Here is a 56,482-nt window from a genome sequence, read left to right as displayed (position 1 = left end):
CCCGAACAAGAGGCAAGGCGGTATCTCGAGACGGGTGCTTGGATGGACTCGACGGTAGGAGACATGCTGAGGCAAACGGCTCGGCGTGTGCCGAACAAGGCCGCCTTGATTACTGATGCAGGCTCTATCAGTTTTCAGCAGCTCAATGATCAGTCTGATTGTCTGGCAGCTGCGTTGCTGGATCTGGGCCTGCGTCCTGCCGACCGTGCCATCTTCCAAGTGGGAAACAACATCGAAACCGCTTTGACGGTCATTGCATGCTTCAAGGCGGGTATCGTGCCTGTATGCGCTATCCCGCAGTATCGAGAAGTTGAAATCGGACAATTGGCTCGCCTAAGCCAGGCTCGCGGCTACTTCGTGCAGTCTGACTCCCCGGGCAGTTTCGATATGGTGCCGTTCGCGCAGCAGATACTCGCAGATCATCCGCACATCGAGCACCTTGTTTTTTCCGGCTCTCGGGCACCCGAACACAGTAATACGATTGCCGCGTTGATTCAGATGCATAACGTAGCGTCAGCCCGCCAGCGCCTCGCGGATATCAAGTTAAGCCCGGCTGATGTGCTCAGTTTTCAGTTGTCAGGCGGGACGACTGGCGTTCCCAAGATCATTCCTCGTTTTCATGGTGAGTATCTCGCACACGCTACGTTCTGCGCGCGCCACTATGAAATGGACGAAAACAGTGTGTTTCTGTGGGCGCTGCCGCTCATGCACAATGCGGGCCAGCTATATGCATTGATGCCCACATTGACGCTGGGTCGCAGCACCGTGTTGATGCCTAACGTAGACATCGCTCGCATGTTGACGCTGGTTGAGACTTATCGGGTTACCCATACTGCGTCTATTGGCCCTATCGCTCCCCAGATCATGGCCTACTCCGATCTGCATAAGCACGACTTGTCCAGCCTGAAGCTTTTCTACACCATGACCCGGGCGGACATGCTGGAGAAGAAGATCAATGTTCCTTGCAGCAATCTGTTCGGAATTACCGAAGGATTGTTGTTAGGTTCGCCGCCGTCTGCTTCGACAGCCATCCGTCACGGCACTAACGGAAGTTCTGGTTGCCCGTTTGACGAGATCAAGGTGCTGGTGCCCGAGAGCGAAACACAGGTTTCCGACGGAGAGATGGGCGAGCTGTGCTTTCGTGGCCCTTCCTCGGTGCGTGCCTATTACATGGCACCAGAGGCTAACGCGACTGCGTACACATCAGATGGCTACTGCCGAACCGGAGATATCGTCACGGCGCATGTCATTGACGGCAGAACCTATTACCGCTTTGAGGGTCGTTTTCGTGACAACGTGAACAGGGGCGGCGAGAAGATTGGCTGTGAAGAAGTTGAGGCCTATGTCAGTAAACATTCTTCCGTGCTGGATGCCAAGTTAATTGCCATGCCTGATCCTGTGTATGGAGAGAAGGGCTGCGTATTTGTCATATTGCAGCCGGGCGCTACGGCACCCACGGTTACAGAACTTTCATGCTTTCTGGTGGAGCAGGGGCTGGCCAAATTCAAGTGCCCAGAAAGGATAGAGGTTGTCGATGCGTTTCCCATAACGCGCGTTGGCAAAGTAGATAAGCCGGCCATGAAAAAACACATTTCAGCGCTGCTTGAAAACGAAACCGTAGAAGGTTCTTAGCAGGCTTCTTTTTACCCCGTTGTTGCTGCTCGATGTACATCAAAAAAACTCAGGAGACAAACATGAAGCTACCCAAGAAAATAGGACTGAGCCTTGCTCTGCTGAGCATGGCGATAGCTGCGTCCACAACTGTTCATGCACAAATTAAGGTCGGTCATATTGGTTCGATGTCTGGCACATTAGGTGCATTGGGCGTAGACCAATACGACGGATTCATGCTGCGCGTTGCGCAAGGCGATGGCAAGTTGGGCGGTCAGGCTGTCGAAGTTCTGCGCCATGATGATCAAAGCAAACCCGAGGTGGGTTTGCTGATCGCTCGCGAGCTTGTCGAGAAGGATAAGGTTGACGTCGTTGTCGGTATTACTGCTTCCAATGTTATAAACGCCGTTTTTCCGTATGTGGTTGAAAAAGAGGTGCCGCTTATTGGCACTAATGGTGGGCCTTCGCCATTCGCCGGCGAAAGATGTTCGCCATGGTTTGTATCGACTGCCTTCCAGAATGACGGTCCGCACGAAGGAGCAGGTCAGGAAGCGCACAATCGCAATTACAAGAAGGTTGCTGTCATCGCACCCAATTACCAGGCGGGTAAAGATGCCGTGTCGGGTTTCAAGCGTTTCTACAAGGGCGAATTGGCCGAAGAGCTCTATCCCGGCCTAGGCCAAAATGACTTTTCGGCGGAAATCACCCAACTGGCCGCAACAGCGCCTGATGCCATTTATGCATTTCTTCCCGGCGCCATGGGAATCAACTTCATCAAGCAGTATTCGCAGGCTGGTTTGATGGACAAGTTCCCACTATTGTCGTCCTTCACCGTTGATGATATCACTATTCCCGCTCTGCGAGATGCTGCAGTGGGGTCATTGGTAAGCACCCATTGGGTTTCTGGTGCAAGCAACAAGGAATCGCTAGCTTTCATCGAGGCGTTTAAAAACAAATACGGGCGCACGCCGTCCAGTTATGCCATGCAAGGCTACGATGCCGCCACGCTGATACATCAAGCGCTCGAAAGCGAGCCTGAAGCGGCCAAAGACAAGCAAGCGCTGATGAAGCTGATGCGCAATATGAAACTTGCTTCGCCTCGCGGCGAGCTTACCTTTGAGCGCAATGGCTTCCCTATCCAGGATTACAGCATCTGGAAAGTGGTAAGCCAGGGCAATGGCAAGGTCGCGTTCGAGCAGCAGGGGGTAGCGTTGAAGGCCCATCACGATGCATATGTGAGCCAGTGCCCCTTGAAGCCTTGATCATCACCACAGCATAGAACCGGGGAGCGCTTGTCGGCTCCCGCCAGAAACAGCCGCAGCTCGGCGTTGATGAGCTAACTATTCACCTTGGCCGCTCTAAGATTTGGAGATAACAGATGAGCTTGAAAATCAAAGTTGTAGGCGGCGGCCCTGCTGGGCTGTACTTTTCCTACTTGATGAAGAAGACTTTTCCCGATTACGTCATACAAGTCATTGAACAAAACCCGCCCGGTGCCACCTATGGGTTTGGTGTGGTGTTTTCAGGTCGTGCGCTAAGCTTCCTAGAGCAAGGGGATGCTGGTGTCATACAGCGTCTTAAGGGCAATATGCAGTCCTGGAGCGACCAGCACATTACTCATAAAGGTCAGCGGGTAGTGATAGATGGCAATTCCTTTTCGGCCATTGCCCGCATAACCTTGCTCACAGAGCTGCAAACCCTGTGCCGGGATATTGGCGTTGAGCTTGTCTTTAATCAGCGCCTCGACACAGAGCACCCAGAATCAGATTGCGACATTCTTGTAGCGGCAGATGGTGCTAATTCGGTTACGCGTGGTCGTTATGCAAGCGAGTTCAAAACCGAAATAAGTGAATTAGAAAATTATTTTTGCTGGTACGGCGTTGAAACCGCCTACGACGCACATACGCTCACATTCATCAGTGAGGGTGACGGCGTGTATTGCGGGCACCATTATCGCTATAAGTCCAACATGAGCACCATGGTGGCCGAAGTGGATCAGGACACCTGGGTGTCATCCGGTATGCGAGAAATGACCGATGAGCAGCGCCAGGCCCATTTTCAAGGTGTCTTCCAAGACACCTTGCATGGCAAGCCCCTGATCAGCAATCGTTCTATCTGGCAGCGTTGGCGCTTGGTCAAGAACGGCAAGTGGCATCATAAGAATATTGTTCTGATCGGCGACGCGCTTCGCAGTGCCCATCCGTCAATTGGCTCCGGAACCCGATTGGCTATGGAAGACGCCATTGAGCTATGGCGTGCCTTTCAAAGTGCAGGCTCGGATATGCAGACTGCATTTCAGCAATACGAAACCCAGCGTCGCCCGATCCGTGAAAAGCTGGACTCTGCTGCCGAGAAAAGTATTGCTTGGTACGAAGATATTGCTCATAAGATGTCTATGTCGCCCGAGGAACTGGCGCTGGATTACATGTTACGAACCGGCTTGATGACCCCTGAACGACTTGCACACGACTCTCCTAAATTTGTCGCGACATTGTCTGAAGCGGGAGTGCTATCCACGGATTAGGTCCTAATTTTTATCTCAAGCCTGTGCCGCCCCCGCTTGCCCATTCAAGAGCACCTGATCGGGCAATTGCTCTAGCGCGCGGTAGGTGGTTTGAATATGCAGCGCCAGCGCCTCACAGGCGCGTTGGGTATCGCGGGCCAGGGCGGCATCGAATATGGCTTGGTGCTCGGCGTGCAAGTCGCGCGGAATCGGCTGGTGCGTTACGGTCAGGCGTCGATAGCGCTCGGCCTGTTGGTACAGAATCCCCAGAAAATGCCCCACCCAATTTGATTGGCTACCGCTGATCAAGGCTTGATGGAATTCCTTGTTGCGGGCTTCCCATTCGTCGAAAGAAAAAGCGCGGTTCTCGGCCATCTTGGCTTCGGCGCGATCCAATAAATGAAAAGCGGCCACCACGCGGCTTTCCCAGAGCTCGTCGCCATATTCTATGGATTGGCGCAGCGCTTCGCATTCGAGCAGCACCCGGGTTTGGGTGATGTCGCGAAAGTCGGCCATGGAAATCGGTTTAACGTGAAAGCCCCGTTGGTCTTGGGCGACGACCAAGGCATCTGAAACCAGCAAAGCCAGGGCTTCGCGTAGCGTACCTGCCCCCACCCCGTAGCTGTCTTTGAGGTGTTCGACCCGTAATTTGCTACCTGGCGCCAGGCGGCCTTCGATGATGTCTCGGCGCAGATGGTGATAGGCTGAAGCAACCAGGGTTTTGCTTGAGGCGGGTAGGGTGGCATTGGAAACGGAGGAGTCGGGCATGATGAGTCCAATGAAAGATGCACCCTAGCTAGCTGAAACTTTCTTCAGAGTGTGCGGGTGCGCTAAAGCCATAAGGGGCCGCAGCAAAAACCATAGCGGGCGCGAATCTGGCTATTCTATAGGAATCTTCCATTTTTCCGAAATTGGTATAAAATCTCGATAAAAATAATATGAAGCGATATTTTTGCCATGGCAGCAGGGCGCCGCGTTAGCGCGAATATGCCCGGTTGACACCCTCAGGCCACGGTTCATCCAAGGAGACAAGATGATCCATCTGCACGATATACGTTACGTACGATTGGGTACGGCGAACCTGGAGTCGGCCATTGAATACGCCACGCAGATTCTGGGTTTGGAGGTTGCACGGCGAGAAGGCAAGGCGGTGTATTTCAAGTCTGACAGCCGGGATCACACCCTGTGCTACTTTGAAGGCGACCCCTCTGACCACACCTCAGCCTTCGAGGTAGACACCAGCGACGAACTCGATAGCGCCGCCGCGCTGTTGGAAGCCAAGGGTTATCAGGTGCGGCGTGGTACTGCCCAGCAGGCCGAACAGCGCTATGTGCGCGAATTCATCAACTTTCAAGACCCTTCGGGCAATAGCATAGACCTGGTCTACGAGCCCTTGCACAGTGGGCGTCGCTACTTTCCCACGCGAGATGCGGGCATTACCGGCTTTAGCCACATTGGCTTGCGTACCCAAGATGCCCGTCGCGACGAGCTCTTCTGGACATCCTTGCTGGGCGCCAAAGTCAGTGACCGCATTGGTGAAGCACCCTTGCTGCGCATCGACGACGTGCATCACAAGATCGCGCTGTTTCCTTCCAACCGCCCCGGGGTACAGCACATCAATCATCAGGTTCAAAGCATAGATGACATCATGCGCGCCTATTACATCCTTACGGAAAAAGGCATACCTATACGTTTCGGGCCGGGGCGGCATCCCACATCCGGGGCCATGTTCCTGTATTTTGCCGGGCCCGACGACATGATCTACGAGTACTCCTGCGGCGTGCGTTTGATTACCGAAGAAGACGAGAAAACCTATCGTCCACGCACGTTTCCCGCTATTCCCTCTTCATTTTGCATGTGGGGCTCCAAGCCGGATATCCCCGAGTTCAAAGAAAAACGCGACACGAATTAAGCGGCGGCGCTTGTGCGACCAAACCGCATCGACATCTTTATTTTGATAGGAACGTTGACATGACTGACTTCAGGAATTTCATCAATGGCCGTTGGGAAACCTCGGGCAAGACTTTCGAGAAGCGCAACCCGGTAGACAACAGCCTGGTGGGCATGGTGCATGAGGCCGATGCGGCTCAGGTGGATGCTGCTGTGCGTGCAGCCAAAGAAGCTTTGCAAGGCCCTTGGGCGCGCTTAAAAGTGCAAGAGCGCGTCGATATGCTGCACGCCATTGTCGATGGCATTCAGCGTCGCTTCGATGACTTCCTGCAAGCGGAAATCAACGATACCGGCAAGCCCTATTCTTTGGCCAGTCATGTTGATATTCCGCGCGGGGCCGCCAACTTCAAGGTCTTTGCCGACCTGATCCGCAACGTACCTACCGAATCTTTCGAAATGGACACGCCAGATGGCGGGCGCGCCATCAACTACGGTGTGCGTGTGCCGCGTGGCGTGATCGGCGTGGTGTGCCCCTGGAACCTGCCTCTGCTGCTGATGACCTGGAAGGTGGGCCCAGCGCTGGCCTGCGGGAATACGGTGGTGGTCAAACCTTCTGAAGAAACGCCCGCCACGGCCACGTTGCTGGGTGAAGTCATGAACGAGGTCGGCGTGCCCCATGGCGTGTATAACCTGGTGCATGGTTTCGGGCCCGATTCAGCAGGTCAGTTCCTGACCGAGCATCCTTTGGTAGATGGCATTACCTTTACCGGCGAGACCGGCACGGGCGAAGTCATCATGCGTGCAGCCGCTAAAGGCGTGCGCCCCGTTTCTTTCGAGTTGGGCGGCAAGAACCCCGGCATCGTTTTCGCCGATGCGGATTTCGACAAGGCCGTGGCCGGTATTGCGCGTTCGGCTTTCGAAAACTCCGGCCAGGTTTGCCTGGGCACCGAGCGCGTGTATGTGCAGCGCCCCATTTTCGACAAGTTTGTGGTTGCACTGAAAGCCAAGGCTGAATCTTTCAAGATGGGCCGTCCTTTCGACGAGGGCATGAACTTCGGGCCGTTGGTATCGCACGTACACCGCAAAAAAGTATTGAGCTACTATGAAAAAGCCCACGCCGAAGGCGCCACTGTTGTAACCGGCGGCGGTGTGCCAGATTTGCCCGCACCTTTGAACGAAGGCGCCTGGGTGCAGCCCACCATCTGGACAGGCTTGCCCGAAACCGCCTCCGTCGTGCGTGAAGAAATTTTCGGGCCATGCTGCCACATCACGCCCTTCGACACCGAAGAAGAGGTCATTCAACTGGGCAATGCCACCAAGTACGGCTTGGCCGCTACGGTCTGGACGCAAGACCTGGGTGTGGCTCATCGGGTCAGCTCGGCGTTGAACGTGGGTATTTGCTGGGTCAACTCATGGTTCTTGCGTGATCTGCGCACGTCTTTCGGCGGTGCTCAGCAATCTGGCATAGGCCGTGAAGGCGGGGTGCATTCGCTGGAGTTCTACACAGAATTGCGCAACGTCTGCATCAAACTCTAAAACCAGGATTTTCTAAAGCTATGGATGCCAACAAAATTCAACAGTACGGCGATGCGCTGTACGAGGCCTTGGTTCAACGACAGACCATCGCTCCCCTGACTGAAACCGCGCCCGATATTACGCTGGAAGACGCCTACCAGATTCAGTTGCGTATGATTGCGCGCCGCCTAGAGGCCGGCAACGAGCGCGTGGTTGGCAAGAAAATCGGGGTCACCAGCCAAGTCGTCATGGACATGCTCAAGGTGGATCAGCCCGACTTCGGCCATCTGACTTCCTCCATGGTGTATGGCGATGGCGCAGCCATCGAAACCAATACCTTGATTGCACCGCGTGCCGAAGGCGAGATCGCTTTTGTGCTCAAGCACGACTTGTGCGGGCCGGGCGTGACCAATGCCGACGTGCTGCGCGCCACAGAGTGCGTGCTGCCGTGCTTCGAGATCGTCGATTCGCGCATACGTGATTGGAAGATCAAGATTCAAGATACCGTTGCCGACAATGCTTCTTCAGGCGTGTTCGTGTTGGGCGACGCGGCGGCTGATCCGCGCAAGATAGATCTGTCGGTTGTGGGCCTGACGCTAGAGAAAAACGGCGAAGTCGTCTCTACCGGCGCGGGCGCTGCGGCCTTGGGTCATCCTCTGAATGCCGTGACTTGGCTGGCCAATACCTTGGGTCGTCTGGGCATGTCGCTTAAGGCGGGTGAAGTCATTCTTTCGGGTTCGCTGGCCGCCATGGTGCCGGTCGAGGCCAACGACAACCTGCGTGTCAGCCTGGGCGGTATCGGCTCGGTTGGCGTGCGTTTTATTTAATCGGAGCACACCATGACGCTAGAAGCCAATGTGATTCAGGCGCTCGCGCAGCGTTTGGACGATGCCGAAATGCAATGCCAAGACGTTCTGAAGATCACGGACGAACATCCAGACATGGGCTGGGATGATGCCTATGCCATTCAAGATGCGCTGCGCGCTATCAAACTGGGGCGTGGCACGCGTATTGCAGGGCTGAAGATGGGGCTGACGTCTCATGCCAAGATGAAGCAGATGGGCGTGGTAGAGCCGGTGCGCGGCTTTCTGACTGATTACGGCCAGGTGCCTGATGGCGGCGAATGTGACACTTCCACGCTTATCCATCCCAAGGTCGAAGCCGAGATTGCCTTTGTCACCAAAGCGCCTTTGAAAGGCCCGGGTTGCCATATCGGCGACGTGTTGGCGGCCACCGATTTCGTGCTGCCCGCCCTGGAAGTCATCGACTCTCGCTATCGTGATTTCAAGTTCGACCTGAAAAGCGTGGTCGCTGACAACACCTCGGCGGCTCGCTACGTGGTTGGCGGGCGCTCGCGCGATACCCAAGGCCTGGATTTGAAGAACCTGGGCGTGGTGATGGAGAAAAACGGCAAGGTTGTCGCTACTGCATCGGGGGCCGCTGTGTTGGGGCACCCCGCCCAAAGCGTGGCCATGTTGGCCAATATGTTGGGCGCTCGCGGCGAGGAAATCCCCGCCGGCACCTTGATTCTGACGGGTGGGGTTACCGAAGCGGTTGCCGTCGAGGCAGGCGACAACATCACCGTGCGCTACCAAGATCTGGGCGCCATTTCTGTGCGTTTCGTCTAAGAGGCTGACTGCTTAGGCGCTACCAGACATTTGAAGAGACACTAATCATGACTACGACAAACAAAGTAAAGGTCGGCATCATCGGCTCCGGCAATATCGGTACCGATCTGATGATCAAGGTCTTGCGTAACGCCAAGCACCTGGAAATGGGTGCCATGGTGGGGATAGATCCGGCTTCCGACGGCTTGGCGCGTGCAACACGCATGGGGGTGCCCACGACAGCCGAGGGCATAGACGGCTTGGTCGCCATGCCTGGCTTCAAAGATATCCGCATTGTGTTCGATGCCACCTCGGCCGGAGCGCATGCTAAACACAATGCCGTATTGCAAGAGCACGGCGTGCAGGTCATAGATTTAACACCTGCAGCTATCGGGCCGTATGTGATCCCGTCCATCAACCTGGACGAAAAGCTCGACGCCACCAATATCAATATGGTGACTTGCGGCGGCCAAGCCACGATACCCATGGTGGCAGCGGTGTCGCAGGTGGCCAAGGTCCATTACGCCGAAATCATCGCGTCGATTTCCAGTAAAAGCGCGGGTCCAGGCACGCGCGCCAATATCGACGAATTCACGGAAACCACCTCCAAGGCCATACAAGTATTGGGCGGCGCCACACGCGGCAAGGCCATTATCATCTTGAACCCGGCTGAACCCCCCCTCATCATGCGCGACACGGTCTTTACGCTCTCCGAGCCCGGTGACCAAGACGCTATTCGTACCAGCATCGAGAAAATGGCCGCCAAGGTGCAATCCTACGTACCAGGCTACCGCCTCAAGCAAGAGGTGCAATTCGAACTGTTCGACGAGTCGCGTCCCTTGAATGTGCCCGGTTTGGGCAAACTGACAGGGCTCAAAACCTCGGTCTTCCTGGAAGTGGAGGGCGCTGCGCATTACCTGCCCGCTTACGCCGGCAATCTGGACATCATGACCTCGGCGGCACTGGCATGCGCAGAGCGTCTGGCGGAAACCCGCATGGCCGGCCAAGCGGTTTGACGGCGCAAGCAAGACGGAGCACATCATGACGCAAAAGAAACTCTATATATCCGACGTAACCCTGCGCGACGGCAGCCACGCTATCCGCCATCAATACTCCATCCAGAACGTCAAAGACATCGCGCGTGCCTTGGACAAAGCCAAGGTGGATTCCATCGAAGTCGCACATGGCGACGGTTTGCAAGGCTCTAGCTTCAACTATGGCTTTGGCGCGCACACCGATCTTGAATGGATAGAAGCCGTGGCCGAAGAAGTCAGCCATGCCAAGATCGCCACTTTGCTTTTACCCGGCATAGGCACGATTCATGACCTTGAAAATGCCTATAAGGCGGGCGCGAGCATTGTTCGGGTGGCCACTCACTGCACCGAGGCCGACGTTTCTCGTCAGCACATCGAACGTGCGCGTGAGTTGGGCATGGACACCGTTGGCTTTCTGATGATGAGCCACATGACCACGCCGCAGAACCTGGCTGCCGAAGCCAAGAAAATGGAAAGCTACGGCGCTACGACCATTTATGTGGTGGATTCGGGTGGCGCACTCAATATGAACGACGTGCGTGATCGTTTCCGGGCTCTGAAAGAAGTGCTGAAGCCTGAGACCACCACGGGTATGCATGCTCACCACAACCTCAGCTTGGGCGTGGCCAACTCCATCGTTGCCGTCGAAGAAGGCTGCGATCGCATCGATGCCAGCTTGGCGGGCATGGGGGCGGGGGCGGGCAATGCGCCGCTGGAAGTCTTCATCGCTGCGGCGGAACGCATGGGATGGAACCACGGTTGCGACTTGTACACCCTGATGGATGCAGCCGATGACATTGTGCGGCCTTTGCAAGACCGTCCGGTGCGGGTCGACCGCGAAACCTTGGCCTTGGGCTATGCGGGCGTGTATTCCAGCTTCTTGCGTCATGCCGAGACCGCTGCTAATCGTTACGGTCTGAAGACAGTGGATATTCTTGTCGAGTTGGGTCGCCGCCGTATGGTAGGGGGGCAAGAAGATATGATCGTTGACGTCGCGCTCGATTTACTGCGCAAGGGCGAAGCCCAGGCGTCCTGATCAGAAAAGCGGTAACCAGACGGCGCCCACGTGGCGCCGTTTTTGCGTCAGAGCGGAATGTAGCGAAATGTTGCAATCTTGATCTAGGGAAGATGTTTGGGATGGAGTGGCTGGGTGGGCTTGTAGTTAATGGGAAATAAGGTGTTATTAGGCGAAGATGATGGGTTTCATGCCTGTTTTTAAAAGAAGATAGCGTGGGCTTGCGCACTTTTTTCATTTAAGATGGCCCGCTTGCCATCCAGTCCTCAAGAGCCCTCATATGTCTGCGTCCGAATCCTCCTCCGTTAGCGCTGCGCGATCCGCACTGGTTTCAGAAGCCGGCCAAGACTGGGTGCAGCGCAGTCTCCGTAGCGTGTGGCACCCGTGCACGCAGATGCGGCATCACGAGTCCTTGCCCATGCTACCGATAGCGCGGGGCCAGGGGGCGTGGCTGTTTGACCCTGAAGGGCACCGCTATCTGGATGGCATCAGTTCGTGGTGGGTCAATTTATTCGGCCATGCCAATCCACGCATCAACGCCGCGCTGAAAGACCAGCTGGACACGCTGGAACATGCCATGTTGTCGGGCTTCACTCACGCGCCGGTGGTCGAGCTTTCCGAGCGTTTGTCAGCCAGCACCGATCATGTGTTAGGGCATTGTTTCTATGCTTCCGATGGGGCGTCTTCCATAGAAATCGCCCTGAAGATGAGCTTTCATTATTGGCGCAACAAGGGGCTGCCGGCCAAGCAGGGTTTTCTGTGCCTGCAAGGCAGCTATCACGGCGAAACCTTGGGGGCCTTGGGCGTGACTGATGTCGCCTTGTTCCGGGATGCTTACGGCCCTTTGTTAAGAGCCGCGCAGGTAATGCCTTCACCTGATGCCAGGCAGGTGCAGCCGGGTGAAACCGCCGAGCAGATTGCGCAACGCGCTTTACAGGCGGTGCATGATGTTTTTCGCCAGCAGGCAGACAGCTTGGCCGCCATTATTGTCGAGCCGCTGGTGCAATGCGCAACCGGCATGGCCATGTATGACCCAGCCTATCTGAAAGGTTTACGCAGTCTTTGCGATCAGTACCAGGTACATTTAATCGCGGATGAGGTCGCGGTGGGCTGTGGGCGCACCGGTACTTTCTACGCTTGTGAACAAGCCGCTATGTGGCCTGATTTTTTGTGTCTTTCCAAGGGCATAAGTGGCGGCTATCTGCCGCTGTCGCTGGTGATGACGCGCGACGAAATCTACCAAGCGTTTTATAGCGACGACGTGACACGCGGTTTTTTGCATTCGCATTCATACACCGGCAATCCGCTTGCCTGCCGTGCCGCATTGGCTACGCTGGATATTTTTGAACAAGACGATGTGCTCGTCAGCAACCGTCTGCTGGCGCAGCGTATCGACGCGGCTTTGGCGCCCTTGGCCCAGCACGACAGAGTCAAGCACTATCGCCGCTGCGGCATGATCTGGGCCATGGATGTGAGTTTGTCAGAAGGGGATAAAGGCTTTGCACGCAGGTTCTTCGAGCAAGCCCTGCGGCGTGGGCTGCTGCTGCGCCCGATAGGCAACACCATTTATGTCATGCCGCCTTATGTGCTGGACGATGAAGGCATAGATTTGTTGGCTAGGCAGTTGCCTGTGGTGTTACACGAAAGCCTGGAAGCTTAAGCATCATGTTGCTGAATCGCGTGCAAACTCAATTGCTGGCTTTAAAAGAACAGCGCCTGCAACGTTTTCGTCGTACCGTGGATCAGGCCGATGGCGTGCAGATGGTGGTCGATGGACATCCCATGCTGGCGTTCTGCAGCAATGATTATCTTGGCCTGGCTAACGATGCCGGCTTGGCACAGGCGCTATGCGAAGGTGTGCAACGTTATGGGGTAGGGGCTGGGGCTTCTCATCTGATCAGTGGTCATTCGCGTGCCCATGCCTTGCTGGAAGCGCAACTGGCCACACTGCTCAGCGCCAACATACCCTCGGCGCAAGCGCTGTTTTTCAGCACGGGGTATATGGCCAACCTAGGGCTGCTGGGCGGCTTGGCGATTTTGGCCCCAGACACCGAAATTTTTTCCGAAGCGCTGAACCATGCCTCGCTGATAGATGGCATGCGTATGGCGCGCACACGAGTGCGGGTTTTTCCTCATCGCGATATGGCATCACTAGAGCAGCTGCTTGCCGCCAGTACGTCTTCGAACAAGGTGGTGGTAACGGACAGCGTATTCAGCATGGATGGCAGCGTGGCGGATGTGCCGGCATTGCTGGATTTGTGCCGGCGTTACGAAGCCTGGCTGGTGGTGGATGATGCTCACGGTTTTGGTGTGTTGGGCGCAAGCGGATTAGGGGTGCTGGAACACTTTGGGCTGCATGACGAACGTCTTTTATACATGGGGACGCTAGGCAAGGCAGCGGGTGTGTCGGGGGCTTTTGTTTGTGCCCATGAAGATGTGGTGTCTTGGTTGGTGCAGCGCTCCCGCCCTTATATTTACACGACGGCCGCCGCGCCCGCGCTGGCTCATGCGCTGTTACGCAGTCTGGCGCTGATCGTGGAGCAAGAGGGGCAGCAGCGCCGTGCGCAACTAAAGCAAAACATAAGCCATTTGCAGCAGTCTTTGCTGCAGCGCCATTGGCGTTTGATGCCTTCGGAAACGGCCATACAGCCTTTGCTGGTGGGGGATAACGGGCAGGCGCTGGCGCTTTCGGCGCGCTTGTTCGAGCAAGGTTTGTGGGTGCCAGCCATACGTCCGCCCACCGTACCGGACGGTACCGCACGTTTACGCATTGCTTTGTCAGCGGCTCATACCCCAGCCCAAATCAGCCGCTTGGCTGAGGCCATTAATTTTCTTGAAGCGCAAATGCCTCGGAGCTAAGCATGCAATCGAAACCTTTTGGTGAGCACTACCCATTCTCTTGCTTTGTGACGGGTACCGATACCGAGATAGGCAAGACGCTGACTTCGGCGGCGATACTGAATGCCTGGGCGGCTCAAGGGTACCGTGTGGTCGGTATGAAGCCCGTAGCCGCCGGCGCACACTGGCGCGATGAAGCCTGGCGCAACGAAGACACAGATAGCTTGGTCCAAGCCGGCAATGTCGAGGTTCCTTACGAGTGGCAGACGCCTTATCTTTGGCGTGAGCCTATGGCACCCCATCTTGCCGCTAGGCAAGCAGGTGGCGAGATGCGTTTGGAGGTCATCCTTGATGCCTATGAGCGATTGTCCGAGCAGGCGCAAGCCGTAGTGGTCGAGGGCGTAGGGGGCTTTCGCGTGCCTTTAACAGAGCAACTGGATACCGCCGATTTAGCGGTGGCCTTGGGTTTGCCAGTGATACTGGTGGTGGGAATCAAGCTGGGGTGTATCAGCCATGCCTTGCTGACAGTAGAAGCCATACGCAGCCGGGGCTTGTTTCTGGCCGGTTGGGTGGCCAACCAAGTCGAGATAGACATGTTGGCCCCGCAAGCGAATGTGCAGTCTTTGTGTGAACGTATTCCCGCGCCTTTTCTGGGGCACGTGCCGCGCCTGGAACAGCCTAGGGCTGAACAGGCGGCGACATTTTTGAGTTGGCCACAAACCCCGGATCGATAAAGAGCAGCGCTTTAAAGATAAGGGGTTGCCAGCCAGATCACCCGGTTGCGCAGCCGCTTCCAGAAGGGCTGCGCAGCTAAGGTTTGCTCGGTAATCTGGCTGGCGTTTGTGCGGTTGCCGTCTATCAACGCTGCGATGTGCTGGGCCAAAGCGGCGTCGTGCACTTCTACATCCATTTCAAAATTCAGCCTGTGGCTGCGGGGGTCCATATTGGACGAGCCCACATATGACCAAGCATGATCCACGGTCAAAAGCTTGGAATGGTCGAAGCTTCCCGCAGAGCACCAGACGCGGCAACCGCTGCGAAGAATCAGGTCTAACTGGCCCAGCATGGCGTATTGCACGAGCTTAAGGTTATTGTTGCCCGGTATGACGATGTCGACTTGAACGCCTCGCTTGGCGGCTGTGCAAAGCGCACCTATCAATACTTGGTCGGGCAGAAAATACGGGGATTGAATCCGTATATGCTTTTGTGCCAAAGCGAAGGCGCCTTGCAGCATCTGATGTGTGCTGAATATAGACCTATCGGGCCCCGACCGTATACCCCGCGCCAGTACCCGTGGCAGGGGGACGGCTAGAGCGGGTTTGCTGCACCAGGCCTGCAGGTCCAGTGCCTCGCGTGTGGTGAACTCCCAGTCGTGCATGAACACGGTAAGCAGCTGAAGCACCAGCGGGCCTTCAAACTTGAAGTGCGTGTCCATAGTCACGCTGTCACCCGCTACGTCCCGAGTGAAGCCCGCGCGTATGTTCATACCGCCGGTAAAGCCAACTTGCCCGTCTATCACCAGAATCTTGCGGTGGCTACGCAGGTTGGCGTAGGCTGAGCGCAAGCCTAGCGGGTTGGTCATGAACAGCGCGGTGGTTAAGCCTGCTTGACGCAAGCTACCCGTGATTCTCGGTCGCGAGTAGCGTACGCCTACGGCATCCAGCAGAATGCGCACCGTGACCCCACGTGCTTTGGCTTTGGCCAAGGCCTGGACAAAGCGCTGCCCCACCACATCGTTATCAAAGATATAGCTTTGCAAAGCGATGGTGCACTGAGCCTGGTCTATCGCTTCAAGCATGGCGGCATATGTTTCGTCGCCCCCTTGTAGCAAGCGAATGTGGTTGCCCGCGCTAAGCGGAAAATCACTGACGTTATCGCCCAGGGTGAGCATGGCTAATTGTGCCGGGCTCAGCTCAGACAAGGGAATCTCTGGGGGGTCAGGCAGCTGCCGATAGATGCGCTGCAAACGATCACGCTCTTGCGAGATGTAATCCTTCCGAACGCGGTTAATGCCGGCGATCAGGTACAGCATGGCACCCAATAACGGTGACAACAGGATGACGCCGACCCAAGCTATGGCCGCTCGAACGTCGGTCTTGTTCATGGCCGCATGGGTAGCGGCAATGGTAGCGCTGACGGTAGAGAGTAGAAACAGGAAATGAGGCCAGTACTCTTGGAACAGGGCCTCTAGGGTGTCTATCATGGTGGACCAGAAAGCATGAGGGTTTGCCGAGTATAACTACCCACTTAAAGACTCGCAGCCGCTGCTATACCGGCGGTGCCGAAGACAAGTAGGTAATATGCTTCGCACAGGAGGTGCGCACAGTGTAGCCCGCGCGGCTTGCACAACGCATAAGATCTGTGTTTATTGACCCTATAAAAAGGAGGGGGAGATGTCTGAAAACAATGCTCCAATCATGCCGGCGTACGTTATAGAGCGTGTCATGCAAAAGCGTGGGCGGTTAAGAATATTCGATCACTTCGAACCTCATCGCACCGCGCTTGTCATTATCGACATGCAGTGTTTTTATGTGCAAGATTTACAGCCGGCGCTGCGTATTATTCCCACCATCAACGACCTGGCCAAAGGCGTGCGCGAACGCGGCGGTGTAGTAGCCTGGGTCAGCATGACAGCCGGGCAAGACGGCACCAGTCTTTGGCCGCTGTACCATGATTATTTTTTCAAAGCCGAAAACGGGGCTCGCCATCGAGATCAGCTCAGCCCGGGCTCTCCCGGCCACGCCTTGCACCCCGAACTAGACGTACAGCCCGAAGATATTCAAGCTACCAAAACGCGCTTCAGCGCCTTTATGCCTGGAGTTTGTGATTTGCACGAGCAGCTGCAAGCGCGAGGGATTAGCAACGTTGCCATCGGGGGTGTCGTGACCAATTTCTGCTGCGAAACTTCCGCCCGGGACGCCATGATGCTGGATTATCGAGTGGCTATGGTGGAAGACATCAACGCGGCGCGCTATCCCGAAGACCACCAGAACGGCCTTACCACGGTGTTTCAAAGCTTTGGTGATGTAGTCTCGGCGAGTGAGCTGCTGGATGACTTGATGCGGCCTGAGACAAAGTCTTAAAAGGCCGGCTGTGGGCTGCCTTAGGCTGCGGCGCAAGCTTACAAAACCAGGTCGCGTCTATTTCCACAATGTGTTGGGGGGCGCTACAGCATACGGATACGTAAATCTTGAACTTCACCAACTTTGAACATGTCTTTTATGCACTCGCCATGCTGGCCATCATTGGCCTGCTTACCAAAAACTGGTGGGCGGGTGCAGCCTTTGGCGCTGCTTTCTTCATAGGAAGAGAGCATGCCCAACGCGAATACAAGATAGGCCAACCCGGTAAGCTCAACCCCTGGGAAGGCTTCGATATCTGGCGCTGGAGCCTAGATGCACAGCTTGACCTGATATTGCCCATTGTGGCGGTGTTAATAGCGGCCTATCTGATTTCCAGGCGCTAAGTATTTGCGCGTTGGAAAATTAGTACTTTTCCATCAGATGGGCCAGCAGCATACTGTTTTCGAACTTGCTGCTTGGCATGAAGTAGTCTGTTACTAAAACATCTCATGTATGTGTGTCTAATAACCCCAAAAGCTCATCGAAATCACGTGCCATGCCGACTATTTGTAAATCCGGATGGGCACTTAATTCATGATGAACTCCCGCCACGATGGATGGGTGGTCATCGGCTATGACGACGCGGATCTTCATGCAGTCTCCTATCTGGGCTGACTCATCAGAGCCTTGGTAAAGCTATTTGGGTCGACCGTTGCCACGGTGAATAGATTTTTCCTCAACTCGTGTAGAAATACCAGACTAAAGGGTTAAGACTAGAACGATAGTTTTGTGTTCTAGATGAACCCCATATACGGATATGACTTGCCACTAGCCGAGGTCATACCGTGTTTGAGTAAAAAAACAGCCGCACCCAAGAAGTTGGGTGCGGCTGTTTTAAGCTAGCTTAAAGGCTGAGCAGAGTTCAGAGAACTTTGATCTGAGTCGCGCAAGGGCCTTTTTGGCCGTTACCAGCAACGAAAGAAACCCGTTGGTTTTCTTCCAGTGTCTTGTGGCCGGAGCCTTGAATTTCGCTGTAGTGCGCGAAGAGGTCCTTACCACCGGACTCGGGCATGATGAAACCAAAGCCCTTTTCGTTGTTAAACCACTTCACGATGCCATTTTCTGTTTTCAAAGTAAATCCTAAATGTACTAGGGAAGAATATCCCCACAGCCACTATGCGCGAAATACCGAAAATTAGCTAGCAGTGTTACCAAATAACATAAGACGGCTTCACAAGGTCTTAGGCGGGGCTGATGTCTGTCTTGTGGCCATTTGCTTCGGGCTAAAGGCTCGCTACAGAAGAGGCTGCGCGCGGGGCTCTCCAAGGGGCGGGTTTTTGCTGGCACCGCGGCTTGGGTGCGCCCAGAAGTTACTCAATCATCTAGTTTATTTATATTTTTTATAAATCTCGATAAAAAATGTTGACGCCGATATTTCGCGGAATTATCATAAGGATCAAATATCGAGAAAACCTCCCGCGCTTAGCAAGGAGACAAGCCGTGACGCAAGCGTTTGTTGTGCCCACCGCCACTGTTCAGCAGCAGCAATGCGTACGCCTTGCTGCGCGAGCATTGGCACGTGCCAATCTTGTCCATGCTTATGGGCATTGCAGTTTGCGGCTCGATGAAAAGTATTTCCTTGTGTGCGCAGCTAGGCCTATGGGTCTTATCGAGCCCGAAGATGAAGGGACAGTGGTCTGCATCGACGGCGAGCTGCCTCCAGGCGTTTTGGGCGAAGTTCGTATTCATCAGCAGATCTACAGACGCCGCCCGCAGGTGTGCGGTGTCGTGCGCAGCATGCCGCGCGATGTCATGACTCTCTCGGCGGCTGGCATTACACCCGAGGCGCGTCATGGAATGGGTTCCTACTTTTCTCCTTCCGTTCCGTTTTGGGACGACGTACAACTTGTTCGCACCGAGGAGCAGGCGCTGGGCGTGGCAGAGCGTCTTGGCGACGCTGCGGCAGTGGTCATGCGTGGCAACGGCGCGGTAGTTGTCGCGGAATCGCTGGAAAAAGCCGTCGCCTTGACTTGGTACCTTGAAGACATGGCTCGTATTGAATTGCAGTTGCGGTGCGCTGGGCTTGCCTCGAACGATGGCATTTTGTCGCATCAGCAAGCGCAGCAGCGTGCCACCAGCGCCGGGCTTATTTTTGAACGTATGTGGGAATACCTGATTGCCGGCGATGCTGAAACAAGCAAGGCTTCCGTATAGACACCAAGGCAAGATTAACGACTTCAAAACCTCAGTTTTCGTCAGTGAGCCAAGCAATGACATGAGCGTTGAACTCACTTTTCATACGCTGTAAATAGAAACAGCCCAAAAAGTAGGTGGCATCCCGCCGCAATAAGGGTTGACAGAGACCCAGAGAGACTAAGGAGACAAAGAATGAGGAAAACTACGATTTCCGCCGTGCTGGCCGGGTTGTTCATGGTTGCTCCGGTAGCCCAGGCCGACATCACCGTCGGATTTTCCGGTGTGTTGTCTGGGCCTCAGGGGGTACTGGGCCAAGATCAGCGCGACGGTTTCCTGTTGGCCCTGGAAGAGCTCGGCAACAAGTTTGGTGATCAGAACGTCAAGGTGGTGATTGAGGATGATCAGCTAAAGCCGGATGTGGGTGCCCAGGCAATTCAGAAATTCCTGGAGCGCGATAAGGTTGATGCGATTGTGGGGCTGGGGTTCTCGAACGTACTCATGGCTGAATTGCGGCGCATCAAAGATTCCGGTGTCGTGGCCATCGCCACCAACGCTGGGCCCGGGCCTGTCGCCGGCAAGTTGTGCGCCCCTAACCTTTTTGGCCTTGCTTGGCAGAATGACACCATGTCAGAGGCAATGGGCCAGTATGTGCAAGACCTCGGCCATAAAAACGCCTACCTCATGACTTCCAGCTATCAGGCTGGAAAAGACAAGCTCAATGGTTTCAAGCGTTACTTTAAAGGTGACGTGGCTAAAGAAGTCTACACGCCGCTAGGGCAGCTCGACTTCTCGGCAGAAATCTCTGCACTCCAGGCGGCCAATCCCGAAGCATTGTTCGTTTTTTACACAGGCGGAACCGGCGTCAACTTTGCGCGTCAGCTCCGTCAGGCCGGCATCATGGGTAAGACACCCGTGTATTCTGAAGGCATGATCGACTCCAACACCCTGGTGTCGCTCAAGTCGCAGGCCGACGGCAATATTTACGGTGCCACTTGGGCGCCGGTGCTCAATAACCCTCAGAGCAAAAAATTCGTTAAAGCGTTTGAGGACAAATACGGCCATACGCCGTCTGAGTACGCTGCCAATGGTTACGACGCGGCCTATCTGTTGAACACTGCCGTGCTCAAGCTGAATGGCGATGTTTCCAATCGCGAGGCATTCGTGAAGGCCGTCAAGCAAGCGGGCTCTGAGTTCCCGACGGTACGGGGCAAGTTTGCCTTTAATACCAACAACATGCCCATTCAGAATCTCTACGCTTTCAAGGCCGTTGGGCAGGGTGACGACGTTGTGGTCAAGCAGCTTGCTACTGTGTTTACCGATCACCAAGACGCCTACGTCTCCGAGTGTGACATGAAGTAAAGCACAGGCGCTGGCCTGTAGCGCTCGACCACAAGGGGCTGCCTACTGGTGTAGCCCCTGTGGCAGCTACTGATTCCTCAACGGAAAATCCGTCATGAATAGTTCGTTGTTCCTGTCGCAGCTTCTTAATGGGCTGCAGCTGGGTGTATTGCTGTTCCTGCTGTCATCGGGGCTGACCCTGATTTTCGGCATCATGAACTTCATCAATCTAGCGCATGGCTCACTGTATATGGTGGGTGCCTTTGTGGGTGCCGCAAGCTACAACGCTAGCGGTTCCTTTTTGTTTTCCCTCTTTGCTGCCGTGGCGGCTGCGGCCATCGTGGGTCTTGTGATCGAGCATCTGGTTGCGCGGCCTCTGTATCGTCATGATCACCTGTATCAAGTGCTGGCCACCTTCGGGCTCATGATGTTCTTTAATGAGTTGGCCATTTTCATCTGGGGGAATCGCCCCTATTTTGTGACGATCCCAGAGGTTATCAGCGGGTCGGTAGAAATTCTCGGGGCGCCGTATCCGGTTTATCGCTTGCTGATCATCGTCGTGGGTGTTCTGGTGGCATTCGGTGCCTGGTATCTCATCCAGAAAACTCGCTTCGGCATGCTGGTGCGCGCGGGTACGACGCATGCTTCCATGGTCAGTGTGCTGGGCGCCAACGTTGATTTACTGAAGAAATCCCTGTTTATGTTGGGCGCAGGCCTTGCGGGTTTGGCAGGGACTTTGGCCGGCCCCATCCTGTCAGTGCAGTCGGGTATGGGCGACCCTGTGCTAATTCTTGCTTTAGTGGTGATTGTGGTGGGCGGCATCGGATCGATTCGAGGGGCGCTGTTGGCCGCCATTCTCATCGCCGTCATCGACACATTGGGGCGCGCCTATTTGCCTGGCATCTTGGCCCTGGTGATGGCGCCCGCTGCCGCCAATACGGTCGGGTCGGCTTTAGCCTCTATGTTGATTTATCTGCTGATGGCTTTTGTGCTTGCATTCAAGCCGCAGGGCCTGATGGTTTCGGCCAAGCGCTAAGGGGGCACAGCCATGAATTCTCGTAGTTGGATGCGTTTGGTTCTACCAGTCTTGTTCATTGTGCTTGCCGCCATACCGTTCGTGGCGCAGGTGGTGGATGAGCCGTTTTATGTCACTTTCTTTGCTCGCGTGTTGATCTACGCGTTGGCAGCTTGCGCCTTGAATATCGTTCTGGGCTTCGCGGGCTTGGTCAGCTTTGGGCATGCCATGTTTATCGGCCTGGGTTGTTACGCAGTCGGTATCCTTAGCCACTATGGCATTAGCAATGGCTGGATCCAGCTGTTTGTGTGCATCGCCGTGTGCATAGTTGTGGCTGTGCTGGTTGGCTCGGTGTGTCTGCGCACCTCAGGTATCGGTTTCATCATGATTACGCTGGCGTTTTCGCAGATGTTCTATTTCTTGATGGTCAGTCTTACGCCCTTTGGCGGTGATGACGGTCTTAACATCTATGAATCCAGCAATTTCGGATGGTTTGAACTGAGCGGCAGTTCCGAGGTGTATTGGGCTACATGGGCGCTGCTCCTGATGCTCGCCTTGTTCCTGAACCGCTTGCGTACCTCGCCTTTTGGCATGGTGCTGCGAGCAACCCACATCAACCCTCGTCGGGTCGACGCCTTTGGTTATTCAGTATTCAGAATCCAGCTGTCCGCCTATGTATTGTCGGGCGTCATCACCGGGATCGCGGGCTTTCTGCTGGCTAACCTGACCGCATTCGCGGTGCCCAGCTATATTGCCTGGCATCTCTCCGGTGAGCTGATCGTCATGATTGTCATCGGCGGTATCGGGCTGGTGACCGGGCCCATTTTTGGGGCGATTGTATTCCTGGTGCTTGAAGAAGTGCTGAAAGGCTGGACCACACACTGGATGTTGGTGATGGGGCCGATCATCACTATCATTGCCTTGGCAGGTCGCAATCAGTTCGCATGGCTGAAAGCCATTTTCAACCGGCCTTCAGCGGCAGGGCCTGCAATCAAAACTCGCCCTAACGGAGAACTACCATGAGCGCACCGTCACTCACTGTAGAAGGTCTGGTACGTTATTTTGGCGGTCTCAAGGCCACCGACGAAGTTTCGCTTCAAGTTCGTCCTGGTGAGCTGCACGCTATCATCGGCCCTAACGGCGCAGGTAAAACCACACTCATCAATCTACTGACCGGTGAGCTTGCTTCAGACGCTGGCCGCATTCTGATTGGAGACGTGGATGTTTCCGGTCAGCCAGTGCAACAAAGAGTCGAGTTAGGGCTATTGCGCTCGTACCAAATTACCTCGGTATTCGATTCGTTCACGGTACGTGAAAACATTTGTTTGGCGGCCCGGCGTCGGCGGGGTGTTCGTCTAGCGGTTTGGAAGCCCCTGATCCGAGACCTAGAGTCTATGCAGGTAGCCGAGCGCATCATGCAGCAATGCCAATTGGTGCATGTGGCTGACGAAGTAGCCGCCAATCTAGCCTATGGACAGCGTCGACAGCTAGAGATCGCCATGGCGCTGGCTGCTGAGCCCAGACTGCTCTTGCTTGACGAGCCTATGGCGGGCATGAGCGCCGCCGAAGGCGTGGCCGCGATTGAGCTGCTGCGTTCCCTTAAGGGCCAATACACGATTGTTCTGGTAGAGCACGACATGAACGCGGTCTTCTCATTGGCCGACCGCATCAGCGTTCTGGTGTACGGCAAGATTATCGCAACAGGTACCGTTGACGAGATACGCGCTCATCCCGAAGTGCAGAAAGCCTATTTGGGCGACGATGAAGACGCGTAATTGACTACAGGAGCCCTAATGCTCAGCATTCAGAATCTGGCCGCCAAGTACGGCCCATCGCAAGCGCTATTCGATGTCGATCTTGACTTGAATCAGGGGGAGGTCATAGGCCTTATTGGTCGCAACGGCATGGGCCGAACCACGGCTATCAAATGCTTGTTTGGTTTATTGAACCCCTGCGGCGGCAGCATCCGTTTCGAGGGAACCGAACTTGCCGGCCTGCAGCCCTATCGCATAGGGCGTATGGGAATCTCGCTGGTGCCTGAAGGGCGTCAGATATTTCCGATGCTAAGTGTCGAAGAGAACCTGATTGCTACCGCCTCGAGTTCGGGCGGTAAGCCGCAATGGACGCTAGAAAAAATTTACGACGTTTTTCCACGCTTGAAAGAGCGGCGAACCAATATGGGCAATCAGCTGTCCGGAGGCGAGCAGCAGATGCTTGCTATTGGGAGAGCGCTGATGACTAACCCTCGTCTGCTGGTGCTGGATGAGGCTACCGAAGGCTTGGCCCCTGTGGTGCGGGCCGAAATCTGGAAAGTGCTGCAGCGCTTGAAGGAGCAAGGGCTTTCTATGATTGTTGTAGATAAGAACACGAAGGCTCTGTTGCGCTTGTCCGACCGAAACGTCATTTTGGATAAGGGCGTAACGGTATGGCGGGGCAGTTCGCCCGAGCTGGCTGCCCAGCCCGAGCTGATTGCCCGGTACGTGGGCGTTTAGTCCTCTTCGCGTATCTTCTGTTCCAGCTTGCGGCGGGCGCGAACAGCGCCCGCGTCAGTGGGCAACAGTACTGGGCTCAGACTGAACAGATCATCGGTGTTCATGGCTTTTTGCTGTGCGCTTAGCATGGGTTTGTCTTGGTTGTTAAACGCGTTGTACATGATGGCTTGCCGACGAGTGTTTATTTCCTCATCGTTGGTGCGAAAGCGTCTGGTCAACCAATAAAAGTAATGAGTGGTGGTTTCACTCTCGGGCGTGACGATGTGGGCGTTATCGGTACGCAAGCCTTCGCTGTCGGGGGCGTCTTGCGGCGTGATGGCAATGTCCAAGTGCATGGAGCCCGGTGCACGCCATCGTACCTGCGTACGAAAGCACACCGGCTGCCCAGGCTGTGGCATAAGGCGGTCGTAAGCGGGTGGTGCACTGTCGTGCAGGCACTCCCAGGTGATATGCACATCATCCCCGTGTTCTTCGACCTTCGGTTTGGCGCGAGTGAAGGCGCCACCGCCCACAGAGTCGGCGTGTACAAAGTCGGCATGGCTCAGATCCATCACGTTGTCGGCAATCAGCTTGTAGTTGCAGTCGGTCCATAGATAGCCACGCGACTTGGCGCTAGGCGCTGCGGCATGCAGACGCGAGAAGTCAGGTAGCAGTTCGACTTTTGCAGAATCGGCTTCCCCCATCCATATCCACGCGATGCCGTCTTTTTCGATTGCGGCGTATGACCGCACCCGTGCAGCTATCGGAATGTTGTTGCCGTGCGGATTGCGCACACAGCGGCCGCTACAGTCAAACTGCAAGCCATGGTAGCCGCACTCGATGGCGTCACCTTTAAGGGTACCTAGGTGCAAGGGGACAAAACGATGCGGACAGCGGTCGTGCAGGGCGGCCAGACTTCCGTCGCTACGGCGAAAAAGCACTATCGGTTGATCGAGTAGCGTGCGATGAAACATCTCGCCCGGTTTGATTTCGTCGGCCCAAGTGGCCATGTACCAAGCGTTCTTAAGATAAGGCATGTCTCTTCCTGTGTTTTGAAGTAACCCTGCCTTTACTTTAGCGTCGAGTATGGAATATATATAGTGGATGTAATTTATTTGCTGTATTTGTTTTGTTTATTCTATGAAGACTGATCTCAACTTGCTGCGAGTGCTGCTTGCCGTCCACGAAACCGGAAGCGTCACTACGGCTGCCAGCCGTTTGGGTATCAGTCAGCCGGCTACCAGCGCGGCGCTAGGGCGCTTGCGCCGTGCTCTGCAAGACCCGTTGTTTGTTCGACGTGGCCTGCGCATGCATGCGACGCCCTTGGCGCAGGGGATAATAGGCAAGACACGCGAAGTCATTGATGTCATAGATCGCGATATTCTGACTCCCCCCACTTTCAACCCTAGCACCGTCAAGGGGACACTAACACTTTGTCTTAGCGAGATCGGTGAAGCAGTATTTTTGCCGGATTTATATCGCCTATTCAAAGTGCAAGCCCCCGGTCTTGTATTAAAGACACAAAGCTTGGCGCCGGAGGAGCTGGATCAAGCGATGTACGAGGGGCGGGTTGATCTGTCCATAGGTTACTTTCCAGACCTGCGGGGCGCCGATATCTACCAGCAGCGTCTGTTTTCCCATGTGCTGGTTTGCTTGGTGCGAGAAGGGCATCCCCTGCGCGGCTCACGCATTACACTCAGTCAGTTTCGGCAGGCCGAGCATCTACTGGTGCGCGATGGCAGTCGCACCATGGAAATGTATGAACAGTATGTTTTTTCACAGGGTATAGAGCGTCATGTTGGGTTGCAGATGTCCCACTACATGAGTGTCCCTGGATTGGTCGAAGAGTCAGACCTGATGGTGGTGCTGCCTAAAACGATAGCAGAGCGCTTCGCGCAAAACGGACGATTTCGGGTAATGGCGCCGCCCCCAGGCTTTCCACGCTACGACTTGAAACAATATTGGCACCGCCGCTTTCATAACGAACCGCGCTCTCGCTGGCTGCGTGCGCAGGTGTCAGAGCTTTTTGACGGATACCTGGGAGCCGCTGAGCCCGTTCACGGTGCCACAGTCGAGTTCTAATTCTTCCAGATGAGGCCAAGCTCTTTCGCAATGGTCAAGGCGTTCTGGTTACCTGTTTTGATCGGCAGAGTTATTTATAAATCGAATGCATGGCATGTTTATATTTAACTTGTAGATACGTCATCGGTTCGCTATCGTAGAACCATCGTTTACGGCAGGCAATGCGCCTGACTCGTTTTGTTGGTTCATACCGAGGAGTAACTCATGGTCGAACGTCTGTTTATCAATGGCGTTGCCGCCGATGGCAGCAAGCTGGACATCGCCGTGGCAGAGGGCCGTATCGTCGCAATGGGGTCGGATTTGCACGCAGAGCCCGGTACGGACGTCGTTGATCTCCACGGCTGGGTCGTCGTGCCGGGTTTTGTCGATGGGCATATCCATCTGGACAAGAGCTTTGTGGGTGATCGTTGGCATCCGCACGTGACGGCCAACAGTTTGCGCGAGCGCTTAGCGATCGAGAAAGAGGCGCTGGCACAAGCGAAACCGATGTCCGAGCGCGCCGAGGCGTTGCTGGAGCAAGCGGCGGCATTTGGCACGGTTGCCATGCGCAGCCATGTCGACGTCGATGCGACGACGGGCTTGACGAATTTGCACACCATCATGCAAGTGCGTGAGCAATGGCGCGATCGTATGCATATTGAATTGGTGGCATTCCCGCAGGCTGGCGTGATGTCCTGTCCCGGAACGGTGCAGGTACTGGAAAATGCCGCCCGTGAGGGGGTGGATGTTATCGGCGGGATTGACCCCACCACGTTAGACGGCGACGCCGACGGGCAGCTGGATGCTGTGTTCGGCATTGCCGATCGCTATGGGGCGAAAATCGATATCCATTTGCACGAGCCCGGAATGCAAGGGGTAGAGCAACTGCATCGTATTGCCGCCCGTACGCGGGCCGGCGGATTGAATGGCCGGGTCGCGGTCAGTCATGCCTATAGCTTGGGCGACGTGACGGCGGATGTGCTGGACGGTATTGCGACAGCGTTGGCCGATGCGGACATTGCCATCATGACGAATGCGCCGGGCGACCGGGCATTTCCGCCGATTCTGCGCTTGCGCGAGGCAGGAGTGCGGGTGTTTTCCGGCAACGACAACATTCAGGATGCATGGTGGCCGTATGGCACAGGCGATATGTTGCAGCGTGCCATGTTGTTGGGATATCGCTCGGGGTTCTACACCGATGAGGCGCTGCAGACTGCGCTGCACTTGGTCTGTGCTGCGGGCGCGCAGGTGCTGGGTTTGAGTGGCTATGGGTTGGCGGTAGGCAGCGAGGCGACGTTTGTGGCGATCAATGCGCCTAACGCGGCGGCGGCCGTTGCGGGTGCGCCGGCCGACCGACGGGTGATACGCCGAGGGCGTGGTTAGGACCGGGCTCGCGCGTGGTCGATCAATCGGACCAGCACGTTGGCCAAGTCGCGGATCGGCGCACTGGCAGAAGGGCGAAAGAAGATACCGATTTCGTAGGCATCGATGTCGGGCAGGCCACTGCGCCGGGTCAGTATCCGGTGCTCCTTGGCGACCGCGCGACGGGGGAGCAAACTGATGCCCATGCCACTGACCACTGCCTCCTGGATGCCCGTCAGGCTGGAGCTCGTATAGCTGATGCGCCATGGCCTTCCGATGGTTTCCAAGGCCTGGATCATATCGTCACGATACAGCCCGCGTTGGGGAAACGTGACCAACGGCACGGGATCTTGGTCGAGGCAGGGCTGTCGCGCGCTATCGATCCAGGCCAGTTTTTCGGGGCGGCAGATGACCGCAGCGCGGCTATGGCGGCGTTGCTTGATCAGGACCAGGTCCTGTTCGCCTTGCTCGTAGCTGTGATAGAGGTCGCGGCTCAAGCCGCTGGTGACTTCCAATTTGACATGCGGATAGGCCCGACTGAATGTGGAGAGCAGCTTGGTAATCGCGCCGGTGGCGAAGTCTTCCGGTAGTCCCAATCGGACCGTGATGGCGACCATCGTGCCCGACAGCGATTGGGCCAGGTTGTCGTTGGCGGTCAGCATCTGGCGGGCATATCGCAACGCAATATGGCCGGCTTCGGTGGGACTGACCGTGCGGTTGCTGCGATCGAGTAGCGTGTGGCCCGCGAGGTCTTCCAGACGACGTATTTTCTGGCTGACCGTTGATTGGGTGGAATGCAGTCGCGTTGCGGCGACGGTAAAGCTGCCGCTTTCTGCCACGGCGACGAGGGCTTTCAGCAGGTCCAGTTCAAACAGGACGCGATTCGGTTTTAAGCTGGACACCATGCAAGTATTCATTTTTTTAATGGAGTGGTGCGTTTTTTTATCATGGCCTGGAGCGGCATTGCAACTTTCGGGGCGATAACAAAAGCGATTTTTTGCGGCTTATCCGTATTGATGGAGGCGAATGATGTTGTTCAGACGTTTGACGATTTATGGCGTTTGTTTGATGGCGATGTGGATGTCTGCCGTCAGTTTCTCGCAGGGTAATCCTGTGAACCGACAGTTGCTACAAAGCGCCGCCAACGGCGGCGTATCGGAAATCAGTGCGCTGCTCGCGCAGGGGGCAGCCATAGAGGCGCGTGATGCGCAGGGCCGTACACCCTTGCTTATTGCGACGCATGCGAATAATGCCGCTGCGGCCCAGGTTTTGATTGAGGCGGGGGCAGATGTGAACGCCAAGGATGCCATTCAGGATAGCGCGTACTTATATGCCGGTGCGCGGGGCCTGAACGAGATCTTGGAGATGACCTTGACTCATGGCGCAGACCTGAAAAGCACCAACCGATATGGCGGCACTGCACTCATCCCGGCAGCCGAGCGCGGTCACGTCGAAACCGTGCATCGCTTGATCAAGGCTGGCGTAGACGTGGACCACGTCAATCGCCTGGGTTGGACGGCGCTGCTCGAAGCCATCATTCTGGGAGACGGCGGGCCTCGGCATGTCCAGATTGTGCAGGCCCTGGTGCAGGCCGGTGCAGACGTGAAACTGGCCGACCGTCGCGGCGTGACACCATTGGAGCACGCCCGTCAACGAGGATACGACCGCATGGTGCAGCTATTAATGGAGGCGGGGGCGTGACCGCCCGTCGTCCATCGTTTGGTCGGCACTAGGCGTGAGGCGCTTGCACTGATCGGTGGCGGCAAGGGAATGGGGATGTGGGCTTTGGGGGCGATACCAAACAGGCCATGCGGAAAAGGACTGACCGCAGGCAACACCTGATCCGATTCTTTAGAGAGCACATCTTGGTTCCTGACACTAGGCTAGCCACGTTCGGAATTTCTGCGGCCTGGCCTATGGCTTGGATGCCAAAGGTACCTCAAACACCGAAATGACCCAATCCATGACACGGCGGTCTTTGCCATAGAAGTACATCACTGCCTGATGCTGCTTCAACGCTTCAAGGGTTTGCGGTTCACCATTTCGAGCCAGGTAACCGGGCGCCGCGCAAGTGACTACCCGAACCCGGCTCACGACGCGGCTGACCATGCTGGTCGTTCCAAGCTGTCCCAATCGCAGCACGCAGTCTATCCCTTCTGTGATGAGATCGGCTTGTTGGTCGCTCACGCCGAGGATGACGTCCACCTCGGGGTAGGCCTCCTTGAACTGGCGCAAGCGGGGAATGATGGTCGAGCGCGCAATGGAGTTGCTCATATCGACCCGGACGCGCCCTTTCGGAATTGAAGAGCCCCCGTCAAAGAAATTCCTGGCGTCCCCGACAGCGGTGAGTGTCGCCCGGGCCTGGTCATAGAAGGCGGTGCCCTCGCGCGTGAGCGTCGTCTTGCGTGTCGTGCGATGGAACAACCGGGCGCCGACTTCTTTCTCCAACGCTGTCACAGCGGCCGATACGCGGGGACGGTACATGCCGAGCGATTCAGAAGCCCGGGCAAAGCTCTGCTGGTCGGCAACGGCGGTCGCGTATGACGTGACGCCGAATTGGACGGCGGCGTTGAACGTGAACAATCTGTTCGACAAGGTGTATTACGAGTACCCGGGTTATGTCGAGAACCGCAACAACTACGGCGCACCGCGTAGCGTACTGTTGACTCTGCGTGGAAGGTTCTGACACCCGCGTGAGTGATGAGGACTCTACCTCATAAAAGGGGGACGCTCGACATTCATTAGACTTGTTTTTGCGAAGAACACGTTTAATGGAAGCAATGCCGATGTCCCCAATCGATTTTATCTTAGGAATCCCTGGACTGGTGGTCCAGGCGGTCAAACGGGCGCAGGATATTCATGTGTGCCCGTCTATCTCTGATAGTCAGATCCCACTACCTTCCAGCACTTACTACAACGGTTGGCGTCGTATTCTTGGCCGAGCCAAGGTGCCGCATGTCGGCACCCATGGTACCCGCTACCGTGCCGCTGCGGAGAAGGTGGCCAACTTGCGTCGGAATACTATAGATAGTCATTCGGAGGTTGCGGTGCCGGCTCCTGCGGCGACTGAGAGTGGACAAATTCGTACCGACAAGGATAACTACCGCCTATTCAGGCATCGTAAGATCAAGGGCCGAAGAACACCGCCGAGGGCCAAGCGGGCCTTGGCAGCAGGGAAAAGGGTGGTGGCATGATAAAGAAGACGCTTTTCAGGGTAGATAGGCCCGCTGCCCGTGCCTTACCTATCGGTGATGCAGGTGTTCTTTATGACTTGGTCAATTCGCCAGACAGTGTCTGGGAAATTGAGCTTTTCCGAGTTGGCGCAGGTTTTTACGCGCCGTGGTCGGCCTATGCGGTGGAGCTGCATATGACTGCGGGTAATCGGCGGCTTGTACGGCGTAGTGCCGTGACCCGTTGGCGAACACACGAGCGCGCACGGCCAGCGAAGGAGTTGAGGTTCTACTCGACCTTCAAGCCAGCCCCGGAAGGCGTGGCCTGATGCAGTGGATCCGTTATTTGCGGCAAGGCTTCATCGAGGTTGCCGACACCCGGTACGACCTGACACACATGCGTAGCTCTGCTTTTGAGCTGGCAGTTGCTGCGACGCCGCGTTATCCCGCGCTGACCTTGCGTATCGAAGTGGAATTCACCTCACATTGCGTGTCGTTTGGCCCGAAGGCAGGTGAAGCGCTGGACTTTGATGCGTTAGGGCATGATCGGCGGATACTTGACCATCGGGCCGTGGCCCGTGCTTTTTGTCTCGACCGCTACAGCTGGTCGCTATCACTACCCACGTTGGTGCGGACGTTGGACGGACATTTCTGCAACTTCACTGGGCAGGGTAATTGGTTGGTCATCCGTGCGGTCGATGGCCAGGGTTGGAAAGTGGATTATGAAATCTATTTCCGGTTGCGCCGGCAGGACAAGAATGCCCTGCGCATGGTGATAGAAAGCGCCTATGTCCGTGCTCCTGGCACGCCCGATTCCGGTGTCCCGCACGACCGCAAGGGTAGGATACGCTTTCAGGTGATGGCGGCCAAAGTGTTCCGGGGAGAGCCGCTGCGCGACCCTAGCCACCATCGTCGGTAGCTGAACAGGTGCCGGAAAAGGCGAAGCGCCGCATAGGCGGCGCTTCGTTTCGCGGGTGCTCTTCAATATCAGCACGGCTGAACCCTGTTTTCAGGGGGCAGATAGACACCTTTGCAGGCCCCGGTACATCTATCTGAGAAAAAGGGTACCCGTTTCAAGGTGAAAGGTCAAGGTAAAATCAATCTGCCTCGCCCGAGTTGCCAATATCGAGCGCAGCCATCACGTGTGCCAGGCCGCGCATTCTGGCGCGGCATCTGTCGGCCAGTGCACGATGAAGGGCGTAGCGTTTATGATGGTTTTTGCAAAAGAATAAGCCGTTAAGTAATTGAAATTTAACGGGTTTTTAGAAGGGGGCGGAATCGCACGTTGGCCGTAAAGCCAGTGTTGATGAGGGTTTTGGGGATTCCTTGTTTTTCAGGGGACACCCTGGGGAACTTGGAATGTAACTGTTGCATATAAAAGACGGGTAGGTCTATGGGCAATCGCTGCGAGGAATATGATGCCATTTTCGACGCGTGTGCGGACGTGTTGAAGCTTAGTCAAACCATGTTTCCCCGCTGCCCCGTGTGTTGCTTCATTGAAAACATGGAAAAGCCGGAGAATATCTTCGATGTCTTGCTCTACGAAGCCGAGCATTTATTTCTAATTGGCCAAAGTACCGGATATTTCTAATTTGCCTTGACAGACATAGCTCAAGGCTGAGCGATATACACCGGCTGGCCCTGAAAATAGGTCTGCAGCACACGGGTGGCTTTCAGACTTTCGACCGGCACCGTCAGCACGTCGCGGTCGACCACAATGAAATCCGCCTGTTTGCCTGCCTGAATGGAACCGATCTCACTACTCATCCCCATGACGCGGGCCGCATTCAAGGTATAGGCCATGAACATGTCTTCCCGGCCCAGCCGTTCCGCGGCATTCAGGCCGCCGTCTGGCCCATGACGGGTCATGGCATTGTGCATGGCTTCCCAGGGGTTGGCGGTAGAAATCGGCCAATCACTGGCGCCGGCAATGACCGCACCATGCTTCAGCAGCGAGCGGGCCGGATACTGGCGCAGGAAATCAGCTTCGGAAAGAAAGGGGCGGACCAAATCCAGTAGATAATTGTCGATCTCCGCCCAATGCAGCTGCATCACAGCGATAACCCCCAGCTGCGCAAAGCGCGGGTGGTCCTGCGCGTCGACCAGCTGCAAATGGGTAATGGAATGCTCTATGCCGCTGCTGCGCTGTTGTCTGGCGTGGGCAACGGCGTCCAGGGATTCGCGGACAGCGCGGTCTCCCAGTGCGTGGACATGCACCAGCCAGCCGCGTGCATCCGCCGCATCGACCAGCGTCTTGAAGGAATCGCTTTCCAGCAACATTGCACCCTGGGAGCCACTGTTGTGATAATGGCCCAGCAGCGCCGCACTCTGCGCCGGGTATTCCAGTACACCGTCGGCAAAGATCTTGATGCCAGGCAGGCTCAGGTGTGGCACACCCTGAAAGCGGTCGCGGACACTTTCAAGCCGATCAAGGTCAGCGGCAGTGCTCTGCGGACTGGCCACCAGCAGAGCGGCCACGTGGGCAGTCAGCCCGCCGGCGTCCGCCAGAGCACGATAGGCAGACAGCACCCCTGCTCCTGTACTGCCCGGAGCGCGCGAGAACAGGGCTTCGCCGGGGCCTGCGTTGGCGGCCGGGTCTATCCAGGGGGGGAGCGCGGTAGCAAGATGCCTGGAGGCGACCGTATCCAGCTTAACCGGCCACAACCTTACGATTCCATGGCATACGCATTAACAGGCGGGCCATTCCACAGAAACCAGATACGCCTGCAAACACCAGGCCTGCGCCGATGGCTGCAGACAGCGCATGAAACCAGGGCGAGACGGTGGCGCCGAGCACGGCGCCCAACAGGATCAGCGAGCCTGCTGTAATCTGCACCTGGCGCTGCAGCTCCATCGGCTGGGAAGCATCTGTCACCACGGGAAGCCCGGCCTTCTTCCAGGCATCGAGCCCCCCATCCAGCACATAAGCCTCGCAGGCCGCGCAGGCGCTGAGTGCTTGGGCATTGACTCGTGTACGATTGCCGGACCGGCAGTGGAAAATGACGCCTGCAGTGGTATCAAGCGGCGCCGCGCTTTTCAGGTGATCTATGGGGACATGGCGTGCGGCGGCGATGTGCTCGCGCGCGTGCTCGTCTGCTGCGCGGATGTCGACCAGGATTGCACCTTGATTCACAAGATCACGCGCTGCTTGAGGAGAAATGGGTTTTAAGGACATAACGATTGACTCCGAGCGGGTGGGTTTAGGGACAGAAAATAGTCTTGAGTGTGGCAATGAGGGTGGCCACGTTCGGGTTGTCGATCCGATAATGCAGCGTCTGCGCCTCTCGGCGGAACGTCACCAGGCCCTCCTCGCGCATCTTGGCCAGATGCTGGGACAGCGCGGATTGGCTCAAGGGCACATATTCATGCAGCGCGCCTACCGTCATTTCCCCATGCTCAATCAGTAGACAGAGAATCAACAAGCGGTGCTCATTGCCGACGGTTCGCAACATGGCAGCCGCCTGGGCTGCCCCTTCCTGCAGGAACTGCTTGTCTTTCATCGTCACAATCACAATTTATTTCGTATTTTGCTAATTTAGCATAAACTAATTTATATTCAAGACTCTGCACCCCTGCACGGACAAACTATGCCTGTCGCCGCTGATATTCACTCCTTCTTCGATGAAATCACCAACACGGTGAGCTATCTCGTTTCCGACCCATCCACCCGCCAAGCCGCCATCATTGATCCGGTGCTGGATTACGACCACCGCAGCGGCAAGGCTTCCACCACCTCGGCTGATCGCATACTAGCCGCCGCCCATGTGCGTGAACTGCAGATTGCATGGATTCTTGAGACTCATGCGCATGCGGATCATCTGAGCGCAGCGCCTTACCTCAAAACTCGCACAGGTGCACCTGTCGCTATCGGTGAGCACATTCGCGACGTGCAGCAGATTTTCCGTCCAGTGTTTAATTTGGACGATGTTTCCGGCGATGGCAGCGAGTTCGACCGACTGTTTCGCGATGGCGAAACCTTTCATATCGGTGCACTGACCGTAGAGGTTATGCACACGCCAGGCCATACGCCTGCCTGCGTGTCCTACCGTATCGGCGACGCCGTGTTCGTGGGGGACACCTTGTTCATGCCGGATTACGGCACGGCTCGCACCGACTTTCCAGGCGGTAGCGCACACATGTTGTACCTGTCGATTCGCCGGCTTCTGGCGTTGCCGTCAGAGACGCGCCTGTTCATGTGCCACGACTACAAGGCGCCGGGGCGCACCGGGTATGCGTGGGAGTCGACCGTTGCCGAGCAGTGCCAGAGCAATGTGCACGTGCACGATGGCGTGGGCGCCGAGGCATTCACCGAGATGCGCCAGTCTCGCGATGCAACACTTCCGGCCCCCACGCTGCTGCTGCCTTCCATTCAGGTCAACATCCGTGCGGGCCGCTTGCCGGAGTCTGAATCCAACGGCGTGCGCTACCTCAAGATCCCCGTCAGTTTGACCGAGGGATAGGCCAGCTTCCTATTTTGGCTGTGATCGAGCGATAGGGTAAAGCGGCGAGAAACGGTGCGGCTGAGGTGGCAAGTATTAGCTTCCCACATGCGACGCACCAGGCGGTCCTGAGCATAGAAGAAGAAGGTAGTAGAGAGAGCGCATGATCCAAGTTCTTGCATGGCCAGCGACGGAGCAAGCAGCACGTCCGGCATGTGCAGTCCCATTTTTCTGGAAGAGCGCGAGTGTGCTGTACTTTTTCGCCTTCGTTGAGCATGGCGAAGGTGACATCTGGGTATGCTCGCTGTTTCTATTGCGGCCGAGTACGCTACAGCAGGCCTTCTCGAACTTCAAGACGCGCCTCACGGTAGCATAAGGTCCAGCCCATCTTGCCGTACTTTGCTGTAGCACTCTCCAGTGAGTTTTGCTGCATGACACAGTCAGGCATCCTATAGGTGCTATCGGAGACCTATGGGAGCAGTTATGTCACAGTCAGATGTTGTCGAAAAACTCGGCCAACCTGAACCAGCCTTTTACCGCATGGCGGACGTGTTACGGATTACAGCCTTGAGCCGGTCAAGTCTTTACCGTCGTATTGCATCAGGGGATTTTCCCGCTCCTGTATCGCTCGGTGGACGAGCTAAAGGATGGCGGCGCGCGGCATTATTGGAATGGATCGAAGATCCGGTGAGCTATCGGCCACTAACCCATTGTGTGAAGGAAACCAGCTCCGCTGGTGGCCGTGTCAGGCGTGTTGCAGCGGCCACGTCCCAGTCATAGGCTTAGGCGTGGGTCAACACCAGGTGGCCGATTGGCTCTGCCGTCTCGCGCACACGAATTTCGATGTCGTAGCCCAGGCGGTTCAGACAATCCATCAGTTTGCGTTCGGAGAAGTTCGAGAACTCGCCGCGCAGCAGACTCGACACCTTGGGTTGGGTCAGGCCCATGCGCTTTGCCGCTTCGGCCTGGGTCAATCCGCGCTCGCGAATGGCTTTGGCAATTTCTACGGTCAGCCCAGACTTGATCTGGAGTTTGTCGGCATCGGGCAGGCCCAGGTCGGCAAACACGTTACCCGAACTGGCTTCGACCTCAATCCCTTCGACAATGCGTTTACTCATTTCTCAACTCCTGTGCGACGATCGCAGCGGCTTTCATGCGCTGACGGACGATGTCCATATCCGGCTTGGGCGTTTCGATACCTCGCTTGCTCTTCTTTTGAAAGACGTGCAACACGAATATCGCTTCAGCGAAACGCACGGTGTAGACAGTCCGGTAAGTGCCGCCAGTATCGTCTTCGACAATTTCTAGTACGCCAGCACTGCCAAAGCCTTTTAGCACTTTCGCTGCTTCGTGCTGTTCGCCGCGCTGGGCGGTGTCGAGCGCATGGCCGAAGAGCTTTCGTACGGCCACCGGCAGAGCCAACAGGTCTTTCTTGCTGCTGCCAAGCCAGAAGAGCGGTTTCATGGAGGAAGGCTTCATGTCAATATACCATTTCTGGGATGTTTCGGGCTACTGGCGAACGCAAGTAGGCGTAGGCTACGCCCGCTTGAGCCAGAGGACGTTTTCCGCAAGCTTGGGCATCTTTCCCGTTTCCAGTTCGTCCAGAAAATCTGCCCACTGCTGCACCATCACCTTGCGCTGAGCCAAAAAGGTGGCACGGTCGTAGCTGGCACCCAGTTCTTCTTTCGACACGTGCGCCAGGTGGCGTTCGATGACGTCCGGCTCCCAGCCAAGATACTCGCGGATCATCGTGCGTGCGGTAGCACGAAATCCATGACCTGTGATCTGTTCTTTGGTGTCGTACCCCAGTGTGCGCAAAGCCGAGTTGATCGTGTTTTCGCTGATGTAGCGTGACTTGTCAGAGCGCCTGGCCATGTTGGGGAACACAGGGCCGGAGGGGCCGGTAATCGGCAGCAGATCCTCTAGAATCCGTCGCGCCTGGCGTGACAGGGGCACGATATGCGCAGGGGTGCGGCTATCGCGTTTCTGCCACTCGCGCATCTTCATGTTCTCTGGCGGGCAGCGCCACAGGCCCTTTTTAAGATTGACGTCTTCCCAATGGGCCAAGCGCAGCTGGCCGGGCCGCTGGAAGACCAAAGGAGCCAAGCGTAAAGCGGCAACGGAAATGAAGTTGCCGGAGTAGGCGCGCATGTCCCTCAATAGCTGGCCCAGTAGCTGCGGGTCCGTGATGGCTGCGTAGTGGCGACCGCGTGGCGTTGGCAAGCCTCCCGTACGGTTGTTGACGAAATTCTGGGCCGGTTCCAGTACGCCGGTATCCACAGCGTACTGATAGACATGCTGGACGGCCTCGCGGACACGCTGCGCCGTTTCCAGGTTGCCGCGATCTTTGATGCGATGCAGGCATCGAACGATTTCTGGGGGCCTGATAGCCTCCATCGCCTTGTCACCCACCCACGGGAATACATGAATCTCCAGATGACGAGTGACCTTGCTTTTGTAGCCGGCAGACCAGACGCGATCCTTGCTGGCACTTTCGAGCCAGGCACGCGCCATCAGCTCGAAAGTATTCATCTTGGCGATCTTGGCTTGCTCTTGCTGCTCTCGTCGGGCGTCCTGCGGGTCGATGCCTTGAGCGCGCAGTGTGTTCGCCTCTCTGGTGAGTTCACGTGCCATTGCGAGGGTGATCGTTGGGTAGGCGCCTAAGCCGATCTTGATTTGTTTCGTACCGGATTTGTACCGATAGAGCCAACTTTTGCTGGATGCGCGCACGCGCAGGTAGAGGCCATCGCCGTCATTCAGCATCTGTTCTTTGGTGCTGGGCGAGAGGGTGCGGATTTTAAGGTCAGTCAGGAATCCCATAGGTGTACCCCTGCAAAAAGAAAACTGGGTACAACCAGTCTAGGGTACACCTTGGGGGGCACGCAACGTCGGGATTTGCTGAAACTTGATGGAATCTCATGGGTTAAGTTTCTAAGCTAACCGCATGATTTCTTTGAGAATTTGGTGCAACTTGAACCTGTTTGGAACAAGCCGTTGGTGCCGGGGCCGGAATCGAACCGGCACGCCTTGCGGCGGGGGATTTTGAGTTGGGGATCTACAGTGTTCGTACAGGCAAATGGGGCGAATTCTAGCGTAGGTTGAAATAGGTAAAACTACTTGTGAATCAGTAGGTTGGCGTATTTTTCCTGAATCGGTGAAAACTGGTCACTGTACCGGTACTGTACCGAATTTCGGTACAGTTGTATCCCTGGCACAGTCTTCGGTACTTTCAGATTCTCCGGACACTCCGGTTTTAACGTGATCGTGAAAAATTTTTATCTGTATGATTAATCGAATCGCGAACGTTCCTCATCGATCTCCTCGCGCTCAATTGATCTGTCTAAGTATTCGATCTCACTCTCGATCCACTGCACGACCTCAAACTCGAATCCAGCGGCCAGCCATTCTCGCATCTTCTCTCGTTTGCGCCGCAAATAAGCACTTGTTGGTCCTGTCCATCCGCCCGAATGAAAAGTTGCCCCGATTCCATTTTGGACACCGTCTAGGTGCCCATATCTTGACAACAATCCTCGAGTTAATTGTCCACCTCCTTCATCATCCAAAGTGGCTGGCGCTGCGTGCGCTATCAATGCTGCTCTTGAGGATGGGTCTTCTTCAATCCACTGGAAGATTTCTGCGACTGGCAGATCAACGATTGCGCCTCGTGGCTGTGTATCGCTAAAGCCACCTAAGCCTCCCTTTAGCCAACTAAATAAATCGCTACGCCATTTTGGGAGTGTCCTCTCAAAATGAGTCTTTACTATCTTCCATGTTCCTGAGGGATTCGCTTGGACTAGCTTATTAGCTATTTCTACAACATTGGAGGCGTAGCTCAATCGATAATTTTTCCCCATTGCCACGAGCAGCGCATCCAATAGCAGCGGAATGTAACTCGGATCCCAAGCGATGAGTTTCAAGCACACATTCTTCCAATGATACGTGCACGTCGCCCCCTCGCTGTCGATGGCTATTGAGCGCGAAGTTGCCCCGAATACAAAATCTGGATTGAATGGTGTTGCATCGTCAAAGGGTATTAAGTCCAGTAACTCTACCAATTGAACTAGTGATTCAGAAGTATTCTTTTCACTCAATAGGGAAAGCAATTTCGCAACTCTGGCAGAAGGAATCTCTTCGATCCTACGCCCAACCCGCAGCGCTCCGAACACATTTGGATCTATCCAACTCATTTCCAGTGCGCTTAGGCACCGAGCGAATAATTCGTCATCATAATCGGAGTGAAGAGCGATAGTCGCCCCTAGCCAAGCCGAGTCTTCAGCGTTCAAAAAAGCTCTAAGTTTAGAAAAATAGAAGGACGGATCGAGCTCTCGAAGTCCCGACATATACCCATGCAAGCACACTTGATGCTTCGTTTCCAGTGTTCGCTGGGTGAGTACAGGAAAGAAAACGTGTCCGGGATCACTTTGTGCCAACTTGTCGCCAAAATACCATAGTGCGGGAGTGCCCTTCGTTGGCGCAAGCTGGTCTAAAAGGTGGCTGAGTCCGTCTGGCGTCCTAGCAATGCGGCAAACCAAGGCGTCGACGAGTGCCTTGGCACGACTTTTATTCCTGCCTCGTCGCTGACGAAAATCGTTGTCCCATTCAAGCCACTCTACATCAATCACATATCGCCGAAATCTGCTCGCTAAATCTCGCTTTGTGTAGCGGCGCTCAGCCCGATGTAATCTGGTGGAAATATCGGGATCTTTATTTTTGACTCCGTATTCTCTGTAATGCCAGAAAAACGAATTCAATTTCCCCGGCTCCATCGTCGTGTCGTCAATAAGACGATCCAAAACAATGAAGGCTAATTCTGTACATGGCGGAATATGAATCTGTTGCTCTACAGCATCTAGTAATGCCAGATTAAGATCAGTCCGAAACTCAGGCGGCCAATTTTGGGTTTCTTCGACTAAAGCTTGGAAATACAAATACTGCGCTTGCCACCAGTCGCCATATGTGCCGGGAATCCAGAGGTTAGCCCTCTCTTTCAACCCTTGATACTCGGGACCAACGATCCTGAACCCTCTGCTGCGAGTGTCAAGTGCAGCCTGCATTGCCTTGAGGGCGAGTTTGCGCTCTGCCATCCCTCTCGTACGCAAAAGCTGGAGCATTGCCGGAAGCCTGACCTCGGGAGAGGCTTCAGTCGCAGCGGCTTCCGGTCCGATTCGAAACAAGCCAACAAGGGTTCCAGTTGCATTGTTGGAAAAATCCGCATTCTCATTAACGGCGAATTTGGTTAAAACCTGAATCGCCCGGACCGTGTAAGTTGGCCAGACGGCAATTTTTTCCAGAGCCCACACCAGGTTTTGTCTGTTGTCTTTAAAGTCCAAAAGGTCCTGATCCGTCCACGTATTCACGGTAGTTTCGAGAAGCCTTAACACCGCACCCGGATTGGCTTCTGCCAAAATAGACATGAATCGTGAGCCTTTCTCCGACGTTAAAGCGGCTCTCTGAGAAAAAACTCCGTCTACTCGAAGGATTTCATTGGTGATGTGCGTCGTTGCGGCATGGCCTGCAAACTTGAACATATTCATGAACCAGGCATGTAAAGTCTCTGGCATGCTGGAAAATGTCTCGATAAAATCGAACCCCCTACCATACTGCTCCCAAAATTGCCTCCATAAATAAATATGAAGCGCTTTGGGTACGAAAAACAATGTTCTGCTTCCCTGGAGTACTCTGCGCGCACGTAGAGTCTGGATGATTTCTTGGAACCTTGCCCATCCAATCGTAGGGTCTGCCTTGCGGATTTGTTCGGCAATATATACGGCTTCGCTACCCACCGGATCCTCATAACCAAATCGGCTAAACAAGGCTAAATGCTGCGTGACGCAGTCTATTTGTCGGGTTGTGACTTCATTCTTGCCGCTGTAACCGTGCAGGAATCGCGTCCAAATCGGCACCGTCGATGGTGGCTTCAACAGATCTTGAGGGTTTGCCCGCAGATTGTCCGCAACTGCCTGGGCAACACGTGGAGAACCTTCGCAAATTTGGACCCAGCGATCAAGTTCGTTTGAGTCGCCGACGCGATTAGCGAGTATCTTTCTGATCGTGTCGTCGGATAGTCGCGGAACGTTAAGGCGTTCAATTTCCTCATCGAAAGTTTCGTCTCTTCCGTGATCAAGTGTTACTAGCTTCATTTGACCGCAGCGGGACTTCAAGTGTCTCCAGATATCTGACATCTCTGGCTCTTGAAGCTCATCAATTACAAGCACCAAAGGCCTGCTATAGCCCGATCTTATTAGTTGGCGGAAAAGTTTGGTCTGTCCAAACAGTGCTCCATGTTGGACATAGAGTACATAGGGAGCAATATTCTCGTCTTTTACGGCTTCGAGGACTATGCGAGTTTTGCCTAGACCTGGTTCACCCAGTACTCGGAAATGCTTAACTTCGCCCTGCAACCCTTTGCGAATCTGAGATATTAATTCATTCTGCTCCGTGGATATCTCGAACACATTTGCCATATGTGCATCATGTTGCCATTCTTCAAGGACCAATGCCTCTTGAATCGGATCTGTTGCGAGCAAAGATGCTGTTCCTGGATATCGCTCCGCAAACTCTGAAAGTTGGCTGGCACCAAGAACTTCTAATAGACCTTCGTAGTCAGGGTAACCCACTTCAGCCAATACTGAAGCGATCTCGCTTCGCGCGGTATTGCGTTGTTCGGGGGTTAGATCATGGCCGGTGCAAATAATTGTATAGAATCCACGGCGGCGTACAAGTCGCTCCACTTCAGTGTAAAGCTGTCCCTTGCTATCCAGAAGCTCCCCTTTAATGCTGCTCTTTGTCCAGGGCTTAAATGATGTGCCGGATTTAATCTGGAACCCAGTAAGGCCTGCCTGAAAGATGCAATCGCTAGGAACCGTGCTGTTCGGTGAGGCATTAATTTCGGCGTCGATGCCACCATCCGCAGTAGTAAGTCGACTCGATATTGTCAAAGCGCTCGGGCTTATTCGAGCATAGGCGCATTCAGATCGCAGGATAGACCTAATTACAACTACCGCTCTCTCTGCGGTTAGTGAAGTAACTGACGTGATTGGAACGTCCAAGATGGTGTTCATCTAAATCCTTGGCAGTCAAGTCCTGTTCACTGCTCGGAGGGAAGTCCTCTATGCCGTCCGCCGCAGCAGCATGGAAATGCGCTCACGCTTTATCGGTTTGTGAATTGTCGAAATAGTGGAGAACGCAGCTGGCTTCGCAGTCTTGTTCTCTCGGGACCTTATATTGGCTTATGGGTAACACAAAACCCGGCGACAGCCTATCCTGCACTAGTCCCCAAATCCTAAATTTCTTCGTCATGACGAAGACTTTGGGAGTGCTAATGCGTCAGCGCGCGGCTGCACAAACTCTTGCAGGCTTATCTGACCATCAACGAAACGCTGAGCGTGGGCCTCATCTGCTTCACTGAGCGAGAAACCTTCTAAACCGACAGAGGCCCGCGCATAGTTAACTGCCGATTGCCGGCGGCTGCGTTCGGTATCCGATATGGTTTTGTGGGGCTGTTGCCTGCATTTACCTGTGCCTGCCATGGTGCCTCCTTGCCGTAGGTAACTCGATCTTACAAGAAGTATGGGTAATTTGGTTTAGGTACACGTAGCCACAGAGGTGGTGCGCTGAAGTTGTCTTGTTTTACCTGCTATGGACCGCAATATCGGCTGCGTACTAGCCGTAGGTTCCAAAGAGGCTTTGCCTCTCTGGACTCTCCACCCTCGCCGGCGGGAGCCTCGGGAGCAGGGGTTGCGGGCCCTTGGCCCGGAACTCCTGCCCCCGGGCATAGCGTGGGGCGCTCCTGCCGCGTCAAGGGGCCGTGTCCTCGCCCTGTGGGCTGCGGGCCGCACCAACCCCTTCACCCGTGATCCGCTTGATAGCACCACTACTGACGCCGTTTGGCCGGAAGAGGGGTCAAGGGCGGGACCGGAAGCCGCAGCCCGAAGCGCAGCGTAGGGAACGGGTGAGGATCCCGGGCGAAGCCTTCACCCTTGATGCCTCTGGAAGCCATGCAGCCTGTCGGCCGGGGGGAGGAACAAGGCGAAGCCGCCTGGGCCTGCCCCCGCGGCCAGTCCGGCAAGAACGGGCGCGGGATGCAACCGAAGGGGTTGCCCAAGCGTAGCGCGGAGATATGTGCGGCCATAAATGAAAAGGCCTCGCTGATGGCGAGGCCGATGCGGACGCAATATGCACCTCACTTACCGTTGACGGAGCCGCCCGTTGCCGGTCCCCAGTTCTTGCCCATGTTCTGCAAGACGTGTTGCCGATAGGCTGGGTTCCACATGGTGTTGCCTGCAATCATGTGGTTGGTTCGGCCAGCAGTAACCATCATGCCCGACTGCATATCGCGGCGAGTCGTCTTAGGATTCACCACGTTGCCAATACCCTGCGCCATGCTCCTGAATGTCACTGCGTCAAAGGCGATGCCGCCAGCCAGTCTCGCCCCTAAGCCACTCGTTTTTCTCTGCGCGAAGAAGATGATCAAGGCAAGAACGATGATCTGCACAAACGAATTTATGGGATTGTCCGTGGTCGTACTTATTACCCTGTCGAACAGCGCCTTGAATAGGGCCACACCGACAGAGACGATAACCATTGTGATGGCAATTTCAAGGATGTAGGCCAGTGCCTGCTCAAACCATTTGTCGAACCATTTCGCGGTGACTGGGAACATTAGCGCCGCGATAAACAGTGGTCCGAGACCAAGCATTATTCCGAGACCGAGCTTTGCCATGATGATGGTCGCGGCCGCAGGCAAATGAATAAGAAACACGGCAATGGCCATCATGAGTGCATTCAGGGCATCCCAGAACATATGACCTAATTCGTAGAACTCGCGCTTTGCGACTTTGCCTAGCATGTCGTAAGCCACGTTAAGCCCTTTTCCCGCCGAGTTATCCAGAACTTGATAGATGCTCGTCGCTTGAGCGCTAGACGTGGACATGATGTCGGCCAGGCCTGTCTCCAGACCTTGAATGGCCGACACGACGGTAGCCGTGTAGGAATCAGCCGTCATGCAGAATGCCGTGATGATGAGGATCTTCATGCACTGCTTGATGAAGGTCTGAAAGGGAGCTTCAACCGCGCCCGCGCTGATGGCGTAGCCAGTCAAGGTGATGTACAGCGTGACGCCGGTCAGCATCAGCATTTGAAAGCCGAGGATGACGTTTGAAGCGGTTTCCGATACGAAGGTGTTCAGCATCGCTTCGACGCTGCTGCCTATCCACTGGAATAAGGCGAATCCCATGTTATTGACCTCCCTTGAGCGGATTGATCGGTGTCAGGTCGAAATAGTCCCGCTTGTCGACGGCCAGATGGTTTGCCGCTGTCTTGGCGTTGATGCAGTTGGCGGATGCGGCGAACTCGCCAGGACTGGCTTCGCACTTCGCGATCATCGCATTGCGTTCGGGGGCATGCGCCTTGTACCAATCGACGGTTTGAACGGGGGTGTTCTCGCCGCAAGCTGCCAGCGTGAGCGCGATGAAGAAAGGGAAGAGGATGTTTTTCATTTGTGTGCCTCACGTGCGTTGATGATGTCGAGTGCGTGGGCCACTTCGGCGGCCTCAATGATGCGTAACGCTACAAGGGTTCGCACGACGCTTTCGCGCATGCCGCCCCATGTCGGCTGTGTGAAGCGATTTGGCGCGTTTGTCCAAACGATGCCGATGCACGCAATGGATGTGACGGCAGACAGGATGATGTTCATCCAAGGCGGCAACGGTTCTTCATCAATGAACGGCAGCGTGAATCCAAACCAGCCCATAGCCGCGTAGTAGGCAGTGAAAACAGCCATACCGATAGCCACGACATCAAGGGTTCTCATCAGCGGCGCACGCCGCAAAAGCTCTCGGTAATACTCGGGACTCAGGCGGCGAGCGCAAGCCCAGAAGCGATAGATGGCAAGGCATAGCGTTACCACTGGGACCAGTGTGATTGCGTAGAACGGAGCCATGATGTTCTCCTTAGCGTGCAAGCGGGTTGAAGACTTGAAGAGTGGGGTAGCCCCGTTGATCAACAATCTTTGCGTTGATCTCCTTCCGCCGTTGCTGCTGTAGGCGGTCTTCGGCTGCCGCAACCATCTGGTACATCTGTAGCTTGGTCTGCTCGTTCTGAATCATGGCCTGCTCGACTGCGATGCGCCCTTGCAGTTCAGCAATGGCTTTCGGGTCCTGCGTTTGGTTGATCTGCTGCATCAGCTGGTCGATTTGGCTGAGGCGGTTTTTCGCCGCGTCATAGGCATCGAGCGCAAAGGCTTTGTCTTGCGCGCCTTTGACAGCCTGCGCTTCGCAGTTCGCGCGCTGCTCGTTCGAGGCAAAGCCGGTGCAGGCGTCATACACCTTGTTGTTTTCGTAGATGGATTCAGCGCGCCCGCTCAGGCCGGCATAGCCGCCTGATTTCACGCTGTCATAGACGCCTTGCCAGTCTTGCGGCAGGTAGTCTCGCAACTGCGGGTTGTTGAACAGTTCACCCATGCCGCGCGCGCCAGTGACCGCAGCGTATTGCTGCTTCATCTGGTCGATCTGGCTGACCATCTGGTCGTATTGCATCTTCCACTTCGCCATCGTCTCGATCTGGTTTTCCACGCTCTTGGCGATGGAAGCGCCATCTGTCACGGGGATTTGTGCGAAGGCGGCCGACGATGCGGCAATGCCGACGGCCATAATGCAAGAGGCTGATAGTTTCTTCATGTTCGCCACTCCTGAGAGGTTGAGGGCGAACGTAGGACCGTGCTGTCCGGTCTGTCGGTCTGTTCAAGGACCGCGCCCAGTACGGCAAAGCGTTCTTGGGGCGACTAAGCGGCCGATCTGCTCTCGGCGGTCGGAACCCTTCTTTTTGGGTCGGCACCCGGTACGCTAGGCGTCCTTGGGGCGGTGCAACGTTCGTTGTGGTTAAAGGTACAACTGAAGTTGATTGTACTTACGGTTAATGCAAAGTAGTTTCCCGATTACGGCCACCACATGCGACGGTCAATGATGATGCGGTCGGACAGGTACGAAATGTTCGCCAGTTCCGCCAGGGCCATTTCTACGGTTCGGAACCGGTACGGTCGGCCTTTGTCGTCCATGACGGGGTGCTCTGTAATGCCGTCCAGCACGGCCAAGGAAAAGCCCTTCCAGTAATGCGCATACAGAATTACCTGCACGTCACCAGTGCGCACTGGATCATCGCAGTAGTCTTGCAAGGCGTCGTAGCGTAAAGCCATCTTATGGTCCTTCTTGCGCAATCAATCAACGGCTCAGGTCGCCTTTGCCTGGGTGGTTGGTCTTATCCAGTTGCTGGGCGTCCTTGGTCACTTCTGCGCTGCTCTGGCTACGCTGTGGAACCTGTAGCGTCCTGTCCTGCGAGGGGTCCAGGAACCGGACAATTTCCAGGGCAAGCGATTTGTCCTCTATGTCACCAGCCGCCAAAGCTTTTGCAATGTGTCCGTAGCCGTTCCTGATAGCGCATGAAACGCCGGAAAGGCCGCGTTGTTCCCGCTCGGCCGCTTTGGTGCTCTTGCCACGCTTGGCGGCATGTCGCGTCGCCTGCTTGACCGTAGTACGCGTGTTAGAGCGTGCCCTACGCGGTGTGGCGTTGGCCTTGATGCCTTGTTCGCGCAGCGCCTCGGCGAAGCGCTCCCTCCAGCGTTGCAGATCCGCTTTTCGTGGGTTGAGCCGGCTGCCGTCGAGACCCAGCGCCTTAACGCAAAGGTGGCCGTGAGGATGGGCTTCATCGTCATGGATGGCGAAGACATACGCGTGGTTGGCGCCGAACTCCGTTTTCGCGAATGCACGGATAGCGTCATTGACTGCGCGTCGGTCGGTGCCGGGCGGCATGGACAGCACGATATTGAACGTTTCGCGCCGCGAGCCGTTGTCAGGCAACCCGTACTGGCCGCTTTTCCATTCGTCGCGAACGTCCTGCACTGCCTCACGGCCAAGGATGATTTCACCGTCTTCGTTCTCCAACGCTACCAGGCCGTTGCGCGATATGTAGTCGAGGTGTGCTTTCACCTGCGCGATGCCTTTGCCGCCGCCGGAGATCTTCACCATGACTTCGGGCGCTTTGCGAGTGGTGAGCATCAACTTGTCACGGACCCGAGCGCTGCCGGTCAGCAGTAGAGGCGTAGAGGGTGGCGAAGTGCGTGATCGCGTCACCGTGCGCTTTACGCCTTGGCTGGTGACGGGCTTGGTATAGATGCGTTCGCCCCAGTCCTTCAAAATTCCATCAATGACCAGACTCATTCCAGCCTCCAGCGGTCAATGTTGGCGCGCATGATGTCTGCCACCCGCGCGGTGTGGGTTTTGATATGCCGGGTCAGTGTGTCGATACGTTCAGCGGTTACCACCGTCTCCAGCGCGCGTCCCGCGTTCATATGCCTGGCGATCTGGTTCAGGTTGCGGCCGATGGCAAGCAGCCTCGAATTCGATTCGCCCAGCGTTCGCAGCTCCGTCATGCCGAACTGCGGTTCGCCGCTGAGATTGGCCCGTATCAGGTGGATGACCCAGCGATTGGCGGACATGCCCTGCTGCAAGGCTAGTGCTTCGATACGGGCATATTCCGTCTCGGTCAGGCGGAGTTCCAAGCGGCGCCGCGAAGTATCGGGCTTCTCATGTGCTGATGGAGTGGGCGACGTGTCCGTTGCCGAACCGTTGAGAAGGCGGACAATGATCTGCCGCAGGCCGTCGCTGGGCGTGCTGCCTTGTCGAAGACAAAGTGCCTGCCAGCGCAGCTTCAGATCTCCATCCAGGCGGATGCTGAGTGTGGTCTTGCGCGTCATTTCGGCATCCTCGTATGCAGCTCCAGTTGGGCTTTGATTTCTTGAAGCCGGGCTTGAGATTCAGCTTTGCTGAGTGGTGCTGATTCCGAAGCACGCGACATATCTTGGGTCGCTGCCAGGCGTTCCCTTTCGGTTGCTATCGGGATGCCAGCAGACGGCACGAATCCCCCGATGCGGTGGCGTTCAAGGATTCCTTTGAAATAGGCGACCTTCGTCTTTCTGATGGTTCCGGGTGTCTTGATGGCCCCGTCCAGTTCGTCAAGCAATGCTTGCGCATCAACTGATTGGACGTCGGTAAGCAAGTTTTGGATCGACAGTTTCTCAGCGGGGACCAGCGCGGTAGGGTACTGAAGACCGTCGTCGGTTCTCGTTGTAGTAGTAGGGTTATAGATAGGGTTAGTGTTAGTAGTAGTGTTACCCGGCCCCCTGTCCATACCCTGGAGATAGGCTGTCGCTGGGGTATGCCCGTTGCTAATTGATTGATTTCTATGGATGTCTTTTGCTTCGGCCGGAATGGACGTCCGGCCGTCGTCGGGGCCTGCATAGGGTGTCGATAGCCTATATGGACCGTATCCAAGGGCTTTGGCTACCGTATTGCGCAGCGGATCCTCGGTAGGCAGTCGATCGATAAAGTCATTCACGTAAGCGTCACGCCAGCCTTGGGGCAGTGCCGCTATTTGCTCGAGTGTCTTTTTCCTAAGGGTCGTTGCCACTGCCATCTTGGCGGAGTTGTGGTCCCACCAATCTTTGATCCAGATGTAATTCGCCTGCGGGTCAAAATCCAAGATGCCAGCATCGATGAGACGACGCATCACTGGCATTAGTTGTGAATCAGGGTCCCAGCCCATTTCTGAGGCTGCAACGCGAATGACGATTTCATAGGCGCCGATGACATTGCTGAATGGCGAGGTCAGGAAATAGAACAGCGCATAGCGGTCTTCGACCGTGCAGCCTGACAGGCGATTTGAGCGCCATATCTGGTCGTTGATGGTTCTTTGCCGACTCATGTGCGCGGCCCTCGTGTAGCGACCTCTGCGGGCGTGATTTCATCGTCTGTCGGCTGTTCCAGATTCAGCGCTTCCGTGACCTGCAACGTCCGAAAATAAACGCGGCGGCCGACTCGCAGCATGGCTGGTTTCAGCTTGCGCGAAAAGTCGGTATCGGTATAAAGCGCAACGCGGACGCCATCGGGAGATCGACCTAGCAAGGTGGCAACGTCAACGATGCTCATCAACGGTCCAAACCGCCCCAACAAATATTCTCCAGTAGTCATTCATATGCCTCACAAGTTCACCGTAGGTAATGCCAGTCTTTACCGTGAGGGCATGGTTGTCAAACTTAAGTTGTTGATTTTAAAGACCAAAATACGGTATTCATGAAAACCAAGATTAGGCATCGCCAAATGCCAAGATATGGCGCATTGGTTTTCTTGCGATGAAGCGATCAAGCAAAATAAATCTAGAAATCATGGGCTTAGGCGCGGTCAGAGATGTGCTCTGATTTCGGTGTCTGAAGCGTCGGTGGACAGAGAGAAATTTTGTGGAAAATTGCCAACGATGTGAGCATGCTCACGCTGTTGGCCCGCATTCGAAGTGATGGCACTAGGATCAGCGGGTTACGTGTCACGCGGTCGTGAAGAGCCAAGTATCATGGGGCATGCATGACAAGTCGTTAGGGAGCTATATGGAACCCGGGAATGACGTCCGGTAAGGTCCGAGTCCAGCGCTTTCAATTGAATGCCAACGGCCGTGATTTTGCGGTGGGTGACATCCACGGTCATTTTGATCGGCTTGAGGTCGCGCTGGCTGCCGTAAGGTTCTCGCCAGAAAAGGACCGATTGTTTTCCGTGGGGGACCTTGTGGACCGAGGTCCTGAGTCAGCCGATGTTCTGAAATGGTTGGAGCGCCCGTGGTTTCACCCGATCTGTGGGAATCACGAGCTGATGACGTGGCGACGGGCGATGGGCAATCCGATTCCGGACGTTGATCATCGCCTCCACGGAGGCGAATGGTTGGATGCCTGTGTCAGCCCAAAGCAGCCAGATTTTTGTTAAGCAGTATAGAGTTCATGCCAGCTATTGAGGTTTGTCGCGTTGAGCGGTGCTGGCGAGACATTGTTCGATGAACTCGAGCTCCTGCCCGAGCTCTATGGCGCGCTGTTCCAGTGCACTCAACGCTGCTTTATGCTCCTTTTGCACGTCAGCTGGAGCCTTGGCGAGCGCAACCGCCTTTCTCTGGCTTCTCTCAATTTTTTCTTTGACCTCGGCAAGGTGCCGCAGCCCGGATTCCTTTTTCCTTGCAGGAAAGAGTTGACACTCCAGGAAGCGGATGGCGTCGTAGATTCTCAATACTTCACCACTGGTTTTCGAGTGCACAAAATTCAGGCTTCCCTCGTCGAAAGCGTGATGCTCCTGATTTTGCCCACCCCAGTTGACCAGATCATTCTTGATGATATTGAAATGTGACAAGTCGTAGTCAATGAAAGGCTCCACCAACGAGAAGGTGTGCTCGAGGCTGACCTGAAGGTACATGCTCTTCTTGAGGTGTGACTTGTTGAAGTTGGCCGTGACTGTGACGCGGTTTTCGATGCAAAACTCAAGCACCATGGACTCGAACCAAATACGACAATAAAGCAACGCTTGGCGGATGTCGAAGACCGACAACGCTATATAGACCTTTTTTTGGAAGCCACCTTCATGATCGATGGTCACGATGCCTCTATTCGTGTAGCTTAGTACACGACTTGCATGCTGATCGCACTGAGGATGACGGTCGGAGATGATGCAGAATCTCTCCCAGAAGAGGCGATCATGGGTGGTAACCACCATCTGGATGCGGCGTAGGTAGGCATCGGAGAAAAGAAGGTCAATTATGTTTGATCGATGATCGGTGTCGATGGCGTTAACCACGTCATCGAACACAATGAGTGGGAAATTGTTTTTCTCAGCCATCGCCAGGAGGATGGACAATCCTAACGCCCTCAGATGGCCTTCGCTGAGGACTGCAAACGCATCGAGTGAGGACCCATCTAGGTTGGTGATTCTGATTCGGTAGCTATCACCTTGCCGATCGAAGCGCAATGAAGCAATCTGCTCATGGTCATCGTCGTGGTGGTTGATAGCTCGATAGTATTCGGCAGCTTTGGCTTCGATCCCGTTGATTCGCGTTTTCTCAAGCTCCAGCTTGTACTCGAGCAAGCTGCGGTACAGGATGCGGTACTCAGCCTCCAAATCCTCAAGCAGCTTATTGAAGCGGCTGTTTTCACCAGCATTGTTGAGCAATGCCGCTTTCCGCTTTATTAGGCCAGCCATCTCGGCATTGACGATTTTGAACTCGCGTTCTGCCAGTTTTTTTTCCTCGAACTGTTGCTTCAGCGATTCATCAATTTCTTTCAACTGCTTCACCCGTGCTTCTAGCCGGGCTGCCTGAGCCTCTGCCTGATCGACCTCCTGGCGCCTGCGCTCGCAGGCATCCAAGTAAGACTCAATCTGTGCTGACTTCTCCGTATAAAGCGTCAGAATCGAGTCGAGGACGGATGGAGCCACTTCCGAACGATCGGTAGCGGCGTGGAATTTTGCAAGCACGGCCTCCAGCTCGCTCATCTCCACTTGGCAGGGAACATCGGCGCGCTCATTGTTCTTTACCGCGCTAATGGCCGTAGCGACTCTCGAAGCCCAAAGAGTAATTAGTGCGTCATTACGCAGCTTAGATTGTTTGAGGGAATCCAGTGCATACAACGCCGTAATCTGCTCTCGCGCTCTCTCGAACGGATTCGCCACCACCTGATCGAGGGGCGTCAGACATGCAGGACAGGCTTTCCCAACCTGCAAATGCTCGATAGCTTCTAATGCCTGAAAGAAGTCGCGATAATTAACGTCGCTGGCCCGCCGCAGAAACACCGTTTCGATATCGGCTCTTCGGTCCAGCAAGCGCTGAGCGATGGCACAGATGCGTTTCACCTGTTTGATCGGGATCGCGAGCGGGGCCTTGGAGGTTCGCAGACGCTCGGCACTACGAATATGCATTTCTATTGTGTCGCGCAGCCGCAAAACCTTTGGGCGAACATCGAAGCCTTGGTCGGCTCTCAATCCCAGCAGCCTGCACGTTTCGTAGATCGATTTTTGAAGGTCTGCTCTGTGCTTGCGCCGTAGCAGGCTCAAATCAGCGCGGGTGCGTTCCATGCGGTCCAATTCGCCAGCTTGGTCGGCACGCATGAAGGCTTTGAGTGAAAAACTTTCAGGCCGAACGAACCGGGAAATGACCTCTTGGAGCTCTTCCAGTCCGAACAAGGTGGCCAGGACATCTCTCTCGGCACTGCCAGTATCCTTGGAACCCAAGAGCGAGAACTCTTGAAGACGGTTGCGGTCGATGAAACAGCCTGACCAACTGATGCTTTGTTTGACGGGTAGCCCGTCTGCTCCCAACAACGTTAGCTTCGACTTGGCATCTCCTCGTGCGATGTACTGATTGATCTTAGTCTTGCGTCGGGCCGCTTCTTTGATATCGCCAGTGGTCCCAATTTCCAATGCCTCGCACAACGATGACTTGCCGCCACCATTGGGTGCGTAAAAGATATTCTTGAGCTTGCTGAAGCGAATGAAGGTCCCTAAGTCGTCGGGGCCAATTTCACCGAACCCTCGGAAGTTTTTTACTCGAAGGGAACCAAGAGTGCCGAGCCCAGACGGCGGTATGCGGTCCAATTCCGGCTTGCTGTCCAGCACTTTCTTGAAGCGGGCTGCGATGCGCTGGTAATTGCGGCCCAGCAATTGGTCAGCTGCCGCAGTAATGTGAGCTTTGATATGGTCGGAATAGCGGCCCTTGTCTTGATTGGCTTGATATATACACCAGAGCAAAACTAGGTATGCATCAGTACGCCCGTCAAGATTCTGCCTCGCAAAACTCAAAAGGTACTGACTCATTGCTTCTCCTTCGTAGTGTGCGTAATCGTAGTCCGACTGGAATAAGAAAGCTATTGCCCATGTCAAATGACGCGGTCTTTTGCTATTGTTGAGCTCTGCCGATCTGGGCCTGGGAGGGGGGCGCGACGAGGACTGGGCGGCTGAGTGGGGCTGGATATAAAGAGTCGCTAATAAGCCTAGCGCCAAGTTACCGCCAGCTTGGGGGTTGCGAGCTGCCGTGATGTGTATTGAAGTAATTGACCTCAATGGGTCGACATCTGGCACCTGCCACATATCGCCTCTGGCCAGTAAGCGACATATTTCTCTCGAGTTTCCTGTATTAATCAAAAGCAGCGATTGGCTGATTTCTCATGTTTACCTAAAGAGCTATCATCCAGTCAGGCCCTATCGATGCTAGCGCTTAAGCCATGTTTATTGAAGCGTGACCCTGATCGGTTTGCCACCTAAATCTAGTTAGACCAACAGAGACAATGTCTTCGCTAATCTTCTTTACTGACGCAACTCAGATCGTCGTTGCAACTGACACGCTCGCGGTCACGCCAGATGGCAAGCCCATGCTGTTCAGTAGCAAGGCTCACCATCTGCCGCATCTTCGAACAATCATTGCTGGAACGGGAATGGGGATGTTCGCGGGCGATTGGGCGATGGAGGTGAATAACCGCATGATCCTAGAAGGCATCATGAACCTTGATTACCACGCTCCCGGCGCGCTCCAAGCGAGGTGGGCAAAGTACCGACAAGACTTCGCGCTCCCGGAAAGTTCGACGACAACTGTGTATCACTTTGGACTTTCGGAAGAAGATCAGTCTGTGGTTGCTTTTGCGTATCGGTCCACATCTGGCTTTCAGTCAGAGCGGTTGCCCCAAGGCTTTGGCATCAAACCCGAGTGTCCGCTTCCAGAAGGGAACAACATCCTGGAAATCATCCCGCAAATGATGAACCTGCAGAGGGAGATTCAGAGCAAAGTCGCCCCAATTGAACGAATCTACATCGGTGGAGAGGTGGTCGTTATGCACCTCACATCATCGAGCTTCAGTGTCTACCACCCTTACTCCTTTCCAGAGCGCCCCCAAGACATGAAGAGCATCTTTCGCAGGCACGCGAGTGGGGCCTAACGCTTCGTTCAGGCGGAAGCCGGACAACGCCGGCTCAGGCGTTAGTCGAATGTCTGGAATGGGGCATTCTTCGACCTCCAACCACCCCGCGGATCGGCGCAGAACCAAAGAAAAGGCCCTTCACTCATAGGTGAAAGGCCTTTTTTAATTGACTCAGGGTGGCTATCCGCGCTTGAACAGGCGCTCGTGCATCCATCCATCGTTGGTCAGGATGACAGCCGCTTTACCCTGTATATCTCCCTGGGTCTGTTCCGCAAAATTCTTGTAGTTGGCACGGATACTTTCCGATTTGGCCCAGTCATCTGCACCTTCTACCTTATAGCGGTAGTTCACTTGCGACAGCTTTACGCCCATCATGTCGCTGGGTTCAGTGAAGTTGCTCACTTCCACAACGGTGTACTTGCCGGTGCAGAAGGCATCTTGTCCAGCCATCGTGTTGGCACCATTGGCGACGAGGAATTTCTTGCCGGTGTCAGTGACTTGGTACTCGGTGGCCGGCTCCATCTTGTTGCCGAACATGGCTTTGACTTCGGTGTCTCGCTTCGTCAGCAGCCCGGCATCGACCAGCGCGTCGGCGCGCTTCTTGCTCTGACCGCCCAGCATGTCTTGATTCGCCAGGGTGAACGGCAAGCCCTTAGCAGGAATCGCTGCGCATAGGCCCTTTTGAGTGTCCAGGTATGCCTGTATGGCCTTGCTGAAGTTGCTCTTGTTGGCGTCTTTGGCGCTGCCGCACGCGGCAAGGGTAAGAGCAAGGCTGCTGATGGCGACGATCTTGATAGCGGTATGCAAAACTAGCTTCCTCCGTAGGTTAAGACAATCGGTTATTCATTATGGCAACGCGATGGAGCGATTATGCGTTGTTCTCTGTTTGGGAGTCGGCCTCACTCCGTTGTTTAGAAGTGGACGGCGCGCGACGCGCGAGGCGGTCCAGCTTCTGCACCAGGTCTTCGGCCCGCAGGTGCGTATAGCGCTTGAGCATCTGCATCGACTTGTGGCCGCTGATGGCCGACACCTCCTGATCGCTCAAGCCGGCTTCCACGAACCGGCTGACAGCCTCGTGCCGCAGGTCGTGAAAGCGGAAATCTTCCAGGCCCGCTGCTCGCTTGGCATCGGTCCACGCTTTGTCGAACAGGTAAGGGCGTCGTATGCCGTCCCGACCGGGTTCGCCGAAGAACACCAGTTCGGTTTCGGCTGGGCGCACGGGGTTGGCAAGCGCCTTGGTGAACACGCGCGTTGCCTCGGCAGTCAGAGGAACGGTGCGGGGCGAAGAGTTCTTGGTATGCTCCAGCCGCACGACGCGACGCTCGATGTCCACTTGTCGTATGCGCAGCGTAGCAATCTCAGACAGCCGCATACCGGTCTGGACGGCAATGCGGACTATCCATCCGAACATCGGGTTCGAGTGCTTATCGACGGCTTGCAGCAGGCGGGTCTGTTCTTCTTGGGTCAAGCGCCGGTTGCGGCCCGAGCCGGGGGCCGGGCGGCGAATGTTGGACACGGGATTGAAGGGCAGGCCGATGCCCCATTCCTTGATCGCGACGGTGAACAGGTGGCCTAGCAGGGCCAGTTCCAAGCGTACCGTGTTGTTACTGCGAGGCCGTAGCTTGCCATTCTCGTCCGGGTCGCCCGCCAGTCGCATGTCACGGAACTGCGCCACGATCTCGGCGTTCAGGGCTGCCAGCGAGTACTTGCCAAGATGGCGGATGATGACCTGCGCCTTCTTGTGTTCGCCGGCTTGGGTCGAGGCCCGCTTGGTGGGCGTGACTTCCTTGAGATAGCGGGTCAGCGCCGCTTCGACGGTCATGCGCTCGGCCGGCGCGCGCTGGATGTATACGCCGCGCACCATTTCGTCTTCGGTACGGCGCGCCCAGTCTTCGGCGTCGCGCTTGGTGCGGAACGTCTTGGCCGTGGCCGGCCAGCCTGTCTTGCGAATGAGGGCTTTCCAAGTGCCCGAGGAAGTCTTAACGATGGTAGCCATGAGTACTCCGTATGGGGCTAGCGCCGCATCACTGTACCGAAACTGTACCTGACCACAATTTTAGGAAAATCCCCCGGTGCGGGGCTTGTACTGCGAAATCTTCTAATGGCTTGAATTATCAGAAGATTTGGGGATGGTGCCCGGGGCCGGAATCGAACCGGCACGCCTTGCGGCGGGGGATTTTGAGTCCCCTGCGTCTACCAATTTCACCACCCGGGCTTTTTGTCGTTCTGTTTAAGCTTCAAAACTTAATCAGAAGAGGCTGGAAATACTGCGGTAAATGCAAGCTGGCGATTATAGCCTAATTTTTGCTTTTGTACTTCAAACCCACCACAAACCCCCACTTACATCCAAATTATTCCTAAAACAAAAACATTGAATGTCATTTCAAACCATTTATTGGTTTTACTGGAAGTTTTAAAGTTACACCATCGACGAGATTTTAGGAATACGGCTCGCCGAATTCACTGAAGGGCACCTCGAATAACCCGAGGTTTTCAGTGAATCCCACCGCGCAATGATGACGGCGACCGCGTTCGGTCCAATTTCTCTGGCAACCCACCGTATTTCTCGGCGGAGTTGCCCCCTTTTTGCCT

The 56,482-nt window shown here is 55.4% G+C and carries 56 protein-coding genes and 1 tRNA gene (1 of these 57 cut by a window edge); 28 read left to right on the top strand and 29 right to left on the bottom strand.

The genetic code is table 11. The features are described 5' to 3' along the window. The 3 genes from H0484_RS11990 to H0484_RS11980 form a co-directional block, all read left to right on the top strand. On the top strand, positions 1-1,632 hold the 3' portion of the coding sequence (locus H0484_RS11990; protein WP_226954875.1) for an AMP-binding protein. Its footprint begins 42 nt before the window's first position; 1,632 of the gene's 1,674 nt are visible here — the last part of the coding sequence; its start codon lies beyond the left edge, outside the window; it ends in the stop codon at positions 1,630-1,632. 32 nt (positions 1,633-1,664) lie between these two features. After that, positions 1,665-2,873: an ABC transporter substrate-binding protein gene (locus H0484_RS11985; RefSeq protein ID WP_226954874.1), complete on the top strand. Its 1,209-nt coding sequence runs from the start codon at positions 1,665-1,667 to the stop codon at positions 2,871-2,873. A 116-nt stretch (positions 2,874-2,989) separates the two neighbouring features. Beyond that, positions 2,990-4,135 carry an FAD-dependent monooxygenase gene (locus H0484_RS11980; RefSeq protein ID WP_226954873.1) on the top strand — a complete coding sequence of 382 codons (1,146 nt, stop codon included), beginning with the start codon at positions 2,990-2,992 and terminating at the stop codon, positions 4,133-4,135. A gap of 15 nt (positions 4,136-4,150) precedes the next feature. Here the strand turns inward: H0484_RS11980 and H0484_RS11975 are convergent, their stop codons facing one another. After that, on the bottom strand, positions 4,151-4,882 hold the full coding sequence (locus H0484_RS11975; RefSeq protein WP_226954872.1) for a GntR family transcriptional regulator: 732 nt from the start codon (positions 4,880-4,882) through the stop codon (positions 4,151-4,153). Positions 4,883-5,147: 265 nt separating this feature from the next. Between H0484_RS11975 and H0484_RS11970 the strand changes: the two genes are divergently transcribed. The 9 genes from H0484_RS11970 to bioD all read left to right on the top strand — a co-directional run bounded on the left by H0484_RS11970 (position 5,148) and on the right by bioD (position 14,747). After that, positions 5,148-6,026 carry a VOC family protein gene (locus tag H0484_RS11970; protein WP_226954871.1) on the top strand — a complete coding sequence of 293 codons (879 nt, stop codon included), beginning with the start codon at positions 5,148-5,150 and terminating at the stop codon, positions 6,024-6,026. Positions 6,027-6,085: 59 nt separating this feature from the next. Continuing rightward, on the top strand, positions 6,086-7,540 hold the full coding sequence (locus H0484_RS11965) for a 2-hydroxymuconic semialdehyde dehydrogenase (RefSeq protein WP_226954870.1): 1,455 nt from the start codon (positions 6,086-6,088) through the stop codon (positions 7,538-7,540). 20 nt (positions 7,541-7,560) lie between these two features. Further along, a complete protein-coding gene (gene dmpE / locus H0484_RS11960; RefSeq protein ID WP_226954869.1) occupies positions 7,561-8,346 on the top strand; it encodes a 2-oxopent-4-enoate hydratase in 786 nt (261 codons plus the stop codon). 12 nt (positions 8,347-8,358) lie between these two features. After that, positions 8,359-9,147, top strand: coding sequence for a 2-oxo-3-hexenedioate decarboxylase (dmpH, locus tag H0484_RS11955; RefSeq protein ID WP_226954868.1), 789 nt, complete (start codon positions 8,359-8,361; stop codon positions 9,145-9,147). Between the two features lie 47 nt (positions 9,148-9,194). Then, positions 9,195-10,142, top strand: a complete 948-nt coding sequence (locus tag H0484_RS11950) for an acetaldehyde dehydrogenase (acetylating) (RefSeq protein ID WP_226954867.1) — start codon at positions 9,195-9,197, stop codon at positions 10,140-10,142. 25 nt (positions 10,143-10,167) lie between these two features. Then, positions 10,168-11,196: a 4-hydroxy-2-oxovalerate aldolase gene (dmpG, locus tag H0484_RS11945; RefSeq protein ID WP_226954866.1), complete on the top strand. Its 1,029-nt coding sequence runs from the start codon at positions 10,168-10,170 to the stop codon at positions 11,194-11,196. A gap of 259 nt (positions 11,197-11,455) precedes the next feature. Next, positions 11,456-12,835 carry an adenosylmethionine--8-amino-7-oxononanoate transaminase gene (gene bioA, locus H0484_RS11940; RefSeq protein ID WP_226954865.1) on the top strand — a complete coding sequence of 460 codons (1,380 nt, stop codon included), beginning with the start codon at positions 11,456-11,458 and terminating at the stop codon, positions 12,833-12,835. A gap of 2 nt (positions 12,836-12,837) precedes the next feature. Then, complete coding sequence (gene bioF, locus H0484_RS11935; protein ID WP_226955027.1) at positions 12,838-14,034, top strand: 8-amino-7-oxononanoate synthase; 1,197 nt, start codon at positions 12,838-12,840, stop codon at positions 14,032-14,034. A gap of 2 nt (positions 14,035-14,036) precedes the next feature. Beyond that, positions 14,037-14,747 (top strand): dethiobiotin synthase, encoded by a 711-nt coding sequence (gene bioD, locus H0484_RS11930; protein ID WP_226954864.1) that lies wholly within the window; start codon positions 14,037-14,039, stop codon positions 14,745-14,747. An 11-nt stretch (positions 14,748-14,758) separates the two neighbouring features. Here the strand turns inward: bioD and H0484_RS11925 are convergent, their stop codons facing one another. Next, positions 14,759-16,216: a phospholipase D-like domain-containing protein gene (locus H0484_RS11925; RefSeq protein ID WP_226954863.1), complete on the bottom strand. Its 1,458-nt coding sequence runs from the start codon at positions 16,214-16,216 to the stop codon at positions 14,759-14,761. A gap of 214 nt (positions 16,217-16,430) precedes the next feature. Here H0484_RS11925 and H0484_RS11920 point away from each other — a divergent pair, with 214 nt between their 5' ends. Together H0484_RS11920 and H0484_RS11915 are read left to right on the top strand one after the other, a co-directional pair. Next, positions 16,431-17,096, top strand: coding sequence for a cysteine hydrolase family protein (locus H0484_RS11920; protein ID WP_226954862.1), 666 nt, complete (start codon positions 16,431-16,433; stop codon positions 17,094-17,096). Between the two features lie 149 nt (positions 17,097-17,245). Then, positions 17,246-17,479, top strand: coding sequence for a hypothetical protein (locus tag H0484_RS11915; RefSeq protein WP_226954861.1), 234 nt, complete (start codon positions 17,246-17,248; stop codon positions 17,477-17,479). A gap of 103 nt (positions 17,480-17,582) precedes the next feature. Here H0484_RS11915 and H0484_RS11910 read toward each other — a convergent pair whose 3' ends face one another. Beyond that, positions 17,583-17,729, bottom strand: a complete 147-nt coding sequence (locus H0484_RS11910; protein ID WP_226954860.1) for a hypothetical protein — start codon at positions 17,727-17,729, stop codon at positions 17,583-17,585. A gap of 268 nt (positions 17,730-17,997) precedes the next feature. After that, positions 17,998-18,207, bottom strand: coding sequence for a cold-shock protein (locus H0484_RS11905; protein WP_226954859.1), 210 nt, complete (start codon positions 18,205-18,207; stop codon positions 17,998-18,000). Between the two features lie 368 nt (positions 18,208-18,575). On the opposite strand from H0484_RS11905, the gene H0484_RS11900 reads away from it, so the two are divergent. From H0484_RS11900 to H0484_RS11875, 6 genes are all read left to right on the top strand, one after another. Continuing rightward, positions 18,576-19,289, top strand: a complete 714-nt coding sequence (locus H0484_RS11900; RefSeq protein ID WP_226954858.1) for a class II aldolase/adducin family protein — start codon at positions 18,576-18,578, stop codon at positions 19,287-19,289. Positions 19,290-19,463: 174 nt separating this feature from the next. Continuing rightward, entirely contained in the window at positions 19,464-20,630 is a 1,167-nt protein-coding gene (locus tag H0484_RS11895; RefSeq protein WP_226954857.1) for an ABC transporter substrate-binding protein, read from the top strand. Between the two features lie 94 nt (positions 20,631-20,724). After that, positions 20,725-21,645 (top strand): branched-chain amino acid ABC transporter permease, encoded by a 921-nt coding sequence (locus H0484_RS11890; protein ID WP_226954856.1) that lies wholly within the window; start codon positions 20,725-20,727, stop codon positions 21,643-21,645. A gap of 12 nt (positions 21,646-21,657) precedes the next feature. After that, positions 21,658-22,647, top strand: coding sequence for a branched-chain amino acid ABC transporter permease (locus tag H0484_RS11885; protein ID WP_226954855.1), 990 nt, complete (start codon positions 21,658-21,660; stop codon positions 22,645-22,647). Further along, on the top strand, positions 22,644-23,399 hold the full coding sequence (locus tag H0484_RS11880) for an ABC transporter ATP-binding protein (RefSeq protein WP_226954854.1): 756 nt from the start codon (positions 22,644-22,646) through the stop codon (positions 23,397-23,399). Before H0484_RS11885 ends, H0484_RS11880 begins: the two co-directional genes overlap by 4 nt. Before the next feature lie 18 nt (positions 23,400-23,417). After that, a complete protein-coding gene (locus H0484_RS11875; protein ID WP_226954853.1) occupies positions 23,418-24,116 on the top strand; it encodes an ABC transporter ATP-binding protein in 699 nt (232 codons plus the stop codon). Here the strand turns inward: H0484_RS11875 and H0484_RS11870 are convergent. Next, positions 24,113-25,132, bottom strand: coding sequence for an aromatic ring-hydroxylating dioxygenase subunit alpha (locus tag H0484_RS11870; protein WP_226954852.1), 1,020 nt, complete (start codon positions 25,130-25,132; stop codon positions 24,113-24,115). The genes H0484_RS11875 and H0484_RS11870 overlap by 4 nt on opposite strands. A 103-nt stretch (positions 25,133-25,235) precedes the next feature. Between H0484_RS11870 and H0484_RS11865 the strand changes: the two genes are divergently transcribed. After that, positions 25,236-26,177, top strand: coding sequence for a LysR family transcriptional regulator (locus H0484_RS11865; protein WP_226954851.1), 942 nt, complete (start codon positions 25,236-25,238; stop codon positions 26,175-26,177). Between the two features lie 204 nt (positions 26,178-26,381). Then, positions 26,382-27,539 carry an amidohydrolase family protein gene (locus tag H0484_RS11860; protein WP_226954850.1) on the top strand — a complete coding sequence of 386 codons (1,158 nt, stop codon included), beginning with the start codon at positions 26,382-26,384 and terminating at the stop codon, positions 27,537-27,539. On the opposite strand, the gene H0484_RS11855 is transcribed toward H0484_RS11860, so the two are convergent. Beyond that, the gene (locus H0484_RS11855; RefSeq protein ID WP_226954849.1) at positions 27,536-28,423 is read right to left on the bottom strand and encodes a LysR substrate-binding domain-containing protein; all 888 of its coding nucleotides are present in this window, start codon (positions 28,421-28,423) and stop codon (positions 27,536-27,538) included. The two genes, H0484_RS11860 and H0484_RS11855, sit on opposite strands and share 4 nt — an antisense overlap. A 163-nt stretch (positions 28,424-28,586) precedes the next feature. Between H0484_RS11855 and H0484_RS11850 the strand changes: the two genes are divergently transcribed. Then, positions 28,587-29,219 carry an ankyrin repeat domain-containing protein gene (locus H0484_RS11850; protein WP_226955026.1) on the top strand — a complete coding sequence of 211 codons (633 nt, stop codon included), beginning with the start codon at positions 28,587-28,589 and terminating at the stop codon, positions 29,217-29,219. 213 nt (positions 29,220-29,432) lie between these two features. Here the strand turns inward: H0484_RS11850 and H0484_RS11845 are convergent, their stop codons facing one another. Next, positions 29,433-30,113 carry a LysR substrate-binding domain-containing protein gene (locus H0484_RS11845; protein ID WP_390624835.1) on the bottom strand — a complete coding sequence of 227 codons (681 nt, stop codon included), beginning with the start codon at positions 30,111-30,113 and terminating at the stop codon, positions 29,433-29,435. 903 nt (positions 30,114-31,016) lie between these two features. On the opposite strand from H0484_RS11845, the gene H0484_RS11835 reads away from it, so the two are divergent. After that, positions 31,017-31,607, top strand: a complete 591-nt coding sequence (locus tag H0484_RS11835) for a hypothetical protein (protein WP_226954847.1) — start codon at positions 31,017-31,019, stop codon at positions 31,605-31,607. A gap of 414 nt (positions 31,608-32,021) precedes the next feature. Here H0484_RS11835 and H0484_RS15250 read toward each other — a convergent pair whose 3' ends face one another. Genes H0484_RS15250 through H0484_RS11815 form a run of 4 tightly spaced genes read right to left on the bottom strand, consistent with a single transcriptional unit; the run spans position 32,022 to position 34,188 of the window. Beyond that, on the bottom strand, positions 32,022-32,243 hold the full coding sequence (locus tag H0484_RS15250; protein WP_226954846.1) for a pPIWI-associating nuclease domain-containing protein: 222 nt from the start codon (positions 32,241-32,243) through the stop codon (positions 32,022-32,024). Positions 32,244-32,299: 56 nt separating this feature from the next. Beyond that, positions 32,300-33,352, bottom strand: coding sequence for an amidohydrolase (locus H0484_RS11825; protein WP_226954845.1), 1,053 nt, complete (start codon positions 33,350-33,352; stop codon positions 32,300-32,302). Beyond that, positions 33,339-33,863: a rhodanese family protein gene (locus H0484_RS11820; RefSeq protein WP_226954844.1), complete on the bottom strand. Its 525-nt coding sequence runs from the start codon at positions 33,861-33,863 to the stop codon at positions 33,339-33,341. The genes H0484_RS11825 and H0484_RS11820 overlap by 14 nt, the downstream gene beginning before the upstream one ends. Positions 33,864-33,888: 25 nt before the next feature. After that, positions 33,889-34,188 carry an ArsR/SmtB family transcription factor gene (locus H0484_RS11815; RefSeq protein ID WP_226954843.1) on the bottom strand — a complete coding sequence of 100 codons (300 nt, stop codon included), beginning with the start codon at positions 34,186-34,188 and terminating at the stop codon, positions 33,889-33,891. A gap of 87 nt (positions 34,189-34,275) precedes the next feature. Between H0484_RS11815 and H0484_RS11810 the strand changes: the two genes are divergently transcribed. Beyond that, positions 34,276-35,148, top strand: a complete 873-nt coding sequence (locus tag H0484_RS11810; protein ID WP_226954842.1) for an MBL fold metallo-hydrolase — start codon at positions 34,276-34,278, stop codon at positions 35,146-35,148. 450 nt (positions 35,149-35,598) lie between these two features. Then, positions 35,599-35,907 carry a helix-turn-helix transcriptional regulator gene (locus H0484_RS11805; RefSeq protein ID WP_315859956.1) on the top strand — a complete coding sequence of 103 codons (309 nt, stop codon included), beginning with the start codon at positions 35,599-35,601 and terminating at the stop codon, positions 35,905-35,907. Between the two features lie 2 nt (positions 35,908-35,909). On the opposite strand, the gene H0484_RS11800 is transcribed toward H0484_RS11805, so the two are convergent. The 14 genes from H0484_RS11800 to H0484_RS11735 form a co-directional block, all read right to left on the bottom strand. Next, positions 35,910-36,245, bottom strand: a complete 336-nt coding sequence (locus H0484_RS11800; RefSeq protein WP_113934031.1) for a helix-turn-helix domain-containing protein — start codon at positions 36,243-36,245, stop codon at positions 35,910-35,912. Next, positions 36,238-36,591, bottom strand: a complete 354-nt coding sequence (locus H0484_RS11795; RefSeq protein WP_226954840.1) for a type II toxin-antitoxin system RelE/ParE family toxin — start codon at positions 36,589-36,591, stop codon at positions 36,238-36,240. Before H0484_RS11795 ends, H0484_RS11800 begins: the two co-directional genes overlap by 8 nt. A 72-nt stretch (positions 36,592-36,663) precedes the next feature. Next, complete coding sequence (locus tag H0484_RS11790; protein ID WP_226954839.1) at positions 36,664-37,947, bottom strand: tyrosine-type recombinase/integrase; 1,284 nt, start codon at positions 37,945-37,947, stop codon at positions 36,664-36,666. 467 nt (positions 37,948-38,414) lie between these two features. Continuing rightward, entirely contained in the window at positions 38,415-42,188 is a 3,774-nt protein-coding gene (locus H0484_RS11785) for a hypothetical protein (RefSeq protein ID WP_226954838.1), read from the bottom strand. A gap of 234 nt (positions 42,189-42,422) precedes the next feature. Next, complete coding sequence (locus H0484_RS11780; protein WP_051644215.1) at positions 42,423-42,656, bottom strand: antitoxin VbhA family protein; 234 nt, start codon at positions 42,654-42,656, stop codon at positions 42,423-42,425. A 653-nt stretch (positions 42,657-43,309) separates the two neighbouring features. Then, the gene (locus H0484_RS11775; RefSeq protein WP_202730231.1) at positions 43,310-44,362 is read right to left on the bottom strand and encodes a type IV secretion system protein; all 1,053 of its coding nucleotides are present in this window, start codon (positions 44,360-44,362) and stop codon (positions 43,310-43,312) included. Between the two features lies 1 nt (position 44,363). Next, positions 44,364-44,624, bottom strand: a complete 261-nt coding sequence (locus H0484_RS11770) for an EexN family lipoprotein (RefSeq protein WP_226954837.1) — start codon at positions 44,622-44,624, stop codon at positions 44,364-44,366. After that, positions 44,621-45,067 carry a hypothetical protein gene (locus H0484_RS11765; protein ID WP_226954836.1) on the bottom strand — a complete coding sequence of 149 codons (447 nt, stop codon included), beginning with the start codon at positions 45,065-45,067 and terminating at the stop codon, positions 44,621-44,623. The genes H0484_RS11770 and H0484_RS11765 overlap by 4 nt, the downstream gene beginning before the upstream one ends. 10 nt (positions 45,068-45,077) lie before the next feature. Next, a complete protein-coding gene (gene virB5 / locus H0484_RS11760) occupies positions 45,078-45,803 on the bottom strand; it encodes a P-type DNA transfer protein VirB5 (protein WP_033469522.1) in 726 nt (241 codons plus the stop codon). Between the two features lie 257 nt (positions 45,804-46,060). After that, a complete protein-coding gene (locus H0484_RS11755) occupies positions 46,061-46,318 on the bottom strand; it encodes a hypothetical protein (protein ID WP_226954835.1) in 258 nt (85 codons plus the stop codon). 25 nt (positions 46,319-46,343) lie between these two features. Continuing rightward, positions 46,344-47,339: a relaxase/mobilization nuclease domain-containing protein gene (locus H0484_RS11750; protein WP_010925844.1), complete on the bottom strand. Its 996-nt coding sequence runs from the start codon at positions 47,337-47,339 to the stop codon at positions 46,344-46,346. Continuing rightward, complete coding sequence (locus tag H0484_RS11745) at positions 47,336-47,875, bottom strand: plasmid mobilization relaxosome protein MobC (RefSeq protein ID WP_226954834.1); 540 nt, start codon at positions 47,873-47,875, stop codon at positions 47,336-47,338. Before H0484_RS11745 ends, H0484_RS11750 begins: the two co-directional genes overlap by 4 nt. Then, positions 47,872-48,882, bottom strand: coding sequence for a hypothetical protein (locus H0484_RS11740; RefSeq protein ID WP_226954833.1), 1,011 nt, complete (start codon positions 48,880-48,882; stop codon positions 47,872-47,874). The genes H0484_RS11745 and H0484_RS11740 overlap by 4 nt, the downstream gene beginning before the upstream one ends. Continuing rightward, positions 48,879-49,148, bottom strand: coding sequence for a hypothetical protein (locus H0484_RS11735; RefSeq protein WP_080561906.1), 270 nt, complete (start codon positions 49,146-49,148; stop codon positions 48,879-48,881). Before H0484_RS11735 ends, H0484_RS11740 begins: the two co-directional genes overlap by 4 nt. A gap of 423 nt (positions 49,149-49,571) precedes the next feature. Between H0484_RS11735 and H0484_RS11730 the strand changes: the two genes are divergently transcribed. Then, positions 49,572-49,928: a metallophosphoesterase gene (locus H0484_RS11730; protein ID WP_010925847.1), complete on the top strand. Its 357-nt coding sequence runs from the start codon at positions 49,572-49,574 to the stop codon at positions 49,926-49,928. A gap of 21 nt (positions 49,929-49,949) precedes the next feature. Here H0484_RS11730 and H0484_RS11725 read toward each other — a convergent pair whose 3' ends face one another. Next, a complete protein-coding gene (locus tag H0484_RS11725) occupies positions 49,950-52,793 on the bottom strand; it encodes an AAA family ATPase (protein WP_226954832.1) in 2,844 nt (947 codons plus the stop codon). Positions 52,794-53,263: 470 nt separating this feature from the next. Between H0484_RS11725 and H0484_RS11720 the strand changes: the two genes are divergently transcribed. Beyond that, a complete protein-coding gene (locus H0484_RS11720; protein WP_033469526.1) occupies positions 53,264-53,908 on the top strand; it encodes a hypothetical protein in 645 nt (214 codons plus the stop codon). A 162-nt stretch (positions 53,909-54,070) separates the two neighbouring features. On the opposite strand, the gene H0484_RS11715 is transcribed toward H0484_RS11720, so the two are convergent. The 3 genes from H0484_RS11715 to H0484_RS11705 form a co-directional block, all read right to left on the bottom strand. Then, on the bottom strand, positions 54,071-54,697 hold the full coding sequence (locus H0484_RS11715) for a hypothetical protein (protein ID WP_226954831.1): 627 nt from the start codon (positions 54,695-54,697) through the stop codon (positions 54,071-54,073). A 61-nt stretch (positions 54,698-54,758) separates the two neighbouring features. Further along, positions 54,759-55,886 (bottom strand): site-specific integrase, encoded by a 1,128-nt coding sequence (locus H0484_RS11710; RefSeq protein WP_226954830.1) that lies wholly within the window; start codon positions 55,884-55,886, stop codon positions 54,759-54,761. A gap of 134 nt (positions 55,887-56,020) precedes the next feature. Continuing rightward, positions 56,021-56,105: transfer RNA gene (locus H0484_RS11705), tRNA-Leu, on the bottom strand. Positions 56,106-56,482: the final 377 nt, after the last annotated feature.

It is taken from the genome of Mesopusillimonas faecipullorum (genome assembly GCF_020539505.1).
In the GTDB taxonomy this organism is placed as follows: domain Bacteria; phylum Pseudomonadota; class Gammaproteobacteria; order Burkholderiales; family Burkholderiaceae_B; genus Mesopusillimonas; species Mesopusillimonas faecipullorum.
This window is presented reverse-complemented; position numbering and strand designations above follow the sequence as displayed.

Excerpts from the sequence above, each read along its gene's own strand:
- H0484_RS11985 (WP_226954874.1), top strand. The coding sequence starts at position 1,665 with ATGTACATCAAAAAAACTCAGGAGACAAACATGAAGCTACCCAAGAAA.
- H0484_RS11980 (WP_226954873.1), top strand. The coding sequence starts at position 2,990 with ATGAGCTTGAAAATCAAAGTTGTAGGCGGCGGCCCTGCTGGGCTGTAC.
- H0484_RS11975 (WP_226954872.1), bottom strand. The coding sequence starts at position 4,882 with ATGCCCGACTCCTCCGTTTCCAATGCCACCCTACCCGCCTCAAGCAAA.
- H0484_RS11970 (WP_226954871.1), top strand. The coding sequence starts at position 5,148 with ATGATCCATCTGCACGATATACGTTACGTACGATTGGGTACGGCGAAC.
- H0484_RS11965 (WP_226954870.1), top strand. The coding sequence starts at position 6,086 with ATGACTGACTTCAGGAATTTCATCAATGGCCGTTGGGAAACCTCGGGC.
- dmpE (WP_226954869.1), top strand. The coding sequence starts at position 7,561 with ATGGATGCCAACAAAATTCAACAGTACGGCGATGCGCTGTACGAGGCC.
- dmpH (WP_226954868.1), top strand. The coding sequence starts at position 8,359 with ATGACGCTAGAAGCCAATGTGATTCAGGCGCTCGCGCAGCGTTTGGAC.
- H0484_RS11950 (WP_226954867.1), top strand. The coding sequence starts at position 9,195 with ATGACTACGACAAACAAAGTAAAGGTCGGCATCATCGGCTCCGGCAAT.
- dmpG (WP_226954866.1), top strand. The coding sequence starts at position 10,168 with ATGACGCAAAAGAAACTCTATATATCCGACGTAACCCTGCGCGACGGC.
- bioA (WP_226954865.1), top strand. The coding sequence starts at position 11,456 with ATGTCTGCGTCCGAATCCTCCTCCGTTAGCGCTGCGCGATCCGCACTG.
- bioD (WP_226954864.1), top strand. The coding sequence starts at position 14,037 with ATGCAATCGAAACCTTTTGGTGAGCACTACCCATTCTCTTGCTTTGTG.
- H0484_RS11925 (WP_226954863.1), bottom strand. The coding sequence starts at position 16,216 with ATGATAGACACCCTAGAGGCCCTGTTCCAAGAGTACTGGCCTCATTTC.
- H0484_RS11920 (WP_226954862.1), top strand. The coding sequence starts at position 16,431 with ATGCCGGCGTACGTTATAGAGCGTGTCATGCAAAAGCGTGGGCGGTTA.
- H0484_RS11915 (WP_226954861.1), top strand. The coding sequence starts at position 17,246 with ATGCTGGCCATCATTGGCCTGCTTACCAAAAACTGGTGGGCGGGTGCA.
- H0484_RS11910 (WP_226954860.1), bottom strand. The coding sequence starts at position 17,729 with ATGAAGATCCGCGTCGTCATAGCCGATGACCACCCATCCATCGTGGCG.
- H0484_RS11895 (WP_226954857.1), top strand. The coding sequence starts at position 19,464 with ATGAGGAAAACTACGATTTCCGCCGTGCTGGCCGGGTTGTTCATGGTT.
- H0484_RS11890 (WP_226954856.1), top strand. The coding sequence starts at position 20,725 with ATGAATAGTTCGTTGTTCCTGTCGCAGCTTCTTAATGGGCTGCAGCTG.
- H0484_RS11885 (WP_226954855.1), top strand. The coding sequence starts at position 21,658 with ATGAATTCTCGTAGTTGGATGCGTTTGGTTCTACCAGTCTTGTTCATT.
- H0484_RS11880 (WP_226954854.1), top strand. The coding sequence starts at position 22,644 with ATGAGCGCACCGTCACTCACTGTAGAAGGTCTGGTACGTTATTTTGGC.
- H0484_RS11875 (WP_226954853.1), top strand. The coding sequence starts at position 23,418 with ATGCTCAGCATTCAGAATCTGGCCGCCAAGTACGGCCCATCGCAAGCG.
- H0484_RS11870 (WP_226954852.1), bottom strand. The coding sequence starts at position 25,132 with ATGCCTTATCTTAAGAACGCTTGGTACATGGCCACTTGGGCCGACGAA.
- H0484_RS11865 (WP_226954851.1), top strand. The coding sequence starts at position 25,236 with ATGAAGACTGATCTCAACTTGCTGCGAGTGCTGCTTGCCGTCCACGAA.
- H0484_RS11860 (WP_226954850.1), top strand. The coding sequence starts at position 26,382 with ATGGTCGAACGTCTGTTTATCAATGGCGTTGCCGCCGATGGCAGCAAG.
- H0484_RS11855 (WP_226954849.1), bottom strand. The coding sequence starts at position 28,423 with ATGGTGTCCAGCTTAAAACCGAATCGCGTCCTGTTTGAACTGGACCTG.
- H0484_RS11850 (WP_226955026.1), top strand. The coding sequence starts at position 28,587 with ATGGCGATGTGGATGTCTGCCGTCAGTTTCTCGCAGGGTAATCCTGTG.
- H0484_RS11835 (WP_226954847.1), top strand. The coding sequence starts at position 31,017 with ATGCAGTGGATCCGTTATTTGCGGCAAGGCTTCATCGAGGTTGCCGAC.
- H0484_RS15250 (WP_226954846.1), bottom strand. The coding sequence starts at position 32,243 with ATGCTCGGCTTCGTAGAGCAAGACATCGAAGATATTCTCCGGCTTTTC.
- H0484_RS11820 (WP_226954844.1), bottom strand. The coding sequence starts at position 33,863 with ATGTCCTTAAAACCCATTTCTCCTCAAGCAGCGCGTGATCTTGTGAAT.
- H0484_RS11815 (WP_226954843.1), bottom strand. The coding sequence starts at position 34,188 with ATGAAAGACAAGCAGTTCCTGCAGGAAGGGGCAGCCCAGGCGGCTGCC.
- H0484_RS11810 (WP_226954842.1), top strand. The coding sequence starts at position 34,276 with ATGCCTGTCGCCGCTGATATTCACTCCTTCTTCGATGAAATCACCAAC.
- H0484_RS11805 (WP_315859956.1), top strand. The coding sequence starts at position 35,599 with ATGGGAGCAGTTATGTCACAGTCAGATGTTGTCGAAAAACTCGGCCAA.
- H0484_RS11800 (WP_113934031.1), bottom strand. The coding sequence starts at position 36,245 with ATGAGTAAACGCATTGTCGAAGGGATTGAGGTCGAAGCCAGTTCGGGT.
- H0484_RS11795 (WP_226954840.1), bottom strand. The coding sequence starts at position 36,591 with ATGAAACCGCTCTTCTGGCTTGGCAGCAGCAAGAAAGACCTGTTGGCT.
- H0484_RS11790 (WP_226954839.1), bottom strand. The coding sequence starts at position 37,947 with ATGGGATTCCTGACTGACCTTAAAATCCGCACCCTCTCGCCCAGCACC.
- H0484_RS11785 (WP_226954838.1), bottom strand. The coding sequence starts at position 42,188 with ATGAACACCATCTTGGACGTTCCAATCACGTCAGTTACTTCACTAACC.
- H0484_RS11780 (WP_051644215.1), bottom strand. The coding sequence starts at position 42,656 with ATGGCAGGCACAGGTAAATGCAGGCAACAGCCCCACAAAACCATATCG.
- H0484_RS11775 (WP_202730231.1), bottom strand. The coding sequence starts at position 44,362 with ATGGGATTCGCCTTATTCCAGTGGATAGGCAGCAGCGTCGAAGCGATG.
- H0484_RS11770 (WP_226954837.1), bottom strand. The coding sequence starts at position 44,624 with ATGAAAAACATCCTCTTCCCTTTCTTCATCGCGCTCACGCTGGCAGCT.
- H0484_RS11765 (WP_226954836.1), bottom strand. The coding sequence starts at position 45,067 with ATGGCTCCGTTCTACGCAATCACACTGGTCCCAGTGGTAACGCTATGC.
- virB5 (WP_033469522.1), bottom strand. The coding sequence starts at position 45,803 with ATGAAGAAACTATCAGCCTCTTGCATTATGGCCGTCGGCATTGCCGCA.
- H0484_RS11755 (WP_226954835.1), bottom strand. The coding sequence starts at position 46,318 with ATGGCTTTACGCTACGACGCCTTGCAAGACTACTGCGATGATCCAGTG.
- H0484_RS11750 (WP_010925844.1), bottom strand. The coding sequence starts at position 47,339 with ATGAGTCTGGTCATTGATGGAATTTTGAAGGACTGGGGCGAACGCATC.
- H0484_RS11745 (WP_226954834.1), bottom strand. The coding sequence starts at position 47,875 with ATGACGCGCAAGACCACACTCAGCATCCGCCTGGATGGAGATCTGAAG.
- H0484_RS11740 (WP_226954833.1), bottom strand. The coding sequence starts at position 48,882 with ATGAGTCGGCAAAGAACCATCAACGACCAGATATGGCGCTCAAATCGC.
- H0484_RS11735 (WP_080561906.1), bottom strand. The coding sequence starts at position 49,148 with ATGACTACTGGAGAATATTTGTTGGGGCGGTTTGGACCGTTGATGAGC.
- H0484_RS11730 (WP_010925847.1), top strand. The coding sequence starts at position 49,572 with ATGACGTCCGGTAAGGTCCGAGTCCAGCGCTTTCAATTGAATGCCAAC.
- H0484_RS11725 (WP_226954832.1), bottom strand. The coding sequence starts at position 52,793 with ATGAGTCAGTACCTTTTGAGTTTTGCGAGGCAGAATCTTGACGGGCGT.
- H0484_RS11720 (WP_033469526.1), top strand. The coding sequence starts at position 53,264 with ATGTCTTCGCTAATCTTCTTTACTGACGCAACTCAGATCGTCGTTGCA.
- H0484_RS11710 (WP_226954830.1), bottom strand. The coding sequence starts at position 55,886 with ATGGCTACCATCGTTAAGACTTCCTCGGGCACTTGGAAAGCCCTCATT.